A 53,957-nucleotide genomic window follows, 5' to 3' on the forward strand; every position below is an offset into this window, starting at 1 on the left:
GAAAAACCGCTGTTCTCGGCCAGGATCGGCGAACCCGTCGCGGTGCGAATGGTCAACGACACGCTATTTCCGCACTCCATGCATGTGCATGGTCACCACTTCGTGATCTACGACGATGCGGGAGCGCCGTTGCCGGGGCTGCGCGATACGGTCACGGTCGATCCTCGGGCCGAGACGACGATCGGTCTGATCGCCGACAATCCCGGCAAATGGATGATACATTGCCATATGCTCGAACATCAGGCCGCAGGAATGGAAACGTGGTTCGAGGTGTTGATCTAGCGTAACGCGGCCGGCTCCGGTGAGGTTGACGTATTTCGGGTTCGACCTGTGTCGGGGCAGTCGAAGCGGGCTGAAACTGGAGGTCACCATGGACAAGAACGTTGGTAGTGCCGACAAGGTCGTTCGCATCGTCGTCGGCATCGCGCTGATCGCTTTCGCGCTGTTCGGCCCGGCCGACATCGCATGGAAATGGGTCGGCTGGATTGGTGTCGTGCCGATTCTCACCGCGGTGATGGGGTGGTGCCCGGCCTATTCCATCCTGGGGCTGCGCACGTGCCCGATGGAGAAGAAGTCGGCCTGACCTGGACCCGACGTATGGTCGGGTGAGTGGGCCTCTCAGCCGTGGGCCCACTCCCAGTAGAGGTCTCTGGCCTTCTGATAGACCGGGCCCGGTTGCAGGTCGCGGGCCTCGATGCGATTGACCGGCAACACCTTTGCGTAGTTGCCGGCGGAGAACAGTTCGTCCGCGTCCAGCAGTTCCGGATAGGTGATGATGCGCTCGTGCACGTGATAGCCGGCGGAGCGCAGCAGCGCGATTATGCGCTGGCGTGTGATCCCGTTCAGGAAGGTCCCGTTTGGATAGGGCGTGTGGACGCTGCCGTCCTTGACCATGAACAGGTTCGCGGTGGCGAGCTCGGCCACATTGCCCATCGCGTCGAGCACCACGGCGTTTTCGAAGCCCTTTTCGCGCACCTCGTTGAGTGCCCGTGAAGAATTGGGATAGAGGCACGCCGCCTTGGCGTTGACCGGAGCCTGTTCCAGGGTCGGCCGGCGGATCTTCGAAAGGCTGACAGAGAAGCCCGCCGGTTCCGGCATCGGCACTTCGTAGATCGACAGGCAGAACCGGGTCGACTCGGGCAGCGCGGGCACGCCCATGTAGCCGCCTTCCTCCGCCCAGTACATCGGCCGGATGTAGAGTTCGGCATCCGCCCCGAACTTGGCGATTCCGTCCTGCGCCAGCTCGACGATCTCGCCGACGTCCATGGTCGGGTCCAAGCCGAGCGCGGCCGCCGAGTTGTTGACCCGCGCACAGTGGCGGTCGAGATCCGGCGACACGCCTTCGAAGGTTCGGGCGCCGTCGAAAACGCAGGATCCGAGCCACAAGGCATGGCTGCGCGGTCCGACGATTTGCGGGTTGCCATCGACCCACTCGCCATCGAGATACGTCCACGTCTGGGACCAGTTCGCCATGCGCGCGCTCCTACGTCGTCTGCGCCCTATCGAAAGCCCTTCACGCGCCATCGTCAATGCAGCATCAGATGCCGGTGCAGGGTTTCATTCCGCTAGCACCGATTGGTCCGGCGTGAGTCCGCGCTCGCGGTCGCACAAAGATTAGTTCCCCGATCGCATCGGCTTCACGGAATAACCACCGTCCCCCTCGTGTTTCTGTCGATGCCGTGCGGGCGAGGATCACACGGCTGTGAGTTGCGTCCCGACGGTGGTTTTCCGAAGGTCGGGCGGCACACCGCCCGAAACAGACCCTGGAGCAGAATGCATGAAACGTGTGATATTTGCCGCTACCGCAATCGCCGTGTTGTCCGCCGGTGCGGCGGCCTGGGCGGCCATGGACCCGATCGCCACCCGCCAGGCGGTGATGAAGAACAACGGCGCGGCGATGGGAACGCTGGTCAAGATGGCCAAGGGCGAAGCGCCGTTCGAGGCAAGCGGCGCCAATCTCGCCGCCCGCGTGCTCTTCAACAGCACGGTGGGTTTCACTGCGCTGTTCCCGGCCGGAACGGAAACCGGCGGCGACACCGCGGCCAGCCCGAAAATCTGGGAAGACATGGCCGGCTTCGCGGCCAAGGACGCCGCGTTGCAGGAAGCCGCCGCGGCCATCATCGCCACGCCGATTACCGACCTGGACGGGGTCAAGGCGGCCATTGGTACGCTCGGCAAGACCTGCCAGGGCTGTCACGAGACCTACCGGATAAAGAAGGATGGCTGACAACCGGGCTATACTCCCGGCATGACCAGACGAATCATCCTTTCATTTCTGGCGCTCGCCCTCATCGGGGCGGGCGCCTTTTGGCTCCTGACGACACCGCGCACGCTGGCGGCGGGCGATCTGCCCGACCACCGGCCTGACGTCGAGCACGGCCGCTATATGTTCTTTGCCGGTGGCTGCGCGTCCTGCCACGCCACGCCCGGCCAGGAAGACCCGCTCGTTCTCGGCGGAGGCCTTGAGCTGCCGTCGCCTTTCGGCACCTTTCACGTTCCCAACATCTCACCGGATGCGGATACCGGCATTGGTGGCTGGTCGACGGTCGATTTCGCCAATGCCATGGTCAATGGCGTGTCGCCAGACGGCAGCCACTACTATCCGGCGTTTCCCTACACGTCCTACCAGCGCATGAAACTGGAGGACGTCATCGATCTGAAGGCCTTTCTCGACACGTTGGCACCGGCCTCGACCGCGATCCCCGGCCATGACTTGCCGTTTCCCTTCAACATCCGCCGGGCCCTCGGCGTCTGGAAACTGCTGAATTTCGATGGCGAGCCGTTCGCGCCGGATCCCGCCGCGTCGGAGGAGATCAACCGCGGCGCCTATCTGGTCACGGGACCGGGGCACTGCGGCGAATGCCACACGCCGCGCGACGCCCTCGGCGGACTCGAGCGCGACAAGTGGCTGAGCGGCGCGCCATCGCCGGATGGGAAGGGCAAGGTTCCCGACATCACGGCCACGGGGCTCAAGGACTGGTCCGCGAACGACATCGCCTATGCGCTGGAGACCGGCTTCACGCCGGAATTCGATACGCTGGGTTCGAGCATGGCCGCGGTCGTCCGCAATATGGCCGAGCTGACGCCTGAAGACCGGGCCGCCATCGCCGCCTACCTGAAGAGCGTGCCGGGACAGTAGGTGCAGGCGGCGCGTTCCGCGTCGCCGCTAGTCGGATCGCCGGGCGAACAAGGGCAGGGCAGGGCCGGCCGCGTCGGCCTCGATCGCCAGCATCTTGCGTTTCACGGCGATCCCGCCATGCGCCGAGAAGCCGCCCACCTTGCCGCCGGCCGCCAGGACCCGGTGGCAGGGCACGATGATCGGGAACGGATTGGCGCCTTCGGCCTGGCCGACCGATTGCGCCGCGCCGGGTTCGCCGATCCGCTCGGCGATCTCGCCATAGGTCAGCGTTGAGCCCGGCGGGATCGCCCGGGTCACGTCGTAGACGCGCCGGTTGAACGCCGGAATGCCCTCGAGATCGAGTGTGATCGTGGTGAGGTCGCTCGGCTTGCCCGCCATCAGCGCCGCGATACGGTCGATTGCGTCCTGAACGGAAGGCGGCGGCGCGATTTCGATGGCCTCCGGAAACCGCCGCTGTATCCGCGTCCGCGTGGCCTCCGTGGAGGCCTCGGGCAATTGCACGCCCGCGATGCCGCTCTCGGACCATGCGATGGCGCATGGCCCGATAGCGGTTTCGAAAAGGGCAAATCCGACAGCCGACATTCCCGAAGGATATCAGCCGTCGGCTTGAACGCCGACCCGATTCCGGGCCGGTTCGATCACGCCCCGCCCAGCGCCCCGATCACGCGCGCCCAGGCCCGGGTGCCGTGATGAAAGCTCGACAGGTTGTACTTCTCGTTCGGCGAATGGACCTTGTCGTCGTCGAGACCGAAGCCGATCAGGATCGAGTCGACCCCGAGCGTGGTCTTGAAGTCGCCGACGATCGGGATGGAACCGCCGCAGCCCATCATCACCGCCGGCCGGTCGAACTCCGCTTCCAGAGCCGCGGCCGCCCTGGCGACCTGGGGTCCGGACACATCGACCTGCAGGGCCGGGCTCGCGCCGTGGCTGATGAACTCGACCTTGCAATCCGCCGGCAGGCGTTCCTTGACGAAGGCGCGGAAACTGTCGCGGATCTTGAATGGGTCCTGATTGCCGACAAGACGGAACGACACCTTCGCCGAGGCTTTCGAGGCGATCACCGTCTTGGTGCCTTCGCCGGTATAGCCGCCGATGATGCCGTTGACGTCGCAGGTCGGGCGCGACCAGATCTGTTCTAGGACGCTCCGGCCCGTCTCGCCGGCGGGAACCGACAGGCCGACATCGCCCAGGAACGCCTTTTCGTCGAATCCGAGCCCGTCCCACTGCGCCTTCACGTCGGCGGGGAGTTCCTCGACCCCGTCGTAGAAGCCCGGCACCTGGATGCGCCCGTCCGCGTCGTGCAGGTCGGCGATGATGCGCGCCAGAACCCGGATCGGATTGCGCGCCGCCCCGCCATACATGCCCGAATGCAGGTCGCGGTTCGCTGCGGTGACGACGATTTCCTCCAGCAGCAGGCCACGCAACATGGTGTTGATCGCCGGCGTCTTGGCGTCCCACATGCCGGTATCGCAGACCAAGGCGAAGTCGGTCTTCAACTCGTCCTTGTGGGAGTCCAGGAACGGGCCGAGGCTGCGGCTGCCGGATTCCTCTTCGCCTTCGATCAGCACGGTGATCGCGATCGGCAGGCTGCCCGTCGCGTCGACCCAGCCGCGGCAGGCCTCGACGAAGGTCATGAACTGGCCCTTGTCGTCGCAGGCCCCGCGCGCGACGATCTGCTCGCCCTGCGGCGTGTCGACCAGACGCGGCTCGAAGGGCGGCGTTTCCCAAAGGTCGAGCGGATCGGCCGGCTGCACGTCGTAGTGTCCGTAGAACAGGACGTGTGGCACGCCGCTGCCGGGCTTGGCGCCGCCATGGCCGACCACCATCGGCTGGCCGCCGGTCTCTCGTGCCGATGCCTCGAAGCCGATCTCGCGCAGCTGTTCGACGACCCAGTCGGCGGCCTTGCGGCAGTCCTCATTATGGGCCGGATCGGTCGAAACGGACGGGATGCGGATCAGCTCGAACAGCCGGTCGAGGCTGGCGGGATGGTTCGCATCGATTGCCGAGAGCGCCTTGTCGGTTGCGGTCATGGAAGCTCCTATGGTGCGTGTGCCGGCGTGCAGCTTAGCATCAACGGCTAGTGCAAGCCGCGTGGCTCGGCAAGTATCCGGCCACGGAGATTAGCGCCGCCGCGACCCGAAGATGCCGCGCAGGATCCGGTTGCCGCTCGTGCCCAGCTCCCGGCCGAGCGCGGACGCGAGCGAACGGCCGAACGACTTCACGATCTGCATGCCGGCATCCTCGACATCCTTTCTGGGAACGCCCCAGATCGTCTCGTCGCTCTTGCGCCCCCTGCCGCGTGCGGGTTCCGGTTCCGCCTGGGCCGCCCGGCGTGCGCGCTCGGCGAGGATCTCGTAGGCCGATTCCCGGTCTAGCCCGGTGTCGTAGATGCCCGACACCGGGCTCGACAGGATCACGGCCGCGCGCTCGCGCTCGTCGAGGGGGCCGAGTCGGGAGGCCGGCGGGCGGATCAGCGTACGCTGCACCACCGACGGCACGCCCTTGTCCTCCAGCGTGGAGACCAGGGCTTCGCCGACACCGAGCTCGGTGATCACCCGGGCGGTATCGAAATCGGGATTGGGCCGGAACGTATCGGCCGCCGTCTTCACGGCCTTCTGCTCGCGCGGCGTATAGGCCCGCAGCGCGTGCTGCACGCGGTTGCCGAGCTGGGCAAGCACCTTGTCGGGCACGTCGAGCGGATTTTGCGTGACGAAATAAACCCCCACGCCCTTGGAGCGGATCAGCCGGACGACCTGCTCGACCTTGTCGATCAGCGCGTCGGGCGCATCGTCGAACAGGAGATGGGCCTCGTCGAAGAAGAACACGAGCTTCGGCTTGTCGGGATCGCCGACCTCGGGAAGCTCCTCGAACAGCTCCGACAATAGCCACAGCAGGAAGGTGGCGTAGAGGCGCGGGGACGAGATCAGCTTGTCGGCGGCGAGCACGTTGACGATGCCGTGGCCGTCCCGGTCGATACGCATCAGGTCGGCGATCTCGAGCGCCGGCTCTCCGAAGAAGTGCTCGGCACCCTGGTTCTCGAGCACGAGCAGCCGGCGCTGGATGGCACCGATCGTCTGTTTGGTGACGTTGCCGTAGGAGGTGGTGATCTCGCTGCCGACGCTTGCGAGATACTCGAGCAGGGAGCGCAGGTCTTTCAGGTCGAGGATCGCCAGTCCCTCTTCGTCGGCGAGGCGGAAGGCTATGTTGAGCGCCCCCTCCTGCGCTTCGGACAGTTCCAGGAGACGCGAGAGCAGCAGCGGTCCCATCTCCGTGACCGTGGTGCGAACCGGATGGCCCTGGTCGCCGAACAGGTCCCAGAAAACGGTCGGGGTGGCCTGGAACCGGTAGTCGGTGAGACCGATGGTCTCGGCGCGTTTCAGCAGGAAGTCCTTCGGCTCGCCGGCCGCCGCGATGCCCGACAGGTCGCCCTTCACGTCGGCGCAGAAAACGGGAACGCCGGCGTTGGAAAAGCCTTCTGCGAGGATCTGCAGCGTCACCGTCTTGCCGGTGCCGGTCGCGCCCGTCACGAGCCCATGCCGGTTGGCGTAGCGCAGGTGGATGTATTCCGGTTTGACGCTTGTGCCGACGTAGATCTTGCCGTCGCTATCAGACATCTCGGGTAGTCTCCTCGAACCGTCGGGCGCCGGCGATCGCGGCAGTCGCGTTCCGGTTATAAAAACCGGCTGGCGGGCGCGCAATGCGCGGCTTGTTTCACTCTCTGGCGGCGGGCAGAATGGCCCCGACTCGCGAACGGATATGTACAGGAGGCCGATATGGATGAGCTCATCGACCAGCTCGTGGACCAGGTTGGGGTTACCAGGGAACAGGCGGATACCGCGCTGAAGATCATACTCGGCTTCCTCAAGCAGTCCGGTCCCGCCGACAAGGTTTCCGAATTAATGGAGAAGCTGCCCGGCGCGGAATCGATCGAAACGCCGGAAGGTGGTCTGGGCGGCATGATGGGCGCCATGGCCGCGTTCAGTTCCTTGCAGTCCGCCGGCCTCGGCATGGGCGAAATCCAGGGTGTGACTCGACAATTAGTTGCCTTTGCGAAACAACATGCAGGTGACGAACTGGTCGACGATGTTGTCGGCTCGATTCCCGGTCTGAGCCAGTTCGCCTGAGGGGGGAAGTCGGGCTCTATTCTTGGACAACGAGAGACAGGAGGCGCTGCATGTCCTACCCCGTGCTCAAGATCGAGGGAATTGGCCCGAAATACGCCAAGAAATTGAATGCGATCGGCGTCATGACGACCGCAAAGTTGCTCGATAGAGCCAAGAATCCGAAGGGCCGCAAGCAACTGGCCGCCGAGTCCGGGATCGACGAGACGCTCATTCTCAAATGGGCCAACATGTCCGACCTGATGCGCATCAAAGGCGTTGGCGAGGAATATTCCGAGCTTCTCGAGGTCGCTGGCGTCGACACTGTCAAGGAGCTGCGCAACCGCAAGCCCGATAATCTGCTCGCTAAGATGGTCGAGGTGAACGCGGCGAAGAAGCTCGTGCGCGCCCTGCCGAGCCCCAACAAGGTCAAGAGCTGGGTCGATCAGGCCAAGTCCCTGTCGCCCATGATGAAATACTGAGGCTGCATACGGCCCATAAAAAATAGGCAGTAGCGGCCACCCGCCTGCTGTGGCACACAACCACCGTCGTTTTTGGCGGTCGACGAGAAATACAGCAGGCGAGACGACCGAATGAGTGAACTCGATCTGGCGGCCGGGTTTCCGGCAGCCGACGAAGCGCAATGGCTGGGCCTGGTCGAAAAGGTCCTGGCCGGGCGGGATTTCAAGCGTGCGCTGGTCTCCAGGACTCGCGACGGGCTGGAAATCATGCCGCTGTACGGACAGCACGAGCCGGGGCGCCATGTGCGCCCCGACGCTGGCCGCTGGGCGGTGTTCCAGCGGGTCGATCATCCGGATCTCGACGAGGCCAATCGGCTTGCCCGCGCCGACATCGAAGGCGGCGCCGATGGTCTGGAACTCGTCCTGCCTGGCGCGCCCGGCGCCAATGGCTTCGGCGTTGCCCCCCAATCGCTGGACGACATGGAGCGTCTTCTCGACGGCATCGACCTGACGCGCGTGAAGCTGCGGCTCGATGCCGGCTACGAAAGCCGTCCGGCGCTGGTTCTGGCCATGGCGCTGGTCGAGAAGCTCGGCCTCGGGCCCGATGCGATCGACGTCGTCGGCCAATCCGATCCCGCCAACGGCCTGCTCGCCGATGGCCGGCTGGCGGGCCCCTACGACCGGATATCAGCCTGGGGTGTTGATCTCGGCTACTACCTGAAGACAAACGGGCTTCGCGTCGCGCCCTACGTCACCGATGGTCGCGCCGTCCATGCCGGCGGTGGGTCCGAGGTGCAGGAACTCGCCTATAGCGTCGCCGATGCCCTGGAGCATCTGCGCATGTTCGAGGCCGGAGGCATATCGCTCGAGGATGCGCGGACCTACGTGACGTTCTCGCTTGCCGCCGACGCCGACCAGTTCGTGACGATCGCAAAGTTCCGGGCCCTGCGGCTTTTGTGGAACCGGGTGCAGGAGGCGTGCGGCATGGCGCCGGCGCCGGCGCGCGTCCACGCCGAGACCGCGTGGCGGATGATGACCCGCCGCGATCCGTGGGTGAACCTGCTGCGCACGACCGTCGCGACGACGGCGGCAGCGCTCGGCGGTGCGGATTCCATCACCGTCATGCCCTTTACCGCCGCGCGCGGACTGCCCGATGCGTTTGCCCGGCGGATCGCACGCAATACGCAACTCGTCCTGATGGAAGAGGCCAACCTGTTCCGTGTCGGCGATCCGGCCGCGGGTTCCGGCTATGTGGAAACCCTGACCGCGGCCATGGCCGAAGCAGCCTGGAAGGAATTCCAGACGATCGAGGCCGAGGGCGGCATCGTGAAATCGCTGATCGATGGTGCCTTCCAGGCCCGTATGACCGACGTTCGCGATCGCCGCGACCGCGATGTCGCCACGCGCAAGGAGCCGCTGACGGGCATATCGGAATACCCGTTCCTGGCAGAACTCCCTGTCTCCACGCTGGACGCCCCCACCTGGGAAGTCGAACATTCCGGCGTCGCCCTCGAGCCGCCGTCGGCCGATCACGGCGAACGCTACAGGGCGCTCGTCGCCGCCGCGCGCAACGGCGCGACGCTGGCGGACATGGTGGCCACCGGTGGTGGTCCCTGGGTACGGACCCAGGCCATCCCGAAGATGCGCTTGGCGGAGCCGTTCGAGCGTCTGCGCGATACCTCCGATGCAGTGCTGCAGGCCACTGGCCGGCGGCCGCAGGTTTTTCTCGCAACGCTCGGCCGCGTGGCCGATTTCACCGCGCGTGCGAGCTTCGCGCGCAACGCTTTCGAGGCCGGCGGCATCGAGGCCGTCGGCGGTATCGCCTTTGACGGTCTCGACGACATGATCGCGACCTACCGCGAAAGCGGCGCCGAGGTTGCCTGCATCTGCGGCACCGACGATGCCTATGGCGAGCAAGGCAAGGCGGTTGCCGAGGCGCTCAAAGCCGCCTCCGCGAAAGGCGTCTATCTGGCCGGCCGCCCGGGCGACCGCGAGGCCGACCTGCGTGCCGCCGGCATCGATGCCTTTATCTACGCAGGCTGTGATATTCTGGCGGAACTGACCGCGGCCCACGAGCGGCTCGGTTTGACCGGCGACGTCCGGAAATGATGGAGTGCCCGGCGAGATGACGCGCATCCCCGACTTCACCAAGGTGGCGTTCGCGCTGTCCGAAACCCCGGTGACGGCATCCGAAACCGCCGCCTGGGAAACGCCCGAAGGCATCCCGGTTAGGCCGACCTATGGCGATGCCGACCGCGAAAGCCTTGATTTCCTCGATTCCTGGCCGGGTATCGCGCCCTATCTGCGCGGTCCCTATCCGACCATGTACGCCACGCGGCCGTGGACGATCCGGCAGTATGCGGGCTTCTCGACGGCCGAGGATTCCAACGCGTTCTACCGGCGCAACCTCGCCGCCGGCCAGAAAGGCCTGTCGATCGCCTTCGATCTGGCCACGCACCGCGGCTACGATTCCGACAATCCGCGCGTGAAGGGCGATGTCGGCATGGCCGGTGTCGCGATCGACTCGATCTACGACATGCGCACCCTGTTCGATCACATCCCGCTCGACACGATGAGCGTGTCGATGACGATGAACGGGGCGGTGCTGCCGATCATGGCGCTCTATATCGCCGCCGCCGAGGAGCAGGGCGTGCCGACCGAGAAGCTGTCGGGCACGATCCAGAACGACATCCTCAAGGAGTTCATGGTCCGCAACACCTACATCTACCCGCCCAAGGCTTCGATGCGGATCGTCTCGGACATTTTCGCCTTCACGGCGGAGAAGATGCCGAAGTTCAACTCCATCTCGATCTCCGGCTACCACATGCAGGAAGCCGGGGCGACGGCGGACCTGGAGCTCGGCTACACGCTCGCCGACGGCGTCGAGTATCTGCGCGCCGGCGTCGCCGCCGGCCTGTCGGTCGACGCCTTCGCGCCACGCCTGTCGTTCTTCTTCGCGATCGGCATGAACTATTTCATGGAGATCGCCAAGCTGCGCGCCGCGCGCCTGCTGTGGGCAAAGCTGGTGCAGCCGTTCGAGCCCAAGAGCGACAAGTCGCTGGCGCTCAGGACGCACTGCCAGACGTCGGGCTGGAGCCTGACCGCGCAGGACGTCTTCAACAACGTGACGCGCACCTGCATCGAGGCGATGGCGGCCACCCAGGGCCACACCCAGTCGCTGCATACCAATGCGCTGGACGAGGCACTGGCGCTGCCGACGGACTTCTCCGCCCGCATCGCCCGCAACACCCAGATCCTGCTCCAGCAGGAGGCCGGCACCTGCCGCGTCATCGACCCGTGGGGCGGCTCCTACTATGTCGAGCGCCTGACCCACGATCTCGCGGCCAAGGCATGGGCGCACATCCAAGAGGTCGAGGCGATGGGCGGCATGGCCAAGGCCATCGAGGCCGGGCTGCCGAAGCTCAGGATCGAGGAAGCCGCCGCCCGGACCCAGGCGCGCATCGATTCCGGCCGCCAGGCGGTGGTCGGCGTCAATCGCTGGCGTCCTGAGGAAGAGGCCGAGATCGATATCCTGAAGGTGGACAATTCCGCGGTGCGCACGCAGCAGATCGACAAGCTCGAAAGGCTGCGCGGCGAACGCGATCCGGCGACCGTGGCCGCGGCGGTCGAAGCGCTGGCCCGCTGCGCCCAGACCGGTGAAGGCAACCTGCTGGCGCTTGCTGTCGACGCCGCGCGCGCCAAGGCCACCGTCGGCGAGATTTCCGGCGCGCTGGAAAAGGTCTGGGGCCGCCACCAGGCGGAGATCCAGGCGATTTCCGGCGTCTACCGGCAGGAGGTCGGACAGATGGACGATAGCGTCAAGCGCGTGCAGCGCATGGTCGATGCCTTCGAGAAGGAGGAGGGCCGCAGGCCGCGTATCCTGGTCGCCAAGATGGGGCAGGACGGCCACGATCGTGGTCAGAAGGTGATCGCTTCCGCCTTCGCCGACCTTGGCTTCGACGTCGACATCGGCCCGCTGTTCGCAACCCCCGCCGAGGCCGCCCGTCAGGCGGTCGAGAACGACGTCCACATCATCGGCGTGTCGTCGCTCGCCGCCGGCCATCTGACGCTGGTGCCCGAGCTGAAGGCAGCGCTCGAGGAGGCCGGCCGCGGCGACATCATGATCGTCGTCGGCGGCGTCATCCCGCCGCAGGATTTCGCCGCGCTGAAGGAAGCCGGCGCCTCGGCGATCTTCCCTCCCGGCACCGTCATCTCGGAGGCGGCGGCCTCGCTGATCGATGAGCTCAATCGCCGCCTCGGCCATGGGCCCGCCCAGGCAGCGGAATAGGGCGGGCCGGACCGTGAGGGCCGGCTAGAAGGGCAGCCCCTGGCCCGGATTGGGCGCTCCCGGCATGCCGGCGGGCATGTCCATGACGTTGAGCCCGCTCGGGACCTCGAACACGGCCGGATCCTGTTCGGTGCGCTGCAGGTTCTCCAGGCCCGAGCCGAAGCCTTCCCCGGTCACTTCGATCGGGATGTTATCGGCCGTCAGGCAGGCGAGCGCCTGCTTCATCTCCCAGACGGTGCAATCCTCGCCGTTCACGGTCTTCTTTTCGTCGGTCGGCGTGCCGTCGAAATCGTTGGCGTCGATGTTCGGCACCCGCATCGCCATGCCCGGCATCTGGTCCGACCACAGGATCATGTCGCCGCTGGCCATGTCGCGGACGCTGCTCATCGCCATGCCCTGCTGTTTCATGTTGATGCGCATTTTTCGGTTTGCGGCCGAGTAGTGCATCGTGGCGCGCACGTCCATGCCCTTGCCGTCGCTCAACACCCAGTCGCCCTGGAAGTCGACCGTCGGATAGGGTGGCTCGGCATGCGCCGCGGACGCGAAAAGCGCCGCGGACAATCCAATGGCGAGTGCTGATTGGCGTAACATCGTCGTGATCCCCTTCAAGTCTTCAAAGACGTTGTGAATTCGAACTCGAAATGCCCGATTCTCTAGCGTACGGCGAACATTCACTGGGAGATACGGTCGCGGCGAGATGGCTAGCGCCTCAGTGTCGCTGGCGTCCCCGTCGTCCGTCGCGACGACGAGGGTCTTGCGGAGCCAAATGCACTTGTGTACGCGTCGTGACAGTTGTGATGGCGACCTGGTCCGTTCACCCGTGATGATCCGACGATATCTCGCATTTTTCGCCCTGCTCCCCGTTCTTGCCGCCTGCGTTGGCGAGGACCAGCCCTCGGCGACGTCCATCATCCCGGTAGCCTATACGATCACGGCGCAGGCCGCCGGCCCGATCACGCCGGATACGCCGTATTCGACGGCAACCTTCCGCAAGCTCTTCCCCGAACAGCGGATAGACGTCATCTCGACCGCTGACGAGGATGGCGTCGTCGACGCGCTGACCGTGTTCTCCGACGGGCTGCAGGTCATGATGGTGATCCCCGCCAGGGGCGGAAAGGCGGTCAAGGCCGTGCACGGCTCCGGTCTCGCCGTCGCCGGCCCGAACGGCGAGCGGCTTGGCATGAGCTTCCGCCAGGCCGGCACGAGCCGCAACGACTGCAACGTCGGCTCCGGCCCGTGGCTGGGCATGGCTGTGTGCGCGGCGCGCGGCGCTTCGAACATCTACCTCGTCTTCGACAACGGAGGCTGGAACGGCTCGCCCAACGAGCTGGCCCCGGCATCGGCCCTTGCCGACGGCAAGCTGCAGCGCATTGTCTGGGTGCCGCAGCGGGCCGGTTGAAAACCGTGACTAGGGCGTGACGCGGGCGCCGTGCTGCGCTATGCCGCGACCATGACGAACGCCGACTGTTCTTCCGCGACGATGCCCAACGGTCGCTCGATCGAGGAAACCGTTGCCGACCTGCGTGCCGGCGACCGGGCGACGCTCGCCCGCGCGATAACGTTGATCGAGTCCCGAAAGCCAGACCATCGCCGCGCCGCCGCCGCGCTGCTGCAGGCGATCCTGCCTTACACAGGAGAGGCCTGGCGCGTCGGTATCAGCGGGGTTCCGGGTGTCGGCAAGTCGACCACCATCGACCAGCTCGGCATCAACCTGACGGATGCCGGAAACAAGGTGGCGGTGCTCGCCGTCGATCCGTCCTCCCAGCGCACCGGTGGCTCGATTCTGGGCGACAAGACGCGCATGGCCCGTCTGGCGGTAGATCCGAATGCCTTCATTCGTCCCTCGCCGAGCGCCGGGACCCTTGGGGGCGTCGCCGCGCGGACGCGCGAGACCATGCTCGTCTGCGAGGCGGCCGGCTTCGACGTCGTGATCGTCGAGACTGTCGGGACGGGGCAGTCGGAAACGGCGGTCGCCGACATGGTCGACGTCTTCGTCGTGCTGGCGCTGCCAGGCGCCGGCGACGAACTGCAGGGCATCAAGAAGGGGATCCTGGAGATCGCCGACATCATCGCGGTCAACAAGGCCGATGGCGAAAACGCCGATCGCGCACGACAGGCCGCCGCGTCGCTGCGCGCCGCCCTGCACATCCTGACGCCGATAAGCCCGAACTGGACCCCGCCCGTGCTGGCGGTATCCGGGCTGAGCAATCTCGGCCTCGACAAGCTGTGGGTCGAGATCGGCGCTCACCGCGCCACCATGCAGGCCTCCGGCGAATTCGACGAGCGCCGTGCCGCTCAGGGCGTCAAATGGATGTGGGGAATGCTGGAGGAACGGCTGCTCGCGCGTCTGCGCTCGGATCCCGACGTCTCCGCGCGCCTTGACGCGCTGGAACGGGACGTTCGCGAGGGCCGCCTGGCACCGACCGCGGCGGTCGAGGAGGTCGCCCCGGCGCTTGGCGCGTGAGTGAGGACGGCGATGGCAAAGCCCCGCCTGCTTGTCACCGGTTTCTCGTCGTTTCCCGGCGCGCGGCGCAATCCGACCGAGGTGCTGGTGAATGCCCTCGACGTGAAGCGCCTGGTCCGGCGGTTCGACATTGATGTGGCCGCCGCGATCCTGCCGACCGAATACGCCGCCGTGTCCGACCTTCTGCCTAGACTGTGGAACGACGTTCGGCCCGATGCGGCGATCCACTTCGGCCTTCATGGCCGGGCGCGGACGGTGCGGATCGAGACGCGGGCGGCGAACCATGCGACACCGGTCCGCCCTGATGCGGGGGGAAAGCGGCTAGCCGCCTTAGCCATCGAGCCCGGCGGCCCGCCATACCGCCGCACGACGTTGCCGGCCGAGAAGATCGTCGTGGCGCTCCGGCGTGCCGGCATCCCCGCGACGCTGTCGGCGGATGCGGGCGGATATCTCTGCAACTACGCGACCTGGGTGTCGTTGACGGCGGCACGGGGAAAGACGGGCGGTGCAGGAGGCCCCGCCGGCTTCGTGCACCTGCCCTGGCCGGCGGAGGAACGCGCCCCGAACGCCCCGTCGGGGCGTCCAGGATGGGGTGCACTGGCGCTGGCTATGGAAACGGTGATCGCGACCGGCGCGCAGGCGGTCCGTATGAGATCGCAGGTCCGCGCCGGTTAAGGACGTCGAAGGACTTCCGGAAGGGACTTCCGGACCGCCTGCCCTCGACGCCATGCCTCCACGTCATGCTCAGGGGGCGGCACCCCCAAGTGACAAAAAAAGCCCGGGGTCAGACCCCGGGCTTTCGGTCAAACGCGGATCGCGGTCCGCGGCTGTCTTCCTCAGAAGAACGCCTGGATGCCCGTCTGCGCGCGGCCGAGGATCAGCGCGTGGACATCATGCGTGCCCTCGTAGGTATTGACGGTCTCGAGGTTCGTCAGGTGCCGCATGACGTGGAACTCGTCGGCAATGCCATTGCCGCCATGCATGTCGCGGGCCATGCGCGAGATGTCGAGCGCCTTGCCGCAGTTGTTGCGCTTGACGATCGAGATCATCTCCGGCGCCACCTTGCCCTCGTCGAACAGGCGGCCGACGCGAAGCGAGCCCTGCAGGCCCAGCACGATCTCGGTCTGCATGTCGGCGAGCTTCTTCTGGATGAGCTGGGTGCCGGCGAGGGGCTTGCCGAACTGCTTGCGGTCGAGCGTGTATTGCCGCGCCGCGTGCCAGCAGAACTCGGCCGCGCCCAGCGCACCCCAGGAGATGCCGTAGCGGGCGCGGTTGAGGCAGCCGAACGGGCCCTTGAGGCCGGAGACGTTGGGCAGCAGGTTCTCTTCCGGGACCTCGACATTGTCCATGACGATCTCGCCGGTGATCGAGGCGCGAAGTGACAGTTTGCCTTCGATCTTCGGGCAGGACAGGCCCTTCATGCCCTTTTCGAGGATGAACCCGCGGATCTGGTTGTCGTGCGCGGCGGACTTCGCCCAGACCACCATCACGTCGGCGATCGGCGAGTTCGAGATCCACATCTTCGCGCCGGTGAGGCGATAGCCGCTGTCGGTCTTCTCGGCGCGTGTCACCATGCCGCCCGGATCGGAACCGTGGTCCGGCTCGGTCAGGCCGAAGCAGCCGACCCATTCGCCGGAGGCGAGCTTGGGCAGGTACTTCTTGCGCTGGGTCTCGTCGCCATAAGCGTAGATCGGATACATGACCAGCGAGGCCTGCACGCTCATCATCGAACGGTAGCCGGAGTCGACGCGCTCCACTTCGCGCGCGACCAGCCCATAGGAGACGTAGCCGGCGCCGACGCCGCCATACTCTTCCGGGATCGTGACACCGAGCAGGCCGAGTTCGCCCATCTCGTTGAAGATCGCCCGGTCGGTATTTTCGTGACGATACGCTTCCAGCACGCGCGGCATCAGCTTGTCCTGCGCGTAGGCTTGCGCAGTATCGCGGATCATCCGCTCGTCTTCGTTGAGCTGGTCCTCAAGGAGGAACGGATCCTCCCACACGAACTTGGCGTAGCTGGTCGGAGACGGCTTCGCGCTGGCGACGACGGACATAGGGCTTCCCTTGGTCTTCTCGTGAACGGTAGGCGCAACCTCTATCCCAACGTGTCGCGGATTTCGAGACACGTTGACGCATCCTCGCTATGCGCCCGATACAGATATTATTTTAATCTTAAAACTATTCCTGTCCAGACACAATTCGAGATCCGCAAGCGGCTATTCCGCCTTGCCTGCGATCTTCAGCGCGCCTGCGATCTTCAGCGCGAAGGCGTAGACCAGCGCGATTTCCTTGAGCCGGTCGAACCGCCCCGCCGCGCCGGCGTGTCCGGCTTCCATGTTGGTGCGCAACAGGATCGTCGCGTTCGATGAGTTGTGGGTGCGCAGTTTCGCGATCCACTTGGCCGGCTCCCAGTAGGTGACGCGCGGGTCTGTGAGACCGCAGAGCGCGAGGATGTTGGGATAGGCCTGTTCGCGCACGTTGTCGTAGGGACTGTAGGCGGCGATCTGGTCGTATTCCTCGGCGCTTTCGATCGGGTTGCCCCATTCTGGCCATTCCGGCGGCGTCAGCGGCAGCGTGTCGTCGAGCATGGTGGCGAGCACGTCGACGAACGGCACTTCCGCGACGATCCCCAGGAACAGGTCCGGCGCCATGTTGGCGACCGCGCCCATCAGCATGCCGCCGGCCGAGCCGCCATGGGCGACGATCCGGCCACGCGCGGTGATGCCGGCATCGGCCAGATACTCGCCAACCGCGACGAAATCCTTGAACGTGTTGGCCTTTTTCGCGCCTTTCCCGTCCCGGTACCAGTGATAGCCCTTGTCCTTGCCGCCGCGGATATGGGCGATGGCATAGACGAAACCACGGTCGGCCAGCGACAGCCAGTTCGTATTGAAGGCCGCCGGAATGGAGATGCCGTAGGAGCCATAGCCGTAGAGCAGGCAGGGCGCGCTGCCGTCGAGTGGCGTATCGGTCCGGTAGAGCAGGGTGACGGGCACGGTCTCGCCGTCCCAGGAGGTCGCGTGCAGGCGGCGCACCACGTAGCGGTCCGGATCGTGGCCGCTCGGCACCTCCTGCCGCTTGCGCAACGTGCGCTCGCGGCTCCCCATTTCGTAGTCGAAGACTTCCGAGGGCGTGCGCATCGACGAATAGGAGAAGCGGATGGTCGCGGTGTCGTACTCGTAGCCGGGCATCAGGCCGAGCGAATAGGCCTCCTCCTGAAACGCGATGGCGTGCTCCTCGCCGTCGGCGTAGCGGTGGACGATGATGCGCGGCAGCCCGTCCTCGCGCTCCAGGCGCACCAGATGGTCGCGGTAGCTGACCATGTCGAGGATCAGCCGGCCCTCGCGATGCGGCACGAAATCGCGCCAGTTTTCGGGGCCGGGGGAGGCCAGCGGACATGTCGCGATCTTGAAGTCCTCCGCTCCGTCGGCATTGGTCAGGATCACCAGTTCGTCGTCGCGGCCGCGACCGGCGTGATGGTCGACCCGGTATTCGATTCCCTTGCGCCGCGGCGCGACCATCACCGGTTCGCTTTCCGGCTGCGACGCGTCGATCAGACGAAGCTCGGAAGTCTCGTGGTCGTGGGTGCTGAGGACGATGAAGCGGCCCGACTGGGTGTCCGAAACGCCGACGAAGAAGCCCGGATCGTCCTCCTCGTAGATCACCACGTCATCGTCCGGCGAGGTGCCGACCCGGTGGCGCATCACCCGCTTGGGGCGATGGTTGTCGTCGAGCCAGGTGTAGAACAGGTAGTCGCTGCCGGCTGACCAGACCGCCGATCCGGTCGTGCGCGGGATCGCGTCGGCGAAATCCTCGCCCGAGGCGATGTCGCGGATGCGGATGGTGTAGAACTCCGACCCCATCTCGTCGACGGCGTAGTGGATCAGCTTGTGGTTCGGGCTGTGGTCGGCGCTGGCCATGCGGAAATAGGCCTTGCCGCTCGCCATGAAGTCGGCGTCCAGCAGCACTTCCTCCGCGCCGTGGTCCCCTTTCCTGGCGGCATCCCGCGGCTGGCGGACGATGAGCGGATGCTGGGCGCCGAGTTCGTAGCGCATGGCGTAGGCATAGGGGCCGTCCGGCGCGGGCACGCTGGAATCGTCCTCCTTGATGCGCCCGCGCATCTCGGTGAACAGGTGTTCCTGCAGCGGCTCGGTATGCTCCAGCGCCGCTTCCGTCCAGGCGTTCTCGGCCTCCAGATAGGCGCGGATCGCCGGGTCCAGCACCGACGGATCGTGCATCACCTGCTGCCAGTTCTTGTCCTTCAGCCAGGCGTAGTCGTCGATCCGCTCGCGGCCGTGATGGACGGTCTTTTCGGGGCGGCGTTCGGCGGTCGGTGCGGGCATTGGAACTACTCGTCCTGCAGGAAACACAAAGGGTCCGGTCAGGCTACTACCGGCCCGCGGCAGGATCGACAAGGCAAGAGGCTACTCGGTTCCGCCTTCCGGCACCTTCTTGAGGGCAGTGCCGTTCAGGCAGTAGCGCAGTCCCGTCGGCTGCGGGCCGTCGGCGAAGACGTGGCCGAGATGGGCGTCGCAGCTGGCGCAGCGCACCTCGGTGCGGCGCATGAACAGCGAGCGGTCTTCGTGTTCGATGACGGCATCGGCGGAGAGGGGGGCGTAGAAACTCGGCCAGCCGGTGCCGGACTCGTACTTCGTGCCGGCGTCGAACAGGGGCGCGCCACAGCAGACGCACAGATAGGTCCCCGGGTCCTTGTCGTCCCAGTAGGGGCCTGTGAAGGCGCGCTCCGTGCCGTGCTTGCGCGTGACCCTGTATTGCTCGGGCGTCAGCCGTTCGCGCCACTCCTGATCGGATTTGGCGACCTTGGGCCGTTCGGATTGATCGGACATCTGGCACAGTCTCCACAACGAAGAGTCAATTGCCGATCACATAGGGCGGGAGGTGCGCCTATGCCAAGACTTGTTGAGTTATCGCATGATCTGGACCGGTTTTGATTGACGCCGGTGCGCCCCTTCGTATGTTCAACGACATGCGATTCGAGGATACAGACGCACCTATATCCGACGACGGGGGCGCGATGTTGCTTCCGGTTTGGCGGGGCGTGGAAGAGGCCGAAACATGCGGCTTGTGATCTTGGCGGCGGTGCTTTTCGCGTTTTGGCTGCTTTTGTCCGGCCACTACGAGGCGCTGCTCATCGGCTACGGCATCCTGTCCGTCGGGCTGGGCGTCGTCTTCGCGCGCCGGCTCGACATCCTCGACGAGGAGAGCTTCCCCTACGGACTGTTCTGGCGCGGCGTCCTCTACTGGCCGTGGCTGATCCTGGAGATCATGAAGTCGGCGATCGACGTCACCAAGATCATCCTGAATCCGAAGCTGCCCATCTCGCCGACGCTCGTTCGGGTGACGGCCCACCAGAAAGGCACCGTGGGCATCACCACATACGCGAACTCCATCACGCTGACGCCGGGCACCATCTCCGCCGTCGTATCGGAGCGCAAGCATGAGATCCTGGTCCACGCGCTGACCGAGGACGGCGGCGAAGTGCTGGAGGAAGGCGAAATGGATCGCCGCGTCGCAAGCTTCGAGGCCGGCACATGATGTTTGCTGTCGCAGCGATTGCGGTGCTCGTCGCGCTTGCGCTCGCGGTCGTCCGGGCGCTGGCCGGTCCGACCGTTTTCGACCGCCTGGTCGCCGCCAACTCGATCGGCAACTGCGCCATCCTGCTGCTCGCCGTGTTCGGCTTCCTCACCGGGCGGCCGGAATTCCTCGATATCGGCATTCTTTACGCACTGCTCAATATCGTCGGTACGATCGCGGTGCTGAAATACTTCCGCTTTGGCGATCTCGGCCATCGGGGCGGCGAGGAGCCGACCCAATGACGATCGATCTCCTAGCCGACGTCGTCAGCGGGATCTTCCTGGCCATTGGCAGCTTCTTCCTTGTAGTCGGCGCGCTGGGGCTGATCCGCATGCCGGACGTGTTCACCCGCATGCACGCGACGTCGGTCAGCGACACGATGGGGGCCGGATTCCTGATCCTCGGCATGATCGTTCAGGCCGGTTTCACGCTGGTGACGGTGAAGCTGGTGATCATCCTGGCCGTATTCTTCTTCACCGGTCCGCTGGCCACGCACGCGCTCGCTCGTGGCGCGCTCGCCGTCGGCTTGCGCCCGGTTCTGCTCGACCGTGCCGGGCGCCGGCGCAACAAGGAACTCGAACTGATCGAGGAGTTCGGCGTCGTCGAGACGCGCCGCGAGCCGCTTTCCAGGCCCGCCGAGCCGACCAGGAAGACGTCCGTAAGGAAGAAGAGCGCGTCGAAGTCGAAATCCGCGAAGAAGTCGCCGGGCAAAGGCAAGGGAGGCTCGTCATCGAAGCGCTGATCAACATGGTGCTCCTGACGATGATGGCGCTGGTCGTTATCGGCGTCGTGCGCCTGCGCAATCTGTTCGCGGTCGTCATCCTGTCGAGCATCTACTCGTTCCTCATGGCAAGCGTTCTGATCGTGCTCGATGCCGTCGACGTGGCGATGACCGAGGCCGCCGTTGGCGCCGGTGTCTCCACGGTACTGATGCTGGCCGCGCTCTATCTGACCAAGTCCGAGGAAGCCGCACCCAGGCATACGCCGCTGTTGCCGATGTTCGTGACCATCGTCATCGGCGCCGCGCTCGTGTATGGCGCCGCCGACATGCCGCCTTTCGGCGCGGCGGACACGCCGCCGAATACCCATGTCGGCCAGGCGTATCTCGAGCGCTCGCTGCCGGACACGGGAGTTCCCAATGTCGTGTCTTCGGTGTTGGCCAGCTATCGTGGTTTTGACACCCTCGGCGAAACGGTCGTCGTTTTCACGGCGGGCATCGGCGTCCTCTTGCTGCTGCGTCGCAATACGCGGTCGAAGGCGAAGGACTAGACCATGCGCCTAGATGTCGTCCTTCGCGTTGTCACCAAGCTGCTGTTGCCGTTCATCCTGGTATTCGGCCTCTACGTGCAGTTCCACGGCGAGGTCGGACCCGGGGGCGGCTTCCAGGCCGGCGTCATCGTCGCGGCCTGCATCATTCTCTATGCGATCATGTTCGGCGTTGACCGGGCGATGCGCGTGCTCTCCGTCAAGGCCGTGGAGAAGATGATCTCGCTCGGCGTGCTGATCTTTCTCGGCACGGGGGTCGCCGGCATGTTCATGGGCGGCGAGTTCCTGAATTACTCCGTGCTCGAACATGATCCGGTAGGCGGCCAGCATCTCGGCATCACGCTGATCGAGCTCGGCGTTCTGATCACGGTCTCCGGCACCATGGTGGCTATCTTCTACGCATTCGCGGGGCGGGGCCGATGAACGAGTTCGTTTCCGAGATCGTCGATCACTACAATCAGTGGATCACCATCTTCCTGATGGTCGCCGGCCTCTACGTGGTCGTCGCGCGCGGCAACATGGTCAAGAAGCTGGTCGGTCTGTCGATCTTTCAGACTTCCGTCTATCTGCTCTACATCTCTCCGGGCAAAATCCTCGGTGGTACGCCGCCGATTCTCGCCGACGGGTTCACGGTCTATTCGAACCCGCTGCCGCACGTGCTGATCCTTACCGCCATCGTCGTCGGCGTTGCCACGCTGGCCCTCGGTCTCGGTCTCGTGGTGCGCATAAACGAGGCCTACGGGACCATTGAGGAAGACGAAATCTTCGACGAGGGCGGTGAAGAATGACAGGTGAGGGGTTTCACCTCGCAGAGCAGCTTCCCGCTCTGCAGATCGTCCTGCCGCTTGCCGGCGCGGCCCTGTGCGCGCTGATCGACCGGCGCGGCTTCGGCTGGGCCATCGCGACTCTCGTCAGCTTCGCCATGCCGGTGATCTCCGTCATGCTGCTGATGCAGGTGCTCACGACCGGCCCGGTGTCCTACGCATTCGGCGGCTGGGAGCCGCCCTACGGCATCGAGTACCGCGTCGACGTCGTCAACGGCTTCCTGCTGGTGCTCATCTCGATCATGGGCGCCGTGGTGATGCCCTACGCGCGACGGTCGGTCGCCGCGGAAATCGCCGAGAACAAGCAGGCGTGGTTCTACTGCGTCTATCTACTCTGCCTCGCCGGCCTTCTTGGCATGGCAATCACGGGCGACGCGTTCAACGCCTTCGTGTTCATGGAGGTTTCGTCGCTGGCGATGTACGTGCTGATCGCCCTCGGAAACGACCGCCGGGCACTGGTCGCGGCCTATCAGTACCTGATCCTGGGCACTATCGGCGCCACCCTGTATGTCATCGGCGTCGGCCTGCTGTTCGCCATGACCGGCACGCTCAATTTCGTCGACATGGCCGAGCGCATCGTCGCGGTGGAACAGACCCGACCGGTTCTTGCCGCGCTCGCTTTCATCACGGTGGGCATGTGCCTGAAACTGGCACTGTTCCCGTTGCATGTCTGGCTGCCGAACGCCTATACCGGCGCCCCGTCGGTGGCCACGGTATTCATCGCATCGACCGCCACAAAGGTCGCCGTCTATCTGCTGCTTCGGTACTACTTCTCGATCTTCGGTGTCGCCTTCGTCTTCGAGGATCTGCCGGTCACTCCGATCCTGCTGATCATGTCGATCGCCGCGATGTACGCGGCCTCCATCGTCGCCATCTTCCAGGACAACGTCAAACGCATGCTCGCCTATTCGTCGGTCGCGCAGATCGGCTACATCACGCTTGGCATCGCCGAGGCTACTCCGCTCGGCCTGACCGGCGGCATCGTGCACTTGTTCAACCACGCACTGATGAAGGGCGCGCTGTTCATGGTGATGGGGTGCATCGCCTACCGGATCGGCCACTGCCGCCTAGGCGGCATGGCGGGTATCGGCCGGCGTATGCCGTTCACCATGGCCGCTTTCGTCATCGCCGGCCTGTCGCTGATCGGCGTGCCGGGCACGGTCGGCTTCATCTCGAAATGGTACCTGGCGATGGCCGCCATCGAGAACGGCTGGTGGTGGCTGGCCTTCCTGATCATGGGCAGCTCGTTCCTGGCCATGATCTACATCGGGCGCGTGGTCGAGATGGCGTGGTTCCGCCAGCCCACGGGGGCCGCGGCCGAAGCGACCGATCCGCCGCTTTCGATGCTCGTGCCGACCTGGATACTTGCCGGCGCCTGCATCGCTTTCGGTATCGATTCTGAAATGACGGCCGGCATCGCCGCGCAGGCCGCAGACGTCTTGTTCGCGGGGCTGAGATGAGCGGTTCGACCCTGATCCTCCTGGCCCTCGCGATTCCGGCCGCCGCGGCGCTTCTGATTCCGCTGTTCCACCGGCTGCCGAATGTGCGCGAGGCCGTGACCCTGCTCGCCGCCGGCCTGCTCTTCGCCGTGGTCTATTCCATCGTGCCGCTGGTCTTGGCCGGCGAAGTGCCGATGACCGGCGGGCTCGAGGTGATGCCGGGGGTGGTCATCGCCTTTTCGGTCGAGCCGCTCGGCATGATCTTCGCCTGCGTCGCCTCGACGCTGTGGATCGTCAACTCGATCTATTCGATCGGCTACATGCGCGGCAACAACGAGCCGCGCCAGACCTCGTTCTATGTCTGCTTCGCCGTGGCGATCGCGTCCACCATGGGCATCGCCTTTTCCGATAACCTGTTCACGATCTTCCTGTTCTACGAGATCCTGACGCTCTCGACCTATCCGCTGGTCACCCACAAGGGCAACGACGCGGCGCGGATCGGCGGGCGGATCTACCTCTCGATCCTTATCGGCACCTCCATGCTGCTGTTGCTGCCGGCCATCATCTGGACCGGCGCGCTGGCGGGAACGCTGACCTTCAACCGGGGCGGAATCCTGCCGGAAACGGTGCCGGTCGCCATGGTCGGCGTGCTCCTGTTCCTGTTCGTCTACGGCATCGGCAAGGCAGCCGTGATGCCCATCCACTTCTGGCTGCCCGCGGCTATGGTCGCGCCGACCCCGGTCTCCGCGCTGCTGCATGCCGTGGCCGTCGTCAAGGCGGGCGTCTTCACGGTCACCAAGGTCGTGGTCTACGTTTTCGGCGTCGACTATCTCGTCGATGCGGGGACGGCCGGATGGATGATGTGGGTCGCGAGCTTCACGGTCATCGTCGCATCGCTCGTGGCCCTGAGGCAGGACAATCTGAAGAAGCGGCTGGCCTATTCGACGGTCAGCCAGCTCTCCTACGTCGTTCTCGCCGCGGCGATCCTGACGCCGCTGTCGCTGGTTGGCGCCGCCGTGCACATCGCCGCCCACGCCGTCTCCAAGATCACGCTGTTCTTCGCCGCCGGCTCCGTCTACACCGCTGGGCACGTTACCGAAGTCAGCCAGATGAACGGGATCGGCCGGCGCATGCCCTGGACGATGGGGGCCTTCGCGATCGGCGCCCTATCGATGATCGGCGTGCCGCCGACGGCCGGCTTCCTGAGCAAATGGTTCATCCTGTCCGGCGCCTACAGCGCCGAAGCCTGGCTCGCCGTCGGCGTGATCATCGCGTCCACGGCCCTGAACGCGGCCTATTTCCTCCCCATCGTCTATGCCGCCTTCGCGCGCAAGGAAGACGAGGGGTATGTGAAACAGCACGGCGACCATGGTGAGGCTCCGTTGCCGATCGTTATCGCCCTGACGGCGACGGCGGCAGGCACTATTCTTCTGTTCCTGTTTCCCGCGCCACTTGTCGCGCTGGCCGAGTCGATGGTGGGGATTGGCCAATGAAGGAAAAGCAGCCCTGGCTCGTCCGGCCCGAGACGATCCGCCTGTTGTGGATCGTGTTCATCGCCATCCTGGCCATCACCGTGCTGGCCGATTTCTTCGTCGTGTACCATAGCTATTTCGGCGTCGACGGCACCTTCGGCTTCGGCGCCTGGTATGGATTCGTATCCTGCGTTGTGCTGGTGGTGTTCTCCAAGGCGCTCGGCGCCGTTCTGAAGCGGCGGGACGACTACTATGATTGAGACTGTCTTCCCGCCTGGATTGATCCTGTTCTTCGGCGCCTTTTTGCTACCGTTTCTGACGGGTGCGTTGCGCTCGGTCTTCGCGCTCGTCCTGCCGCTGGTGGCGCTGTATCTCGTCTGGGGGGTACCGGACGGGCCGGCGCTGACGATTTCCTGGTTCGGCTACGAGCTCGCCCCCGTCCAGGGCGACGCGCTGTCGCGTGTCTTCGGCACCGTCTTCACGCTGATGGCGTTTGCCGGCGGCCTGTTCTCGCTCAACCAGCCGAACCGGTATGAACTTCCCGCCGCCTACGCCTATTCCGGCGCCGCGGTCGGTGTCGTCTTTGCCGGCGACCTTTTGACGGTTTTCGTGTTCTGGGAGTTGATGGCGCTCGCCTCCACCGTCGTCATCTGGTGCGGCGGACCGAACGCCTGGGGCTCGAGTATCCGCTATGCCATCATCCATCTGCTCGGCGGCGTCGTGCTGATGGCGGGCATCGCCGCCTATGTGGTCGATACCGGGTCGATCGCCTTTACCGCGATGGAGGTCGGGTCCCTCGGCACCTGGCTGATCCTCGCCGGCTTCCTGCTCAATGTCGGCGCGCCGCCGTTCTCCGCCTGGCTGCCCGACGCCTATCCGGAAGCCTCCTGGAGTGGGATGGTGGTCCTGTCGGCCTTCACCACCAAGACTGCCGTCTATGTGCTGCTGCGGGGCTTCCCGGGTACCGAGATCCTGATCTGGATCGGCCTCTATATGATCTTCTACGGGATTGTCTACGCGATCCTAGAGAACGACATGCGCCGTATCCTCGCCTATTCGATCGTCAACCAGGTTGGTTTCATGGTGACGGGTATCGGCATCGGCTCCGAGATGGCGCTCAACGGCGCCGCCGCCCACGCCTTCGCCCACATCATCTACAAGGCGCTGCTGCTGATGTCGGCCGGTTCCGTGCTCTACGCCACGGGCAAGCGCAAGTGCACCGATCTCGGCGGCCTGTTCCGCACCATGCCGGTGACGACCATCTGCGGCATCATCGGTGCGCTTTCGATCTCCTCTTTCCCGCTCACATCGGGGTTCATCTCCAAGTCTATGATCAGCCAGGGCGCCGCCGACGCGAATCTGGCCATTGTCTGGTTCGCCCTCGCCGCGGCATCGGCCGGTGTCTTCCTGCACGCCGGCATCAAGTTTCCGTGGTTCGTCTTCTTCCAGAAGGATTCCGGCCTGCGCCCACCGGACCCGCCCGGCAACATGACCGCCGCCATGTGGCTCCTGTCGGCGCTGTGCATCGGCCTCGGCATCTTCCCCGCGCCGCTCTACGCGATGCTGCCCTATCCGGTCGACTACGTGCCCTACACCTGGTCCCACGTGATCTTCCAATTGCAGCTTTTGCTGTTTTCCGGCCTCGCCTTTTTCCTGCTGCTAAACATGTTAAAGAGAACCGAGACGATCACGCTGGATTTCGACTGGTTCTGGCGTGGGCTCGGCAAGGCGCTCGGCCGCGAGTTCGACTGGCGGATGCTGGCCGCTTGGGAGGCCGTCGCGAACCGGACGGCCAGCCAGGCGCGCCGTTTCGTTGCCGGGGTCTACAAGCATCACGGCCCACGCGGCGTTCTCGCTCGGACCTGGCCTACCGGGTCGATGGTACTGTGGGCGACGCTGTTACTCGCCGCATGGTTGCTGGTGTACTATGTGCGGTAGCAAAACCGCTGTTTCCGCTGGGTAATGCTGGCAAGATGAAAGCCTACAACCGCCTTGCACCGCGATGGCGAGCGATTGTATCAGAATAACGTAAGTTTTATTCAGGGCGAGTAAAATAAAGTCCGGTATCCAGTTGATATCGGATATGCCTTATATTATGTCTCGCCTCGCTTGGAAAAACTGACGGCGAATCGAACAGGTTCCGGCACCCGGCCGGTCGAAATCGCGGAATGCGATTTTTTGGGCATCCCAAATCCCCGCCGGTTTCCCAAAACACCGTGAGAAGAGTTCGAAATCTTATGGAACAGACCACCCCGAAAACCGAACTGATAGAGTTGGCTGCGGACATCGTCTCTGCCTATGTCAGCAACAATACTGTGCCGACCAGCGATCTTGCTGCTTTGATCGGCGATGTCCATCAGGCGCTGGTGTCGGCCGCGACGGGGGCAATGGAGCCGGTCAAGGAAGAGCTGAAGCCGGCAGTGCCGGTGCGTCGTTCTGTGACGCCGGACTACATCATCTGTCTCGAGGATGGCAAGAAGTTCAAGTCGCTGAAGCGCCACCTGCGCACGCACTATGATCTTTCGCCCGAGGAATATCGGGAAAAGTGGGGTCTGGCGCCTGACTATCCGATGGTCGCTCCGAATTACGCCGCAGCACGGTCGGCCCTTGCCAAGAAGATGGGTCTCGGCCAGCGTCGCAAGCGTCGCTGACGTCCTGTTATAGCTTTCCGGCCCGCCGTCGCGGCGCGACGGCAGGCCATGATCATCGCCTCGGCAGGGAAACTTTGCCGAGGCGTTGCTTTTCCGCGGCCAGTGCCTGCATCAGCGCGATATGTCGATTGATATCGTAGCTCCAATGGCCCGCACGGCCGCGCCGGCGTTCGGCCCTTAGCGCCCGCTCCAACCGCGCGACGATCGACTGCGCAACAGCGGGGTTGGTGCTGGCGATTTCGTCCGGCGTGGCGCGCGCCAGCCAGGGCAGATGCCGTCTGCGCTCGTAGCGCACTAATCCGGCGCCAACCGCTTGGCGAATACCCCTCGCTTTGCGGGGTATCCGATCCGCCACGTCGTGTCCGGCCTCTTTTCTCGGCTGTTTCCCGCTTGCCATTGCCACCGCCTCATCGATCCGTCTCGGTTCGTCGAGGGTAGAGGACGTTCAGGGTGTGAGAAAAAAATCCTATTGAAGTTGCTGCTAAGCACAGGGGATCAAAAGAGAAAAAGACAGATCCAGCCGGAATCTATTCACGCTTCCCAGCGCTGCGTTAGAAAAGAGGAAATAATTCCTATTGCCGTTCATCCGAGGCGGCTGCGTATGAGGGAGCCAGGCATGGAGATCCGGTCGCCAGTTGGGACGCCGTGCAGAAAAGAAGCGCCGGATCCGGCGGTCTCGCGTCAGCACAAGAAGTCCGTGCTGGTCACGGTGGTCTCCCGTAGTTTCAGGGTTCGCGAGGCGTCGATTGATGCCGCCGGACGAACGACCGCGCCCGAGGCCTTTGCGCGCCATGTCGCGATGTATCTGGCCCATGTGGTGTTCGGCTGGAGTTACGCCGAAATCGGACAGATGTTCCGCCGTCACCGCACCTGCGTGACATACGCCTGCGCCCGGATCGAGGACCGGCGTGACGATGTCCGCTTCGACGCCCGTATGTCCCGGATCGAGCGCCGTATCGCCGTTGCGGCAGGAGAGGGGGCATGAGGCGTTCGTTGGGCCGGCGCCAGGAGGAGTGGGCTGCGCGTATCCTGTTGGCACTGGCCGAACACGGCCGGCGGCTTGAGCCTTCCGGCGATGTCACGGATCGGTACGAACTCCGACCTCGCGATGACAAGACGCCACAGGTCGTCGCCGATCGCGCGCTCGTCGACATGATGCTGGCCAACGACTGGCTCGTGTCGGTCGGGGCGGCACAGATCGCAAGCCAGGCGGGTCTTGCCTGGCTGCGTCGGCAGAAATCCCATGATGACCCCTGGCGGGGTCAGCATCTCGCGACTGACAGGATAGAGGTCGAATTGCCCGGCGGAGGACGGGCGCCGGCGACCGTGGCCACCAACGAGAGCCCGCTCGCATGGCTGCGCCGCCGCCGGGGCGCCGACGGCAGGCCGCTGGTCACCGAAACCCAGTTCGTGGCTGGTGAACGGCTACGCGCCGATTTCGAGCGTGGACGGCTCAATCCGCGCGTGACCGCCGACTGGACGCGGCCGTCGGCCGGCAAGCGCCGTCGTTGTGGTGGCGGCGGCCCCGCCGATGTCACCGACGCCGCGCTTGATGCCCGCGAGCGCGTCGAGGTGGTTCTGCGCGCGCTCGGCCCCGATCTCGGTGCCCTGCTGCTCGACGTATGCTGCTTTCTGACGGGGCTGGAGGACGCGGAGCGGAAACGCGCCTGGCCGCGCCGTTCCGCCAAGGTGGTGCTGGGTATCGCGCTAGACAGGCTGGCGGCGCATTACGGCCTGTCGGAAACGGCTCGCGGCGCCGACCGCGCCAGGAAAATCCTGCACTGGGGGGATGAGGACTACCGGCCCAGAGCCGGGGCCGCGGCAGATTCGTCCGTTAACTGAGGGCGGTTGCCGTGGCTGACTCGGCGTCGCGTTGGATGCGTGCCACCATCGCCTTGAGACCGTTGGAGCGCTGCGAGCTCAGATGATCGCGAAGGCCCAACTTGTCGAAGATTTCGGTCGAACTGATACCGAGGATCTCGTTCGCCCGCCGCCCTGAATAGAGCGCAAGCAGGATTGCGATCAAACCGCGCACGATATGGGCATCGCTATCGCCGCGGAAGCTAAGCACCGGATCGTCGCCATCGGTAACCTCCGTCACCAGCCAGACCTGGCTGGCGCAGCCGTTGACCTTGGTCTCTGCGGTGCGTTCGGCGTCGCCCAGCGGCTCCAGCGTGCGGCCGAGCTCGATCACATAGCGGTAGCGATCCTCCCAGTCGTCGAGGAAGGCGAAATCGTCAAGGATGGTCTGGATCGGCGCGGTGCCTGCTGCATTGGTCATGCCCCCGGATATAAGGCCCCCGGCCGGCGCTGCCAATTCCAATGGCTGATCAAATCCGCCGGTTGAGCCGGACAGGCCCCGTGCCGCGGGCGGTGAAGGGCAGGACACCGCCCGCGGCCGGGTCGTCGCGCCGTTAGGCCCGACGAAACGTGTGTACCCGAAGCCGGCTTTGGCCCGGCCTTGGGGTCAACCCTGGTTTTCCGGACCCTGCCAGGGAATATCCTTGTCTTCCTGCAGCAGCGTATCGATGCCGCCGTACACGGAAATCGTCTCGTCGGCGCCGCTGTCGGAATTCACCTCGACGATATACTCGTAGAGTTTCCTGGCGCCGTACTGAGCTTTCTGGCCGAAGACCTTCAGCGCCGCCGAACCGGTCTGGCATGTATCGGGATTGCGTTCGCAGAAGCCGGCGAGATCCGACATCGTGCTTTGCGCCGCCGAGAGCGCTTCGAGCGTGGAAACCTGGTTCGCGCTGTCCAAGGATTCCGTCTCCGACGTCACGGTTTCGCCCGTCGGGATGAACAGTATTACCAAAGACAGCCAGAATGCTGTGCGAATGAGAAACATGACGTCTGCCCTTTGTCTGTCGACACCGTCTCGCGCCGATCATGACGAGACCTTACGCGGGCGGACTTGAGATCGACTTTGCCGAAAAGAGAAAATTTGAACTATTCGCCCGGCAGCGGCGCTCACGTCGGGGCATGGATGCCCGAAGTCTCCGGATCAAAAGGGTTTTCTGCCGTTATGTGGTTGTTAACCCTGATAAAATCACGGTCGATCTTGGCCTCGATTTAGCGTTCCCTTAAGGGGGCGCTGGCATAGTCCCTTCGTACGGTCAATACCGTGATTTGCCCCGATTGCCATCCCGCCGGACGGTTAAGGGTGGTTGGAGTATTCAGTGCGCGTTTTCGAGTCCAATTCGCCGTTTTCCCGCATCGTAGCCTCAATGGTGCACGAGAGTGCACGGCACGATCCGATCCGAGCCGCCTTTCACGCCAGCTTCATTGCCACCAGGCTGATCGGCGGAATGGCCACGGTCGTGGTGCTGCCCGTCTACCTGGCGCTGTGGGGTGCCCCCGATCTGTTGGCGGCAACCTGCTTCGCGTGGCTGACAGCGCCGCTGGCGGTCGCCTTGTATCTGTCGCGCACCGGGCGACTTGCGGCGGCCCACCTGATGTCCGCCTCGACGCTGTCGGGACTGGTTGTCTTCGCATCGGCGTGGACCGGCGGTCCGACGTCCCTCTTCCTGCCGTGGCTGGTTGCGGTGCCCGTCGAAGCGGCGCTGTCCGGCTCCGCGCGGACTGTCGTAGCAGCCGCCGGAATCGCTGCGGCCGCGTTGCTCGCGCTTGTCGGGCTCGATGCTGCCGCGCTGCTGCCTGCGGCCCTTGCGTTTCCTGTTCCTACCTGGTCTCTCGCGCTGCTGGGCGCCCTGCCGGCGCTTCTCTATGCCGGGCTGCTGGCGGCCCGCGGCGGTGCGATGGCCCGGGCGCTCGCCGAACACCAGCGCGCCGGCGGAGACCGCCTGCGGACGATCGTCGACGCCGCCGGTGATGTCCTGCTCACGTTGCGCCGCAACGGCAATGTCACCTATTCCAGCGACGCCGCGCAGGTGTTGCTGGGCACCAGTGGTGCGGAACTCGACGGCGACGGCTTGTTCGCCAGGGTGCATGTCGCCGACCGGCCCAACTACCTGACCGCGCTCGACGATGCGGCGGCCGGCCGCCCGTCGGACGTCGAGTTCCGCGTTCAGCGCGGGCTGCCCGACGGTGCGCAGGACTATGTGTGGGTCGAGATGAGATGCGGTCCGATACCAGGCGAGCCCGGGGCGACCCCGGATATCGTTGGCGTATTGCGCGAGGTGAACGAGCGCAAATGGGCCGAAATCGCGTTGAGCGAAGCCCGCGAGGAAGCCGAAAGCGCTAACCTCGCCAAGGGCCGCTTCCTTGCCAACATGAGCCACGAACTGCGCACGCCGCTGAACGCCATCATCGGGTTCTCGGAGATCCTGACCAGCGAGCTCTACGGCCGCATGGACAACGAAAAGCACCGCGAGTATGCCGAACTGATCCACGAGAGTGGTGACCACCTTCTCGAGGTCGTCAACGACATCCTCGACATGGCGAGGATCGAGGCTGGCAATTTCGATATTCATCCCGAGCCGGTCGACGTCGCCGAGCTGATCGACGGTTGCCGCAAGATGGTGGCGGGCGACGCCGAAGCCGCGAGTCTGCGGATCGAGACCGACCTGCCGTATTCCATGCCGGAGCTTTGCGCCGATCGTCGCGCCTGCAAGCAGGTGGTGCTCAATCTGCTGTCGAATGCGGTGAAGTTCTCCCGATCCGGGGGGCGCATCGTCGTCGGCGCCTATCGCGACGGCGACGGGGTGGCCATATACGTCGCCGACGAGGGGATCGGCATCCCGCGCCACGAGATTGCCCGTCTCGGTGATCCGTTCGTGCAGCTCAGGGAGACGTTCGATCGCCGCCATGCCGGCACGGGACTGGGGCTGTCGGTGGTCAAGGGTCTGGTTGTGCTGCACGGTGGCAAGGTGGATATCGAGAGCGAGCTTGGTCTCGGCACGCGGGTGACGGTGCGTCTGCCGCGCAGCGCGCTGGCGCAGGCATCTGCGGAAGGCGCGATAGGGCCGGACGCGCAGCCGGAAACGTCGCCGGACGCGACCGGCGCGATCAAGCTGCGCGCTTAGAACCGAACAGGGAATCAGGCCATGTTGGGCAGGCTTATCGGAGTGGTCATTCGCAATCCTCTCGGCGTGCTCGCCGCCGCGGCCGTCGTCGGCTCGTGGGGCGCGATCTCGGTGAATGCGATGTGGCTGCAGACCGGGCCGCATCCGGCCCCGTTCCTCGGCCGCGACGCGCTCGTCGGCATTCCGGCGAAACTGCCGCCGACCAGGCCCGATCGCCAGGTGACCAAGATCGATCCCGCCAGCGCGGAGGACGCCGACCGCGCCCGCCTCGTCGCCAGGCAGATGGCGTTGACGCGCGATCTCCAGATCGAGCTGGCGCGACGCAACTTCTATACGGGCGGCATCGACGGCCAGTACGGCCCGCGCACGGAAGCCGCTATCCGCGACTACGAGCGCATGGCAAGCCTTGCCGACACCGGCCAGCCCTCCGAGGCCCTGCTGGCCCATGTACGCATGTCTACGCTGCAAGCCCCGCCGCAGCCGGTCCCGAGCCCGGTGCGTCCGGTGCCGGGAAACGAGGCGGCCACGGGCCCGGCGACACCCGTCCATGACGGCGACCCGGTGGCCGCGCTGATCGAGCAGGCCGACGAGGCCGAACACAGCGCGACAGCCGCCCCGGAACAATCGGCTGCGGCGCCTCTCCCGGCGGCTTCCCCTGCGTCCGATACTGATGCGCGTGTCGAGGCGGTCCAGGCGATTCTCGCCGATCTCGGCTACGCGCCGGGCTCCATCGACGGGCGCTTGTCGTCCTCGACGAAGCGGGCGATCGAGGACTTCGAGGTCGATCGGGGCATGCCCATGACCGGCCAGATATCGCCGAGGCTCCTGCAGGAACTCACCGCGGTCTCGGGCGTGCCGCTCGGCTGACGCGGCAGACACGCGGGGCAGCGTCATGATCGGTTCGGAGCGGGATATCCCTCCGGGCGCGACTGCACCGCCGGTCCCTGCGCGCCGGGATGGTCTGCGTCCCTGACTGTGAACGGGCAGGGTGCGCTCCCATACCCCGACCGGCTACCGTGGGAGCCGGGAGACAACCACGTTCCGTCGGAGGATATGTTTTGCGGTTGAAATCGGCAATCTGGGTCTCGGCCTACGTGCGGCGGCTGTCGGCCGAAGGCATACCCGTCGCCGTGATGCGCCGCGGCGCGGAGGAGGCCGGCGCGATCTTCATCAAGATCAACCGGCTCGACGGGACCGCCGACGTTTACGGCCCGGCGCCGCAGACCGCCTTCGAGGAAGACCGGCCACTCGAACGGTTGTGGTCACGGGCGACCGGCACCGAGCCCGTGGAGGACGCCAGGGCCGAGGAATATCTCGCCAGGCAACGCCGTTTCGATCCAGACCTGTGGGTGGTCGAGGTGGAGGAGCGGACTGGCCGCCATCTCCTGGAGCAGGTTATCGACTGAATGCGACAGGGGCCGGCGGGCGTCGTCGGGTTCAGGAGCCCGTGCGGCGGCTGAGATCGGCGACGACATCCTCGAGCCTGCGCGGAGCGCCCGCGGCCGATCGGGGTGCCCGCGCCGACGGACGCGCCACGCTCGGCTCGTGCCGGGCGGTCGTCCCGCTCGCGGGGGCGGCGCTCCAGAGGCCAACGACATGCCGGGCGACGGCGGGCGTCAGGCTCTCAGCCAGGCCGGCCAGCGTACGCAGGACGTCGTAGGAACGGCCTGCTTCGGTCACGGTCAGCAGGATGATGCCGGTAGCCTGATCGGGGGCGATGCCGGCGGCGCGCGTCGCAACGGTCAGAGGCTCGCCATGCAGGTCGCCGACGATACGGGCGCCGAGTTCGCGCGGCAGCGACAGCGTGCTTGCGAGCCGATGGGCGATCTCGGCCCGCTCGCCGACGGCGGCCAGCGCAAACAGGGTCTCGCCGAGATCCACGCCGGCATGATGGGGATGCGTCCGCGCTCCGGCTTCGCCGCCGCCGTGCCGGTTGGCGATCCGCTCCAGGATCGCCCGCCGCGCATCGTCCTCGACCAGCCAGAAAAGCCGTGCCAGTGCATCGTCCGAGAGTTCGGCGCTTTCGATCAGCCGTCGTGCCGCCGAGCGGGGCAGGTTCGGTATGGCGGCGATGCGCTCTGCCGTCGCCTCGTCGACGGCTGCCGTTTGCGTCAGCGCCAGCGATGTGGCGATCGCCGGATCCTGCCTGTCGACCAGCGCGGATACGATTTCGGCCGTGAGGTCGGTCCGCGAAGCCATGGCGCGCGCCTTTTCCTCGCTGTCACCGACGGCAACGTCGTAGAGGTCTTGGGTGGTCAGCACCGGGCTGTGGCGCAGCATCGGCGCGGCGATCTCCGCTGAATCGGCGATCATGAGTCGGGCTATATCGGGGCTGACGAGTTCGCAGGGGGCGAGGCGGCGCGATATGGTGGCGCGGATCTGCGGGCTCACACGGGGGAACAGGGCTCCCATCAGCTCGCCGAAATGGGCCGGTACGTGCCGGTCGCCGCGGCGGGCCGTTTCGTGAATCAGGTCGGTCAACGTGTTCAGCGCGGTCGCGCGCACATCGTCGGCTTCGATCATGCGGCTGCCGATCAGCGTCGACAGCGCATCCTGAAATCTTTCTTCGAAACCCTGATCCATCCCGCGTCTCGCCTTTGGCCGCCACCACCATTGCGTTCACGGTAGTGGTTACCTGTTAGCGAACTGTTAACCCTGATGAATCGTTAATGCCGTTGTTCGGCTAGCCGGCGCGGACTCCGCGAGCGCCGGACCGACGCTCCGATTTGGGAGACGTACGATGGCAGCGGTGCTGAAATTCAACAGCGACATGCGTCGAAGCCGGCGGCAGCCGGAGATTGGCGCGCGTTCGGCGGACAAGCCGGAGAAGATGGGTGAAGTCATCATTTTTCCCGGTGTGCGGATCGAACGCATGGAAATCGATCTGTCTCATCGCCTGGTTCAGGTTTCCGGGCCGGGCGAGGGGCCATCCGGTTCAACGGCGGACAAGCCCTGACCGGGTCCGGGAGTGTAGCAACGGCGGAATGACGTCGGTGACTTTCGGGCGTGACGTCCGCGCTGTGCTCTCCGCCGTTATGCTCGCGGCGGCACTGACCGGCTGCGCCGCCGAGGCCGGCGATTTCGGGCGGCCCGTGAAGGGCTACGTCAACGATGTGCTGCTGCCGGACATCGGCGATCGCATGGCGCGCAACCGTGGCGAGCCCGTATCCGACTTCATGCTCACCGACGACGAGAAGGAGCTGAGAGCCCGCTCCTACCGGTTCATCATGCCGATCCATCTCGACGCCTTCAGGGCGCGCAACGAGACCGAGTGGGTGCGCACCCGTATCTGGCCCGATTCGCGTTGGCGTCCGGATCCGACGCTCTACTACCGGCTGATGCGCAAGGACGGCTACCAGTCGAACTACGGGCGCTGGAATTCGATCATCGACGAGATCACCGCCGATATCCCGCTGGTCCTGCCCTACTATGTGGTCTGGCAGGAGGTCTGCCGCACCGACCAGCAGCGCCAGGCCGCGCTGTCGCGCACGGTGATGCTGACGTCGGAGGAGGACGCCGATGCGCGGGCCCGCGTCTGGGAGAACCGCCGGGTCGCCGACTGGGCCGTCACGGGAATGCGCTGGCGCGTCGAGTCCTACGCCTATGCGATTCAGCGCACCGAGATCGAGATCCCGACCGGCAACTACGAAGCCGAGGCCGACGTCGCGCTCAATCGCCTGAAGAGCGAGGTCGAATGGCTTGCAGCAGGCGTCGCCGATCCCAATTGCGGTGGCGGAGCGATCGTCAGCAAGTCGCCGCCGCCCTACGACGGGCCGATGGTCTACAAGAGGTGATGTTTTCCTCGGGCCGTCGCGACTTCTCAGCCTCATCCTGAGGAGGCCGCTTCGGCGGCCGTCTCGAAGGATGTGCGGCGAGCACCGGCGGAAACCGCGCCCTTCGAGACGCCGCCTACAGGCGGCTCCTCAGGGCGAGCTTTCTTGGAGGTAGTTCCTCAAGCCTCCTCGAGCGGCCAGTCGACGATATGGTCTTCCAGGTCGGCCTCCGGCACGTCCTGCTCGCGCACCGTGCGCCCGCGCACGGAAATGCCGGCCATGTGCACCGTTTCCGGGTCGCCGGAGACGAGCGGATGCCACCAGTAGAGATCCTTGCCCTCGTATACGAGCCGATAGGCGCAGGTCGGCGGCAGCCAGGTGATCCGGTCAAGCTCCTCCGGCGTCAGCGACACGCAATCCGGCATCAGTGCCGCGCGGTTCTTGTAGTCGGTGCAGCGGCAGGCCTGACTGTCGAGCAGCGCGCAGGCGACGTTAGTGTACCAGATCTCGCCCGTATCCTCGTCCTCGAGCTTCATCAGGCAGCACCGCGCACAGCCATCGCACAGCGATTCCCACTCGGCCGAGGTCATCTCGGCGAGGGGTTTGGTTTTCCAGAAGGGCGGGGTGGGCATGGGGGCATACGAGGTGATTACGCCAACTCTGAATGAAATATACGAAATCACGAAAACTGTGTCTGCCCGTCGCCGAATCTAAAGCCATCAACCGCTCTGGATTGGTCAAATCGGAACCATAAGATTCAGTTCATTTATTGCAATTATAACGCGAGTGGCGTCGGTATGTCATTTCATGCGAGCGTTCCGCACGGGGCACCGAAATATATGTCTGGATTCATGCGAATTATATTCATCGCGTTGACAATCGTGACTGGTCCTTTTCTCGTTTCGATTGCGCAGTATGAAGCCCGCTTTATGCCTGGGCTCGCGTACGTCTTATTGTTGCCGATCGCGTTTATGATCTCGGCGCTATTTGGCTACGCGTTGGTCGTTGTCGCTCCGCGGAACTTCGAGCAATTGCTGCGGACTTGCGGCGCGACTTTTGTGGCCGGCCTGATTCTCCTGCCCCTTATCCCATTCAGTATAGCGGTTCCTTTTGCGATGGCGGCTGACCTGCAGCCGCTTGTGTTCCTGGTTGCAGGAGTGGGTATCGCAATTGCCGGGCTGGCGGTATTTACAGGTATTCTGAGGTCCGGTGTTTCTAAAAAACTGGAACTTAGTGTCTTTGCGGCCTTTGCTGGCTTATCATTCTGGTTATATCCGGCGTTTCGACTCGATGCTCCTCCATCGCCGGAGAATCTCTTCGGATTCTGGCCCGAGGTCATTGCGCTGGTCCCCGTCGTCCTGCTGGCGATCAGGTACGCACCCGCACGGATCGGCTTTGTTCGGGGCATTCTTCTGTTCGCGGCGTCGGTCGCTCCGGTCTATTTTCTGATCGCGTACAAGTCGTTGGTCGCAGAAGATAATTTCACCGACCTTAGAAGGGCGGCCCTTTGGCCGGTTCGCTTCGTTACGGATGCGTCGGACGACAGAAATCACGTAAACTACGTTGACGTCATAACCGAGTATGAAGAAGGCGAGCCCATCCGTATCGGCGAGCACTGGTATCGGTTCGACACATCCGGATCGGCGAAGGCGATGCGGAACGCCAATATGCCGGAGGGCCGCAATGCGAGACTCTCAATCAGGGCCAAACCAAATAACTTTGGTTTGCCCGGGAACATGACCGAGGAAAATCGCACCGTCGAAGTGATCATCAGCTACGCGCCGATTTACGGACTTCGCTATGTCGGCGGATCGGAAAATCCACGGGTGGTCTACGAGGACGTAATCGTTTCCATGAGGCGAAATCGCGACAACCCTGGATGGCCGCCCAACCCCGTTATCGAGGACGCGCTGCGGAAATACATCGAGAACGCCCGCATTCCCCCACCGGCCGAAAACGCCGCTGCGAACTGAAGCGCGGGCCCATCCCCGCTAACCAATCCCCTTTTTCCCCGCCTCACACTACCGTGAGACAGTGCGAATCCCTTGCCAAAACCTGCTATGCTGCGCATCTAGACCGCGTGGGCGAGCGCGACTTTTCGCGGAAACGAGTGCGGACGGAGTTGTTAGGACGTGCGCGACCCTTTTGAAAGCGGTCAGAAATCCGGATTGGGAACGCGAATCCGCCGGCGCCTGCTGGAAATCGATTCCTTCATAGACGCGTTCTTCTATTCCATCCTCGAAGGCGCGAAACGGGCGATCGAGGCCTATTCGGCACGGCTCGAGCGCTTCAACGTCAAGGGTTGGCGCCGGGTTCTGGTCGAGTTCTTCTCCGACGCCGCGACCATGGGGGCGGGCGGCGCCGTGCTGATGCTGGCGCTCGCCATTCCCGCTTTCGACGAGACATCCGACGACTGGTTGTCCCAGAACGACTATTCGGTCGTCTTTCTCGACCGCTACGGCAACGAGATCGGCAAGCGCGGCATCCTGCACAACGATTCGGTGCCGCTCGACGAGATCCCCGACCACATGATCAAGGCGACGCTGGCCACCGAGGACCGGCGTTTTTACCAGCATTTCGGCATCGATTTCGGCGGCACCTTGCGCGCCATGATCGAGAACATGCGCGCCAAGACCGTGGTGCAGGGCGGGTCCTCCCTCACCCAGCAGCTCGCCAAGAACCTGTTCCTGACGAACGAGCGCACCATCGAGCGCAAGATCAAGGAAGCGTTCCTGGCGATGTGGCTGGAGACCCACCTGACCAAGAACGACATCCTCAAGCTGTATCTCGACCGCGCCTATCTCGGCGGCGGCACCTTCGGCGTCGACGCGGCCGCCGAGTTCTATTTCGGCAAGTCGGTGCGCGACATCAATCTGGCCGAGGCCGCGATGATCGCCGGCCTGTTCAAGGCGCCGGGCCGCTATGCCCCGCACATCGACCTGCCGGCTGCCCGCGGCCGCGCCAACGAGGTGCTGGAGAACATGGTCCAGGCCGGGTTCATGACCGCGGGGCAGATCTATGCCGCCCGCCGCAATCCGGCGACGCCGGTCGACCGGTCCGGCGTGACCGCCCCCGACTATTTCCTCGACTGGGCCTTCGAGGAGGTGAAGCGGATCACCGGCGGCAAGGCGGTCGTGCTGACCGCCAAGACGACCATCGACATGAACCTGCAGAAGGTCGCAGAGGACGCGGTCGAATCGAGCCTGCGCCAGTACGGCAAGCAGTACGGGGCGAGCCAGGCCGCGATGGCGATGTCCGACCTGCAGGACGGGGCCGTGCGTGCCATGGTCGGCGGCCGCGACTACGGCGTGAGCCAGTTCAACCGCGCCACGTCCGCCCTTCGCCAGCCCGGCTCCTCGTTCAAGCCGTACGTTTATCTGACCGCGCTGATGAACGGCTTTACGCCGCAGTCGATCGTGCCCGACGCGCCGATCACCATCGGCGGATGGTCGCCGCAGAACTACGGCCGCCGCTATCGCGGCAACATCCCGCTGACGACGGCGCTGCAGTACTCGATCAATACGGTGGCGGTGCGTCTGGCCCAGTCGGTCGGCCGCGACAAGATCGTCGAGAACGCCTACAACATGGGCGTTAAGACGCCGCTCGTGATCTCCAAGTCGCTGCCGCTCGGGGCGTCCGAGATGACGGTCATGGACCAGCTCGCTGGCTATGGCACGCTTGCCTCCGGCGGCCTGAAGCTGACGCCCTACGCGATCGTCGACATCCGCGACGGCGAGGGCAACCTGATCTACCGGCACAGCCGCGACGAGCCGCCGCGACAGCAGGTCGTGCCCGCCGACAAGGTGTCGCAACTGAACGCGATGCTCTACCAGGCCGCCAATTTCGGGACCGGCCGCCGCGCCCTGTTCCCGACCGCGCCGATCTCCGGCAAGACCGGCACCACCAACGCCTATCGCGACGGCTGGTTCTGCGGTTTCACCGGCAACTACGTGGCCACCATCTGGATGGGCAACGACGATTTCCGCTCCACCAACCGGATGACCGGCGGCAGCTTGCCGGCGATGACCTGGAACAAGCTGATGAGCTATGCCCACAACGGCATCGAGATCAAACCGATCCCCGGTGTCGGAGGCGTGCCGCAGCCGGAGGTCGCCGCCGCCCAGGTCGGGCCGGATGGCGAGGCCATTCCCGCGCCGGTGCCTCTGGTGCTTTCCAAGCAGTCGGAAATCCTGCTCTTCCAGATCGAGAAGCTGATGCGCGAGGCCAAGCCGCTCAAGCCCATCGCGCCGCCCGGCCCCTCCGCCGAGATGAGGGCGAAGGAAAGCGGTACGGCGGCCTGGTGGCGCGCGCCCGAGCCGGCGCAGACGCCGCCCGCGACGCCGGCGAATGCCGAGACGGAAACGCCGCCGGACAAGGTCGTGGAAATCACCATTCGCGGCAACTGAGCCGGAAGCCCCCATCGCCCGACGCCTGCCGGTAACCGCGCGTCCACCATTCCGGGCTTCTGCGGGAGCGCGTCATTTGGCTTTGCCGCCGAACATGGTACCCCTGCGGGTCCAGGCCCGTTCGATGGAGTTTGACTGATGCGGTTCGCTCGCGATTTGCTGCTTTCCGGCTTGGTTTCCCTTGCTGTTTTCCCGTCCGCCGCCTCCGCGCAGGATCTGGCAGACGGCGCCGTCGAGGCGGCCTTGCCGAAACTCGAGGCCTATGCCGAGGGCCTGGTCGAGAATGGCGAGGTGCCGGGCATGGCGGTCGCCGTCGTCCACAAGGACCGGATCGTCTACCTCTGGGGCTTCGGCGTCCGCGAGGAGGGCAAGGACGCCCCGGTCGACCCCGACACCGTGTTCCAGGTCGCTTCGCTGTCCAAGGCCGTCTCCGCGACCGTCGTCGCCGCCCTGGTGAGCGAGGGGCGGGTCTCCTGGGATAGCCGCATCGCAGACATCGACCCGGAGTTCCAGCTAAGCGAGGCCTATCCGAGCGCCCAGCTGACGGTCACCGACCTGTTCGCGCATCGCTCGGGCTTGCCCGGGAACGCCGGCAACGAGCTCGAAAGCCTCGGTTATCCGCGCGACGAAGTCCTGCGCCGTCTGCGGCTGGTGACGCCCGCGTCGAGCTTCCGCTCCGCCTATTCCTATTCGAATTTCGGCCTGACCGAGGGCGCGGTCGCTGCCGCCCGTGCCGCCGACCTGGGCTGGGAGGCCGCCGGCGAGCGCAAGCTTTTCGGCCCGCTCGGCATGACGGCGACGAGCTATCGCCACGACGATTTCGTGGCTCACGCGAACCGTGCGACGCTGCACGTGCGCCAGGATGGCAAGTGGCAGGCCCTGTCGGTCCGCGAGCCGGACGCACAGGCCCCGGCCGGCGGTATTTCCTCGACCGTCGGCGATCTCGCCGAATGGATGCGGCTCGTGCTGTCGGGCGGTGTCTTCGACGGCGACCGGCTGATCGACGAGGCGGCGATGGACGCGATGCACGTGCCGTTGATGACGCGCGGCACCCATCCGGTCAACGGCAGCCCGAGCTTTTACGGTCGCGGCTGGAACGTCGAATACGGCCGCCGCGGAACGGTCTGGGGCCACGCCGGCGCCTTCTCGAACGGCGCCCGCTCCGTCGTCAACCTGATGCCCGACCACGATCTCGGCATCGTCGTCCTTGCGAATGCCTTCCCGACCGGCGCGCCCGAAGCCGTCGCCGCCACCTTTTTCGACCTGGTCTTCGACGGCGCGCCGCAACGAGATTGGCTGGAGCCCTGGAGCGCGCTCTACGCGAGCATGTTCGGCCCCGAGATCGAGGCGGCGAAGGAAACCTACGGGACGCCGCCCGCCAACCCGTCGCCGGCGCTGTCCGCGGCGGCCTATGTCGGCACCTACGCCAACGACTATCTCGGGGAAGCGGTGGTCGCGGAGGAGGGCGAGGGCCTCGTCCTGAAACTCGGCCCGGATGGGGCGAAACAGTTCCCGCTCGTGCATTTCGACCGGGATCTGTTCCTCTACACGCCCTATGACGAGATGCCGGACTTTCCGGTGCCCGCCATCTTCCGGATCGGATCCGACGGCAAGGCAGGGGCCCTCACGCTCAAGGATCTCGACGATCTCGGCATGGGAACGCTTGTCCGAGAGGCTCCGTAGGTCCGCCCGACCGGGGCTGCCCCGGCAGCCAGTTCAAAGAGCCAGCCCGGCCTTTCGCAGCCCTTCGTAGAGGTGCTGGCGGTCGGCCGGGTCGGCATAGGGATGAACCGATTCCCAATAGCCATCCGGATCCTGGGGACTGACCTCGGCCGCTTCGCGAGCGAGTGCGGAGGCCTCGTTCGGCCGCCCGAGCCTGGCGAGGCTGGCGATCGCCACGATCAGCACCAGATGCAGCCGGCGCGAAGCCAGAGCCAGGTTGGCGAAATGCAAGGCCTCCTCGTAGTTGCCGAGATGGTAGTGCGCCAACGCGATCCGGCTCGTGAACAGGAAGCCGATCGGGTCCTGGGGACTGAGCCGCAGGGCCCTCAGGAGAGGATCGAGCGCGGCGTCGAAATTGCCCATGTAGATGCGAACCCAGCCAAGTGCCAGGTGGCCCGGCGCGAAGTTCGGATTGAGATCGATGGCCCGTTGAGCCGCGGCTAGGGCGGCCTGATGGTTGCGCGAGAGGATCGCGCCGGCGAACAGTGCGTACTGGCAGTAGGGATCGCGCGCGTCGAGAGCGACGGCGCGCTCGGCCAGCCGTAGGATCTCCAGCCGTTCCGCGTCGACGTCGGTCGTCCAGCTGAAGATGCACTTGCCGAACAGGACCCGGGCGAGCGCCATGTAGCCGCGGGCATATCGCGGGTCGATCTCGATCGCCCGGCGCACCCACCTCTCGGCCTCGGCGAAATCGTCCCGGGTAAACTGGTAATGGTGCCACATGCCGCGCGAGCAGCATACGAAGGCGTCCGGGTCGGTTCTCGTCTGCTGGATGGCGCGCCGGCCTTCCCCCATCAGGATCTCCGGCTCGATGGCACCGACGACGTTTTCCGTGATCTCGTCCTGGATCGCGAAGACGTCCTCGAATGATCGGTCGTAGCGCTCGGCCCAAAGGTGGGCGTTGGTCTCCGCGTCGATAAGCTGGCCGGTGACACGGACCCGGTCTCCGGACTTGCGGACACTGCCTTCCAGGACGTAGCGCACGCCGAGATCGGTCGCGATCTTTTTGATGTCGACCGCGCGATCCTTGTAGATGAAGCTGGTGTTTCGGGCGATCACGAAGAACCAGCGATGCCGCGACAGGGCGGTGATGATGTCTTCGGTGATGCCGTCGGCGAAATATTGCTGCTCGGGATCGCCGCTCATGTTGACGAAGGGCAGCACCACGATCGACGGCTTGTCGGGCAGGGTCAGAGCGCCGCCGAGGATGCCGGATTCGGTAGGATCTTCCGCCTCCCAGTCGACCCGGTAGACCGAGACGGGGCGCGGGATGTTCTTCAGCGTCCGTTCGCCCAGATGCGTCAGCCGGAAGTTGGCCTTGCCGTAGATCTGCTCGCGGATCGAGCCGGATATGCAGATCCCCCCGGGCGTGGCGATTTCCTGAAGCCGCGCGGCGACGTTGACGCCGTCGCCGAGCAGGTTGCCGTGTGCCGTTACGACGTCGCCGAGATTGACGCCGATGCGGAACTCGATACGCCGCCCGGGATCGAGGTCCTTGTTGTGCCGTGAAAGGCTGCGCTGGATCGCGACAGCACACCGTAGCGACTGCACCGGGCTGGGAAATTCCGCGACCGCGCTGTCGCCGGCATTGGCGAAGACCCGGCCGTCGTGCTCGCCGGTGAGCTCGCTTATGATCTGCTGGTAGGTGGCGAGCGTGCGAAGAGTCCCCTCTTCGTCGAGCGCAGTCAGTCGGCTGTACCCGGCGACGTCGGTGGACAGGATCGCTACAAGTTTGCGTTCCACGCGCGTAGCCGCTCCTGCGGCTTTGATGACCTTGCGAGTATGGTCCAATCCCGGAGCCGCTAGAAGCGAATTCTCGGGATCGGCCGCCAGGTCACGGGAACGCTCGCGGGCGCATGGGCGCCCGCCGATCGTCTTTCGGAAGAATCAAAATGTCGGGCGGGGCAAGCCATCGGCTTGCCCGGGCGCTCGCGCGTCCTAGCGGCGGCCGCCGGCGGTGGCGCGCTTCTTCGGGCGGGCGATTAGGCCTTCGCGCTGAGCCATCTTGCGGGCGGCCTTGCGGGCCCGGCGGATCGCTTCGCCCTTCTCGCGGGCGCGCTTCTCGGACGGCTTTTCATAAGCCTTGCGCCGCTTCATTTCGCGGAACAGGCCTTCGCGCTGCAGTTTCTTCTTCAGGGCCCGAAGGGCCTGGTCGACATTGTTGTCACGGACGAGAACTTGCAGTGGACTTCTCCTCTTGAAGATCAGGTTGAACCGGCGACAGGCCCTTGCATGCGCAAGCCCACGGGCGCGCGGAAGGGCAAATCGGTGAGCGAATGCACATTACCTAGAGGATTTCACGGAAAATGCAAATCGGACGTGCATCCGCCCGACGCCGTTGTTGGCGAATTGGCGTGATGCGCTTTCCCGGCTATAAGCAGGCGTGATCCTTTCGAGCGCGTCGCCACCGTTCCTGGCGCCTGAGGCCATGCCGCCGTTTCAGACCGTTGCCGTCATCATCGTCGCCGCCGTGCTCGGCATCGGCTCGGCCTGGCTGGCCGTCGTCGGTGATATCGGCTTCGAATCCATCCGCGTCGGCGCGTGGACCGCGTGGCCGACGGCCGGTGCCTCGAATTCCGACCCTTATATCCGCGCCCGTTTCGCCCGCACCGGCGAATTGCCGATTTCCGCGGCCGAGGGGGCGGCCTTCGTGGCCCGCGACGATTCCGACGGCGAACCGCTGACCGGCAAATGCGACTATCTCGTCTCCGGCCGGACGCCCGCCGCCCAGTGGTGGACCCTGACGCTCTACCGTGACGCCGATCTGTCCCTGATCGAGAACCCGACGGACCGCTACAGTTTCAATTCCACCGACATCCTGCGCAAGCCGGACGGCTCGTTCGACATCGTCGTTAGCGCGAAAGCCCGTCCCGGAAACTGGCTGCCCGGCGACGAGCGCGTCGACCGGATGCGCCTGGTCTTCCGCCTTTACGACACGCCGATCGCAACCGGCGGCAGCGTTGCCGATATCGAGATGCCGAGGATCGAGCGGGGAGGGTGCCGGTGAGCGATCATATCCAGCCGATCCGCGGAGCGACGGTCTGGCGTGGTGAGCGCGATCGGTGGTTTTCGGTCGATATCGGGCGAACCGCCTGGCTCGCCGCCATAACGCTGGTCCTCGCGGCGATCGTTCATCTCTCGACGATTCTGGTGATTCCGCATTTCGCCACCCGGGATGCCTGGTCGCGGATCGTCGCCATTGCCGAGCCTGTCGGCATCACGCTTCTGCCGCGCGCCAAGCCCGGCGACGAGGTGCTGCCGGGATTGGATCCGGCGGTCGTCTACGGGGTCTGCATGTTCGACCTCGACGAGGGGCCGTTCGCCATTACCGCTCCGATGCCCGGCGACTACTGGTCGGTTTCGTTCCATACCCGCGACGGCGTCATTTTCTACGCCGTGAACGATGAGGCGGCGACATCGAAGCGGTTCGATATCGAGATCCGCGACGCGCGCCAGATGCGGCAGTTCCGGCTTGAGTACCCGGAACCCGACGAGTCCATCCTCACCATCGAGTCGCCTTCGGCAACCGGCTTCGCTCTGATCCGCGCGCTCGTTGCCGCGCCGAGCATGCGCCCGCGCGTGGAAGCCGCGGTCGCCGCGACGGTCTGCGAGACCTTCATCCCGCCGCCGCCCGTCGCCGAGCCGGTCGGCCCGCCGCTGCCGCGCCCGTCGCCGCTGCGATAGACGCGCACATAGTGCGGTTTATAGGTATGCGATGGCTGCAATGCTGCATTGCCACATAACCGGCTTTTCTAATTCTCCCAACGCCTTACATCTCCCGTGACACAAGGGTTTCAAAGACTGCTGCATCGCAGCATCAGGAGTGTAAGATGACTACCAATACCAATCGCCAAAACGCGTCTGTCGGCCGCATCAGCGAGCTGCAGATCGAAGCCGAGCGTCTGCGCGCCGAAGCGATCGCGAATATGATTATCGCAGCGGCATCCGGGATCGGGCGCCTGTTCTCGTTGATCGTGCGTCTCGGCAAGCGTGGCGTCGCCAGCCTGCAGCGTCGGCGCGAGGCCGACCGCATCGTTCGCGAACTGTCGCGGATGACCGATCGCGACCTCGCCGATATCGGCCTGGGCCGCGGCGACATCATGGCCGTTGCCAACGGCTCCTTCGTCCGTCCGGCCCGCCCCGTGGCCGCTGCCGGCGTCGTCGATCTTCGTCCGGTCGAAAAGCCCGAGACCAGCGACGTGGAGCTGCCGCGCGCCGCCTGACCGACCTCGGCCCCGTGCGCAGTAACCGATCGGCCCGCCTCGTGCGGGCCGAACGCGTTTTGGGGCGTTGCTGTGGTCTCGCACCGGCCGGGCCATCACCACGGTTTTGCCATGGTATTTGGCCGGTTATGCCATCGAACCACCTTGGCTGCGTCACGGTAAGGCGGGATTAATCGGTTTCTGGTATCGTTTTTGACTGGTCGGCCCCATTGCAAGGGGAGCGGCCGCAAGGCGAGCGGCGGGACCGTTCCCGGTCCGTGCCGCTGTTGGAGTGGTGTGATGGCAGCGTTGATGTTGGTTGCCGCGGCTGTTGTGGTTTTTGCCATTGTCCTGGGCGCCGCCATGCTGGCGGTCTACGGCGATCCGTCCGAGGACGTTTCCCCGCGCTGAGCCGGGCTATCCGGCCAGTTCGTCCGCCGTTTTCAGCACTTCGTCGGCCAGCGCCTGCACTTCGCCCGCGGCGATGCCGGACGGCTGGGTCTCGACGACGGTGCGGCCGTCTCCCATCGATGCTGCGAACGCAACGCGGCTGCCGAGCGCGCTGTCGGCGACCCGGTGGCCGAGCGTATGGATCTGCGCGATCATGGCGCCGGTCAGCGCAGCGCGCCGGACCGCCCGGTTGACCACCAGCAGCGCGTCCACCCGTTCCTTGGCCGCCAGCTCGAGCGTCGGGTCGGTCGCCCACAGGTCGACCGGGGTCGGCTGGATCGGCACGATGACGAGACTGGCCACTTCGATCGCCGGCCGCGCCTCGAGATCCGACTTTGGCGGCGTGTCGATCACCACCACGTCATGGTCGCGCCGCAGCGCCCGCGCCTCGCGCCGCGCCCCCCATCCAGACGCGGTCCGGAACGCGAGCCCGGCCTGGTCCTCGCCGAGCCGCGCCTCGCGCGCCTCGAACCATTCGCCGAGACTGCCCTGCGGATCGGTATCGAGCAGCGCCACGGTCTTGCCGGCCAGCGCATAGGCGACGGCGAGGTGGGCGGCGAGCGTGGTCTTGCCCGATCCGCCCTTCTGCTGGGCTAGCGTGAAGACGTAACCGGCCATGCGGTTCTCCGCGCGTGGCGGGATTCCCCGCGGCTTGGCACTCCGGCTTGGCACCCCGGCGTGGCGCCCCGGCGGGTCTCCCTGACGCGCCAAGCCTCGCACCGCGCGTTGTGCAATGCAACAAAAACCTAATCGCCAACAGCGAGACGCAACCCGCCGGCCGCAATCCGCAACCCGCGTCCATCGGGGTTTTCGGCTAGTCCGCCTCAGCGTCGAGATGGGCGATGGTTTCGATCAGCAGGGTGTCGAGCCGGTCGAGATGGCGCTCGATCTCGCCGGTCTCGCGGCGGAAGGCCAGCCCCACGCCGCCATCGGCCAGCGCGGCCGCCGCCACGCCCCCGCCCGCCAGTCCGGCGCTTGCCAGCACGCCGTCGGCCGCTGCCGTGCCTGGCGCCGCGGCGCCCGGTGCATCGGCGCCGTCGGGCCGGTGGCGGGCCTTGGCCCAGTCGTAGCCCTCGCGCAGCTCCGCCAGGATCGCGCGCCCCGCCTCGGGCGCGATCGCGTCGAGGGCGATCAGCCCGTCGATCCAGCCTTCGGTCGCCTCGGGCGGGAACACCCGACTGTAGCGCAGCGTGAACACGAGAAGCTGGCGGGTGGTGTAGAGCTCGTCCTCGGGCGTGGCAGGCCCCATATTCCGGCCCGGACTTGGGTCCTCACTCCGGCCAGCATCCGGCGCTTCGCCGGTGGCCGACCGGATGCCGCTGCCGCCGCAGGAGCGGCAGGCGACGGACGGTTCGCGTCCGTCGGAGTCGCTGCGGGCAGCGTCCTCCTGGTCCAGGACAACGACGCCCGTCCCCTCGCATACGGGGCAATCCATGCGCCCCTCCCGCGCCGACCAACGCTCGGCGCCTTTTAGTGAGCCAGCGAATATAATTGTAGCGGATTTCGGTGCCCCCGTCCACGCCGCGCCAGACGGGCAGCAGGCCGCGCATTGCTGCGTGGTTCAGCCGAGATACTGGCCTTCGTATCCGACCCGTGCTCCGAAGGTGCGGATGATCTGCATCGGATCGAGAGCCTGTTCATATCCGGGCTCGCCTTCCCGGACCATGTAGATGACCATGGCGTTGCTGGGCTTGCTGTGCTGAATGGTCTGGGGCGGCGTGTAGGTGCCGAACGTCGATCCGGAGCCGTAGATGTTGCCCCCGATCATGCTGCCGTGGACCGTTGAATTTGATTGGTAGGTGCCTGGCAGCACCGTTGTGCTGATATTCTCCCAGTCGGCCTGATCCAGAACGACAAATCTCTGGAACCCGTTGTCCAGCGTCAGCACAGCGCCGCGGACAAGCGTGATTTCGCGCACCAGCGCAGCAGATGCAAAGCTGTTGCCGCGTGTTTCGATACGGTAGGCGTTGTTGGATAGGGGGATCTCTGAGAAGCCCCCGGCCAGGGAATCTGGCTGATACTTCGTGCAAGCGGAAATTGCGAGAGCCGCGACTACTAGGAACAGCAGGCCGAACCTTCTCACCATGATTGCCCCCATCTACCCTAAGTCACAATTCGCGTGAAGCATTATCGATGGTAGCATGACCCAGGGTAACCGCGAGTCGAATCTGACATGAGGGACAGGGCTGCGCCCCGATCTCATGGGATGCGTCCATCGACGCGCCTTTCGCACTTCCGAGATTGGCGATGTTACGCCATTTTCTGGAATAGGAAAAAATTCCTTGACAGCGTGACGCTGGTCCTGTAGGGTTTCGCCATGCTCGACAATTGCGCCTGACACAGGCAGGCCCGGTGGGTCGCCCGGCGGGACACCCCGCAGGGTGGCTGGCGGTGGCGCGGGTTTCGGGGCGCCGGACCGGCGATCCCCGGGCATCGATCCCAGATCGATGATCATAAAGCGACGATCCAAGATCAACGATCTTGGATCGACGGTCCCCAAACCACAGACCCAGACACGACAGATCCAGACACCACAGGCCCGGAGACAGCGGGTCCGGAGACTTCCGGCCGGAGACGTCCGGCCCGGAGATTTCCGGGCGGGAGACAGGGGATCGTCGGCGCCGGGTGGGGGCGGCCCGCCGCCGCGTACCCCCCGGTTCCCCCGGTTCCCCCGGTTCCCCCCGGGGCCCCCCAGGGGCCCCCCAGGGGCCCCCCGAACCTTTCGGCGGCCTGACACGGAGTTGCCCATGCCCACCGGCCACACCGTCACCCGCGACGACCGCGCGCTGATGCGGGCGCTCTACGAGGGCGAGCCCGAGATGACCGTCGTCGAGATCGCCCGGACGATCGGCGTCAACCGGGCGACCGTGTTCGACTATGCCCGCCAGAACGGCTGGGTGCGGGCGAAGCGCGGCCCGGGGCCGAAGGCGGCGGGCCCGGCGATCGAGCCGAGCAACCGCCGCGCCGTCCTCAACACGCTGTGGCTGGCCGCCACCCGCCAGGTGCTGGCGCTGGCGGTCTCCGGCGGCGCGGCGTCTAAAGGCGCGCCCGGGGAGAGCGGCGAGGGCGGCGATAGTGGCTCCGGTGCGTCCGGTGCGTCCGGTGCCCACGGCACTTCAGGGGCCCCCGGCACCCCCGGTGCCACCGTCGATGCGCAGGCGCTGATGGCCGCCGTGCGCACGGTCGAGAAGCTGATCGACATGGACAATGCCGACGCGCGCGGCGCCGCGGCGGCAGCCGCCGCAACGGCGGCGCCCGCCGACGAAGGCCCGGTGGATATCGATGACTTCCGTAACGAGATTGCGCGCCGCCTGGAAGGATTGCTGGGAAAGCAGCCGGTTTGACGCTGCCTGCCGGTTGATCAGGGCGGAGGAGTGGCGCCGGCTCGGTGCCGACTGGCCGGTCTGGGCGCGCGACGCACAGTTGCCGCCCGGCCTGCTGGCGGGGCAGGCGGCATGGTCGACCTGGGTTCTGCTCGGCGGCCGCGGCGCGGGCAAGACGCGCGCCGGGGCCGAATGGGTGCGCGCGCTGGCGCTGGGCGTGGCGCCGGTCGCATCCGCGCCGGTGAGCCCGATCGCGCTGGTGGCCGAGACTTTGCAGGACGGCCGCGAGGTGATGGTCGAGGGCGTCTCCGGCCTCCTGACGGTGCATCGCCCGCACGAGCGGCCGGCCTGGAGCCCGTCGCGCCGGCGCCTCGAATGGGCCAACGGCGCGGTGGCGCAGGTGTTCTCGGCCGAAGACCCGGATTCCCTGCGCGGGCCGCAATTCGCCGCCGCCTGGTCGGACGAGCTGGCCAAGTGGCGCTTTGCCCAGGCGACCTGGGACATGCTGCAGTTCGGCCTGCGCCTCGGCGCCGATCCGCGCCAACTCGTCACCACGACGCCGCGGCCGATCCCGCTGCTGAAGCGCCTGATCGCGGACGCGGGCGCCGATAGTACGGGCACCGGGCCAGGCACCGGAACGGTGCTGGCGCGGATGCGCACGCGCGAAAACGCCGGCAACCTGGCCCCGGCCTTCCTGAACACCATGGCCGGGCGCTACGGCGGCACCCGGCTCGGCCGCCAGGAGCTGGACGCCGAGCTGATCACCGAGCGGCCCGACGCCCTGTTCAAGCGCACCGCGATCGAGGCGGGCCGCGTGGTTGCCGCGCCCGACCTGATCCGCGTCGTCGTCGCCGTCGATCCGCCGGCCGGATCGCGCTCGGCGCGCAAGGGCGCGGCCTGCGGCATCGTCGCCGCCGGGCTGGCCGATGGCGGCGGGCTGTTCGTGCTCGCCGACGCCACGCTCGAGCGTGCCCGGCCCACCGCCTGGGCGCGGCGTGCCGTGGGGCTCTATCACCGGCTGTCCGCCGACCGCCTGGTCGCCGAGGCGAACCAGGGCGGCGACATGGTGGCCGCGGTGATCCGCGAGGTCGACGCCGCCGTGCCGGTGCGGCTGGTGCATGCGCGCCGCGGCAAGTGGCTGCGGGCCGAGCCGGTCGCCGCGCTCTACGAGCAGGGCCGCGTCGCCCATGTCGGCGCGCTGCCGGCGCTGGAGGACGAGATGTGCGATTTCGGCCTCGACGGCCTGTCGGACGGCCGTAGCCCGGACCGGCTCGACGCGCTGGTGTGGGCGCTGAGCGAGCTTGCGCTGGCGCCCGGCGCCGAGCCGCGCATCCGGGCGCTGTGACGCAGCGGTACGGCCGGGGCAGGGCGGGTTACGGCGTTGTTGCCGTGCGACAACAGGTCGAAATATTAATGAGGCGGCGTTGTATTCGCTCTTGCGGTGCCCGGCCAACGGGTGCTGACTTTCGGAACAGGCGACAAAGGACAAGCGAGAAGGGGGCGTCAATGCACGCGTTGATCCGCACTACCGCTGTCGCGGCCGGTCTCGTCGTGACGGCGGGCATGGCCCAGGCGGCCGACATCTACACGCCGCCGCCGGAAGTGATTCCCGTGGTGCCGACCATCGACTGGACCGGCTTCTATATCGGCGCCCACGCCGGCTATGGCTGGGCCAGCGGCGACGGCACCACCTCCTATCGGCCCAATCCTGCGGCGTTCGGGGCCAATCCGTTCTCCGCGTCGACCGACCTGGACGGGTTCCTGGGCGGCGTGCAGGGGGGCTTCAACTGGCAGAGCGGGGGCTTCGTCGGCGGCGTCGAGGCCGACATTTCCTGGTCCGGCATGGACGGCAGCGAGCGCGTGGCGCCGCTGTCGCTGTTCGGCGGGCCGGCCGTGCCCGGCTGGTTCCAGAACCAGTCCGGTGACATCGACTGGTTCGGCACCGTGCGCGTCCGCGCCGGCTTCCTGGCGACCCCGGAAATGCTGCTGTACGCGACCGGCGGTCTCGCCGTCGCCGACGTAAGCTACAGGACGTTCACGTCGTTCACCCCCGCGCCGCCGTTCCAGTATGGCGCCTCGGCGTCGGAGACGGCGACGGGCTGGACCGTGGGCGCCGGCGCCGAATGGGCCTTTGCCCCGAACTGGTCGGTCAAGGCGGAATACCTGTACTTCGATCTCGGCGACCTCGACTACGTCGCGCCGCCGCGTGCGCCCAACCCGCCCTTCGCGGTGACGCAGAGCTTCGACACCACCGGCAGCATCGTCCGCGTCGGCGTCAACTACCGCTTCAGCTCCTACTGAGGCGCCGGCGGCGGGGCGAGACCCCGCCGGCCTGTACTGATCTGGGCAACAGCCTTCTCCGAGGGCCGGCCATCGCGCCGGCCCGTTTTTTTTGCCCGCGCGACGGTTCCCGCCGCGCCCGGCGCGTTATCCGCGAGGCTCCCCGTGTTATCGTTCGACACTTTTCTCGCCCGCCTGTTCGGCGGCCGGTCCCGGCCGTCCGCGACGCCCTCCATACCGCCCCCCACACCGCCCCCCACACCGATGGAGGCCAAGGCCTCGGCGACCGGCCGGCTGATCGCCTTCCACGCCCAGGGCCAGCCGGTGTGGACGCCGCGCGACTATGCCGCGCTCGCCCGCGAGGGCGTCCAGAAGAACCCGGTGGTCCATCGCTGCGTGCGGCTGGTCTCCGAGTCCGCCGCCTCGGTGCCCTGGCTCCTGCACGAGGGCGACGGCGAACGCGACCGCCATCCGCTGCTCGACCTGCTCGCCCGTCCCAACGCCCGCCAGTCCGGCCAGGCGCTGATGGAGGCGGTCTACGGCTACCTGCTGGTGGCCGGCAACGCCTATGTCGAGGCGGCCGGCGTCGACGGCGAGATCCGCGAGCTGCACGCGCTGCGGCCCGACCGGATGAAGGTGGTGCCCGGCCCGGACGGCTGGCCGGACGGCTACGAATACACCGTCAACGGCCGCTCGGTGCGTTTCGACCAGACCCAGCACCAGCCGCCGGTCCTGCACCTGTCGCTGTTCCATCCCGCCGACGACCATTACGGCCTCGGCCCGCTGGAGGCCGCCGGCACCGCGCTCGACCTGCACAACGCCTACGGCGCCTGGAACAAGGCGCTGCTCGACAACGCCGCCCGGCCCTCCGGCGCGCTGGTCTTCGAAGGCGAGGGCAGCCTGAGCCTCGACCAGTTCGAGCGTCTGAAGACGGAGCTGGAGGACCACTACCAGGGCGCCGCCAATGCCGGCCGGCCGCTGTTGCTGGAAGGCGGGCTCGCCTGGCAGGCGATGGGCATTTCGCCGCGCGACATGGATTTCATCGAGGCGCGCCGCGAGGCCGCCCGCGACATCGCGCTGGCCTTCGGCGTGCCGCCGATGCTGCTCGGCATTCCCG

Annotated in this window: 57 protein-coding genes (2 of these 57 cut by a window edge); 39 read left to right on the top strand and 18 right to left on the bottom strand. The window is 65.9% G+C overall.

Going from position 1 to position 53,957, the window contains the following annotated elements; genetic code table 11:
- Both ACSF9G_RS06960 and ACSF9G_RS06965 read left to right on the top strand, forming a co-directional pair.
- Positions 1-282 carry the 3' end of a multicopper oxidase family protein gene (locus ACSF9G_RS06960; protein ID WP_436639888.1) on the top strand. 1,137 nt of this gene lie to the left of the window's left edge, so only the last 282 of its 1,419 coding nucleotides appear in the window; its start codon lies beyond the left edge, outside the window; its stop codon occupies positions 280-282.
- 88 nt (positions 283-370) lie between these two features.
- The gene (locus tag ACSF9G_RS06965) at positions 371-583 is read left to right on the top strand and encodes a YgaP family membrane protein (protein ID WP_436639890.1); all 213 of its coding nucleotides are present in this window, start codon (positions 371-373) and stop codon (positions 581-583) included.
- Positions 584-618: 35 nt separating this feature from the next.
- On the opposite strand, the gene ACSF9G_RS06970 is transcribed toward ACSF9G_RS06965, so the two are convergent.
- Positions 619-1,473 carry a branched-chain amino acid aminotransferase gene (locus tag ACSF9G_RS06970; RefSeq protein WP_436639892.1) on the bottom strand — a complete coding sequence of 285 codons (855 nt, stop codon included), beginning with the start codon at positions 1,471-1,473 and terminating at the stop codon, positions 619-621.
- Between the two features lie 373 nt (positions 1,474-1,846).
- Here ACSF9G_RS06970 and ACSF9G_RS06975 point away from each other — a divergent pair, with 373 nt between their 5' ends.
- Positions 1,847-2,227: a c-type cytochrome gene (locus ACSF9G_RS06975; RefSeq protein WP_436639894.1), complete on the top strand. Its 381-nt coding sequence runs from the start codon at positions 1,847-1,849 to the stop codon at positions 2,225-2,227.
- Between the two features lie 21 nt (positions 2,228-2,248).
- Positions 2,249-3,139 (top strand): c-type cytochrome, encoded by an 891-nt coding sequence (locus tag ACSF9G_RS06980; RefSeq protein ID WP_436639896.1) that lies wholly within the window; start codon positions 2,249-2,251, stop codon positions 3,137-3,139.
- Positions 3,140-3,166: 27 nt separating this feature from the next.
- On the opposite strand, the gene ACSF9G_RS06985 is transcribed toward ACSF9G_RS06980, so the two are convergent.
- The 3 genes from ACSF9G_RS06985 to ACSF9G_RS06995 all read right to left on the bottom strand — a co-directional run bounded on the left by ACSF9G_RS06985 (position 3,167) and on the right by ACSF9G_RS06995 (position 6,753).
- Positions 3,167-3,721, bottom strand: a complete 555-nt coding sequence (locus tag ACSF9G_RS06985; RefSeq protein WP_436639898.1) for a methylated-DNA--[protein]-cysteine S-methyltransferase — start codon at positions 3,719-3,721, stop codon at positions 3,167-3,169.
- A gap of 56 nt (positions 3,722-3,777) precedes the next feature.
- The gene (locus ACSF9G_RS06990; RefSeq protein ID WP_436639900.1) at positions 3,778-5,169 is read right to left on the bottom strand and encodes a M20/M25/M40 family metallo-hydrolase; all 1,392 of its coding nucleotides are present in this window, start codon (positions 5,167-5,169) and stop codon (positions 3,778-3,780) included.
- 90 nt (positions 5,170-5,259) lie between these two features.
- Entirely contained in the window at positions 5,260-6,753 is a 1,494-nt protein-coding gene (locus ACSF9G_RS06995; RefSeq protein WP_436639902.1) for a helicase HerA-like domain-containing protein, read from the bottom strand.
- A 159-nt stretch (positions 6,754-6,912) separates the two neighbouring features.
- On the opposite strand from ACSF9G_RS06995, the gene ACSF9G_RS07000 reads away from it, so the two are divergent.
- The 4 genes from ACSF9G_RS07000 (at position 6,913) to scpA (ending at position 11,988) form a co-directional block, all read left to right on the top strand.
- A complete protein-coding gene (locus ACSF9G_RS07000; protein ID WP_436639904.1) occupies positions 6,913-7,263 on the top strand; it encodes a DUF2780 domain-containing protein in 351 nt (116 codons plus the stop codon).
- A gap of 50 nt (positions 7,264-7,313) precedes the next feature.
- Positions 7,314-7,721 carry a DUF4332 domain-containing protein gene (locus ACSF9G_RS07005; protein ID WP_436639906.1) on the top strand — a complete coding sequence of 136 codons (408 nt, stop codon included), beginning with the start codon at positions 7,314-7,316 and terminating at the stop codon, positions 7,719-7,721.
- A gap of 111 nt (positions 7,722-7,832) precedes the next feature.
- Complete coding sequence (locus tag ACSF9G_RS07010) at positions 7,833-9,809, top strand: methylmalonyl-CoA mutase family protein (protein WP_436639908.1); 1,977 nt, start codon at positions 7,833-7,835, stop codon at positions 9,807-9,809.
- A gap of 16 nt (positions 9,810-9,825) precedes the next feature.
- Positions 9,826-11,988: a methylmalonyl-CoA mutase gene (scpA, locus tag ACSF9G_RS07015; protein WP_436639910.1), complete on the top strand. Its 2,163-nt coding sequence runs from the start codon at positions 9,826-9,828 to the stop codon at positions 11,986-11,988.
- A gap of 24 nt (positions 11,989-12,012) precedes the next feature.
- On the opposite strand, the gene ACSF9G_RS07020 is transcribed toward scpA, so the two are convergent.
- A complete protein-coding gene (locus ACSF9G_RS07020; RefSeq protein ID WP_436639912.1) occupies positions 12,013-12,579 on the bottom strand; it encodes a hypothetical protein in 567 nt (188 codons plus the stop codon).
- Positions 12,580-12,811: 232 nt separating this feature from the next.
- Between ACSF9G_RS07020 and ACSF9G_RS07025 the strand changes: the two genes are divergently transcribed.
- The 3 genes from ACSF9G_RS07025 (at position 12,812) to ACSF9G_RS07035 (ending at position 15,127) form a co-directional block, all read left to right on the top strand.
- Positions 12,812-13,387, top strand: coding sequence for a DUF1131 family protein (locus ACSF9G_RS07025; protein ID WP_436639914.1), 576 nt, complete (start codon positions 12,812-12,814; stop codon positions 13,385-13,387).
- Positions 13,388-13,468: 81 nt separating this feature from the next.
- Complete coding sequence (gene meaB, locus ACSF9G_RS07030; RefSeq protein WP_436642065.1) at positions 13,469-14,452, top strand: methylmalonyl Co-A mutase-associated GTPase MeaB; 984 nt, start codon at positions 13,469-13,471, stop codon at positions 14,450-14,452.
- Between the two features lie 12 nt (positions 14,453-14,464).
- Positions 14,465-15,127 (top strand): pyroglutamyl-peptidase I, encoded by a 663-nt coding sequence (locus ACSF9G_RS07035; protein WP_436639916.1) that lies wholly within the window; start codon positions 14,465-14,467, stop codon positions 15,125-15,127.
- A gap of 161 nt (positions 15,128-15,288) precedes the next feature.
- Here ACSF9G_RS07035 and ACSF9G_RS07040 read toward each other — a convergent pair whose 3' ends face one another.
- The 3 genes from ACSF9G_RS07040 to msrB form a co-directional block, all read right to left on the bottom strand.
- Positions 15,289-16,506 (bottom strand): acyl-CoA dehydrogenase, encoded by a 1,218-nt coding sequence (locus ACSF9G_RS07040; protein ID WP_436639918.1) that lies wholly within the window; start codon positions 16,504-16,506, stop codon positions 15,289-15,291.
- A 162-nt stretch (positions 16,507-16,668) separates the two neighbouring features.
- Positions 16,669-18,795 carry a S9 family peptidase gene (locus tag ACSF9G_RS07045; RefSeq protein WP_436639920.1) on the bottom strand — a complete coding sequence of 709 codons (2,127 nt, stop codon included), beginning with the start codon at positions 18,793-18,795 and terminating at the stop codon, positions 16,669-16,671.
- A gap of 81 nt (positions 18,796-18,876) precedes the next feature.
- Positions 18,877-19,299, bottom strand: a complete 423-nt coding sequence (msrB, locus tag ACSF9G_RS07050; protein ID WP_436639922.1) for a peptide-methionine (R)-S-oxide reductase MsrB — start codon at positions 19,297-19,299, stop codon at positions 18,877-18,879.
- 229 nt (positions 19,300-19,528) lie between these two features.
- Between msrB and ACSF9G_RS07055 the strand changes: the two genes are divergently transcribed.
- The 11 genes from ACSF9G_RS07055 to ACSF9G_RS07105 all read left to right on the top strand — a co-directional run bounded on the left by ACSF9G_RS07055 (position 19,529) and on the right by ACSF9G_RS07105 (position 27,699).
- Positions 19,529-20,008, top strand: a complete 480-nt coding sequence (locus tag ACSF9G_RS07055; protein ID WP_436639924.1) for a Na+/H+ antiporter subunit E — start codon at positions 19,529-19,531, stop codon at positions 20,006-20,008.
- Positions 20,005-20,289 (top strand): MrpF/PhaF family protein, encoded by a 285-nt coding sequence (locus ACSF9G_RS07060; RefSeq protein ID WP_436639926.1) that lies wholly within the window; start codon positions 20,005-20,007, stop codon positions 20,287-20,289. Before ACSF9G_RS07055 ends, ACSF9G_RS07060 begins: the two co-directional genes overlap by 4 nt.
- Positions 20,286-20,789: a monovalent cation/H(+) antiporter subunit G gene (mnhG, locus tag ACSF9G_RS07065; RefSeq protein WP_436639928.1), complete on the top strand. Its 504-nt coding sequence runs from the start codon at positions 20,286-20,288 to the stop codon at positions 20,787-20,789. The genes ACSF9G_RS07060 and mnhG overlap by 4 nt, the downstream gene beginning before the upstream one ends.
- Before the next feature lie 5 nt (positions 20,790-20,794).
- A complete protein-coding gene (locus ACSF9G_RS07070) occupies positions 20,795-21,316 on the top strand; it encodes a DUF4040 domain-containing protein (protein ID WP_436639930.1) in 522 nt (173 codons plus the stop codon).
- A 3-nt stretch (positions 21,317-21,319) separates the two neighbouring features.
- Complete coding sequence (locus ACSF9G_RS07075; protein ID WP_436639932.1) at positions 21,320-21,736, top strand: Na(+)/H(+) antiporter subunit B; 417 nt, start codon at positions 21,320-21,322, stop codon at positions 21,734-21,736.
- Positions 21,733-22,101, top strand: a complete 369-nt coding sequence (locus ACSF9G_RS07080; RefSeq protein ID WP_436639934.1) for a cation:proton antiporter subunit C — start codon at positions 21,733-21,735, stop codon at positions 22,099-22,101. The genes ACSF9G_RS07075 and ACSF9G_RS07080 overlap by 4 nt, the downstream gene beginning before the upstream one ends.
- On the top strand, positions 22,098-23,597 hold the full coding sequence (locus ACSF9G_RS07085) for a monovalent cation/H+ antiporter subunit D family protein (protein ID WP_436639936.1): 1,500 nt from the start codon (positions 22,098-22,100) through the stop codon (positions 23,595-23,597). The genes ACSF9G_RS07080 and ACSF9G_RS07085 overlap by 4 nt, the downstream gene beginning before the upstream one ends.
- Positions 23,594-25,069, top strand: a complete 1,476-nt coding sequence (locus tag ACSF9G_RS07090; RefSeq protein ID WP_436639938.1) for a proton-conducting transporter transmembrane domain-containing protein — start codon at positions 23,594-23,596, stop codon at positions 25,067-25,069. The genes ACSF9G_RS07085 and ACSF9G_RS07090 overlap by 4 nt, the downstream gene beginning before the upstream one ends.
- Positions 25,066-25,308, top strand: a complete 243-nt coding sequence (locus ACSF9G_RS07095; protein WP_436639940.1) for a hypothetical protein — start codon at positions 25,066-25,068, stop codon at positions 25,306-25,308. Before ACSF9G_RS07090 ends, ACSF9G_RS07095 begins: the two co-directional genes overlap by 4 nt.
- Positions 25,301-26,986 carry a Na(+)/H(+) antiporter subunit D gene (locus ACSF9G_RS07100; protein WP_436639942.1) on the top strand — a complete coding sequence of 562 codons (1,686 nt, stop codon included), beginning with the start codon at positions 25,301-25,303 and terminating at the stop codon, positions 26,984-26,986. Before ACSF9G_RS07095 ends, ACSF9G_RS07100 begins: the two co-directional genes overlap by 8 nt.
- Before the next feature lie 299 nt (positions 26,987-27,285).
- Positions 27,286-27,699, top strand: coding sequence for a Ros/MucR family transcriptional regulator (locus ACSF9G_RS07105; RefSeq protein WP_436639944.1), 414 nt, complete (start codon positions 27,286-27,288; stop codon positions 27,697-27,699).
- 52 nt (positions 27,700-27,751) lie between these two features.
- Here the strand turns inward: ACSF9G_RS07105 and ACSF9G_RS07110 are convergent, their stop codons facing one another.
- Positions 27,752-28,054, bottom strand: a complete 303-nt coding sequence (locus tag ACSF9G_RS07110) for a DUF6477 family protein (RefSeq protein WP_436642067.1) — start codon at positions 28,052-28,054, stop codon at positions 27,752-27,754.
- A gap of 261 nt (positions 28,055-28,315) precedes the next feature.
- Here ACSF9G_RS07110 and ACSF9G_RS07115 point away from each other — a divergent pair, with 261 nt between their 5' ends.
- Together ACSF9G_RS07115 and ACSF9G_RS07120 are read left to right on the top strand one after the other, a co-directional pair.
- Entirely contained in the window at positions 28,316-28,684 is a 369-nt protein-coding gene (locus ACSF9G_RS07115) for a helix-turn-helix domain-containing protein (RefSeq protein WP_436639946.1), read from the top strand.
- On the top strand, positions 28,681-29,541 hold the full coding sequence (locus tag ACSF9G_RS07120; protein WP_436639948.1) for a DUF6456 domain-containing protein: 861 nt from the start codon (positions 28,681-28,683) through the stop codon (positions 29,539-29,541). The genes ACSF9G_RS07115 and ACSF9G_RS07120 overlap by 4 nt, the downstream gene beginning before the upstream one ends.
- On the opposite strand, the gene ACSF9G_RS07125 is transcribed toward ACSF9G_RS07120, so the two are convergent.
- Both ACSF9G_RS07125 and ACSF9G_RS07130 read right to left on the bottom strand, forming a co-directional pair.
- The gene (locus ACSF9G_RS07125) at positions 29,534-29,980 is read right to left on the bottom strand and encodes a SufE family protein (RefSeq protein WP_436639950.1); all 447 of its coding nucleotides are present in this window, start codon (positions 29,978-29,980) and stop codon (positions 29,534-29,536) included. The genes ACSF9G_RS07120 and ACSF9G_RS07125 overlap by 8 nt on opposite strands.
- A 186-nt stretch (positions 29,981-30,166) precedes the next feature.
- Positions 30,167-30,460, bottom strand: a complete 294-nt coding sequence (locus ACSF9G_RS07130) for a DUF5330 domain-containing protein (RefSeq protein WP_436639952.1) — start codon at positions 30,458-30,460, stop codon at positions 30,167-30,169.
- A gap of 418 nt (positions 30,461-30,878) precedes the next feature.
- Between ACSF9G_RS07130 and ACSF9G_RS07135 the strand changes: the two genes are divergently transcribed.
- The 3 genes from ACSF9G_RS07135 to ACSF9G_RS07145 all read left to right on the top strand — a co-directional run bounded on the left by ACSF9G_RS07135 (position 30,879) and on the right by ACSF9G_RS07145 (position 34,090).
- Complete coding sequence (locus ACSF9G_RS07135) at positions 30,879-32,684, top strand: sensor histidine kinase (RefSeq protein ID WP_436639954.1); 1,806 nt, start codon at positions 30,879-30,881, stop codon at positions 32,682-32,684.
- Between the two features lie 21 nt (positions 32,685-32,705).
- Positions 32,706-33,551: a peptidoglycan-binding domain-containing protein gene (locus ACSF9G_RS07140; protein ID WP_436639956.1), complete on the top strand. Its 846-nt coding sequence runs from the start codon at positions 32,706-32,708 to the stop codon at positions 33,549-33,551.
- A 197-nt stretch (positions 33,552-33,748) separates the two neighbouring features.
- Positions 33,749-34,090, top strand: a complete 342-nt coding sequence (locus ACSF9G_RS07145) for a DUF1491 family protein (RefSeq protein ID WP_436639958.1) — start codon at positions 33,749-33,751, stop codon at positions 34,088-34,090.
- A gap of 31 nt (positions 34,091-34,121) precedes the next feature.
- Here ACSF9G_RS07145 and ACSF9G_RS07150 read toward each other — a convergent pair whose 3' ends face one another.
- Positions 34,122-35,267 (bottom strand): DUF2336 domain-containing protein, encoded by a 1,146-nt coding sequence (locus tag ACSF9G_RS07150; RefSeq protein ID WP_436639960.1) that lies wholly within the window; start codon positions 35,265-35,267, stop codon positions 34,122-34,124.
- A 157-nt stretch (positions 35,268-35,424) separates the two neighbouring features.
- Between ACSF9G_RS07150 and ACSF9G_RS07155 the strand changes: the two genes are divergently transcribed.
- Both ACSF9G_RS07155 and ACSF9G_RS07160 read left to right on the top strand, forming a co-directional pair.
- Positions 35,425-35,640: a hypothetical protein gene (locus ACSF9G_RS07155; RefSeq protein WP_436639962.1), complete on the top strand. Its 216-nt coding sequence runs from the start codon at positions 35,425-35,427 to the stop codon at positions 35,638-35,640.
- Between the two features lie 28 nt (positions 35,641-35,668).
- Positions 35,669-36,478: a hypothetical protein gene (locus ACSF9G_RS07160; protein ID WP_436639964.1), complete on the top strand. Its 810-nt coding sequence runs from the start codon at positions 35,669-35,671 to the stop codon at positions 36,476-36,478.
- 158 nt (positions 36,479-36,636) lie between these two features.
- Here the strand turns inward: ACSF9G_RS07160 and ACSF9G_RS07165 are convergent, their stop codons facing one another.
- On the bottom strand, positions 36,637-37,089 hold the full coding sequence (locus tag ACSF9G_RS07165) for a YcgN family cysteine cluster protein (RefSeq protein ID WP_436639966.1): 453 nt from the start codon (positions 37,087-37,089) through the stop codon (positions 36,637-36,639).
- Between the two features lie 207 nt (positions 37,090-37,296).
- Here ACSF9G_RS07165 and ACSF9G_RS07170 point away from each other — a divergent pair, with 207 nt between their 5' ends.
- The 3 genes from ACSF9G_RS07170 to ACSF9G_RS07180 all read left to right on the top strand — a co-directional run bounded on the left by ACSF9G_RS07170 (position 37,297) and on the right by ACSF9G_RS07180 (position 42,546).
- Complete coding sequence (locus ACSF9G_RS07170; protein WP_436639968.1) at positions 37,297-38,430, top strand: hypothetical protein; 1,134 nt, start codon at positions 37,297-37,299, stop codon at positions 38,428-38,430.
- A 195-nt stretch (positions 38,431-38,625) separates the two neighbouring features.
- A complete protein-coding gene (locus ACSF9G_RS07175) occupies positions 38,626-40,863 on the top strand; it encodes a transglycosylase domain-containing protein (RefSeq protein WP_436639970.1) in 2,238 nt (745 codons plus the stop codon).
- A gap of 138 nt (positions 40,864-41,001) precedes the next feature.
- Entirely contained in the window at positions 41,002-42,546 is a 1,545-nt protein-coding gene (locus ACSF9G_RS07180) for a serine hydrolase (RefSeq protein ID WP_436639972.1), read from the top strand.
- Positions 42,547-42,579: 33 nt separating this feature from the next.
- Here the strand turns inward: ACSF9G_RS07180 and ACSF9G_RS07185 are convergent, their stop codons facing one another.
- On the bottom strand, positions 42,580-44,328 hold the full coding sequence (locus ACSF9G_RS07185) for an adenylate/guanylate cyclase domain-containing protein (protein ID WP_436639974.1): 1,749 nt from the start codon (positions 44,326-44,328) through the stop codon (positions 42,580-42,582).
- A 195-nt stretch (positions 44,329-44,523) separates the two neighbouring features.
- Complete coding sequence (rpsU, locus tag ACSF9G_RS07190) at positions 44,524-44,769, bottom strand: 30S ribosomal protein S21 (RefSeq protein ID WP_436642069.1); 246 nt, start codon at positions 44,767-44,769, stop codon at positions 44,524-44,526.
- A 244-nt stretch (positions 44,770-45,013) separates the two neighbouring features.
- Here rpsU and ACSF9G_RS07195 point away from each other — a divergent pair, with 244 nt between their 5' ends.
- From ACSF9G_RS07195 to ACSF9G_RS07205, 3 genes are all read left to right on the top strand, one after another.
- Entirely contained in the window at positions 45,014-45,592 is a 579-nt protein-coding gene (locus ACSF9G_RS07195; RefSeq protein WP_436639976.1) for a DUF1214 domain-containing protein, read from the top strand.
- Entirely contained in the window at positions 45,589-46,269 is a 681-nt protein-coding gene (locus ACSF9G_RS07200) for a DUF1254 domain-containing protein (RefSeq protein ID WP_436639978.1), read from the top strand. The genes ACSF9G_RS07195 and ACSF9G_RS07200 overlap by 4 nt, the downstream gene beginning before the upstream one ends.
- A gap of 146 nt (positions 46,270-46,415) precedes the next feature.
- Positions 46,416-46,808 (top strand): DUF1127 domain-containing protein, encoded by a 393-nt coding sequence (locus ACSF9G_RS07205; protein ID WP_436639980.1) that lies wholly within the window; start codon positions 46,416-46,418, stop codon positions 46,806-46,808.
- Between the two features lie 396 nt (positions 46,809-47,204).
- On the opposite strand, the gene parA is transcribed toward ACSF9G_RS07205, so the two are convergent.
- The 3 genes from parA to ACSF9G_RS07220 form a co-directional block, all read right to left on the bottom strand.
- A complete protein-coding gene (parA, locus tag ACSF9G_RS07210) occupies positions 47,205-47,855 on the bottom strand; it encodes a ParA family partition ATPase (RefSeq protein WP_436639982.1) in 651 nt (216 codons plus the stop codon).
- A gap of 196 nt (positions 47,856-48,051) precedes the next feature.
- A complete protein-coding gene (locus tag ACSF9G_RS07215; RefSeq protein WP_436639984.1) occupies positions 48,052-48,672 on the bottom strand; it encodes a hypothetical protein in 621 nt (206 codons plus the stop codon).
- Positions 48,673-48,798: 126 nt separating this feature from the next.
- Complete coding sequence (locus ACSF9G_RS07220; RefSeq protein ID WP_436639986.1) at positions 48,799-49,323, bottom strand: CC0125/CC1285 family lipoprotein; 525 nt, start codon at positions 49,321-49,323, stop codon at positions 48,799-48,801.
- A 661-nt stretch (positions 49,324-49,984) separates the two neighbouring features.
- Here ACSF9G_RS07220 and ACSF9G_RS07225 point away from each other — a divergent pair.
- The 4 genes from ACSF9G_RS07225 to ACSF9G_RS07240 form a co-directional block, all read left to right on the top strand.
- The gene (locus ACSF9G_RS07225; RefSeq protein ID WP_436639988.1) at positions 49,985-50,581 is read left to right on the top strand and encodes a hypothetical protein; all 597 of its coding nucleotides are present in this window, start codon (positions 49,985-49,987) and stop codon (positions 50,579-50,581) included.
- Positions 50,520-51,905 (top strand): DNA-packaging protein, encoded by a 1,386-nt coding sequence (locus ACSF9G_RS07230; protein ID WP_436639990.1) that lies wholly within the window; start codon positions 50,520-50,522, stop codon positions 51,903-51,905. The genes ACSF9G_RS07225 and ACSF9G_RS07230 overlap by 62 nt, the downstream gene beginning before the upstream one ends.
- A gap of 161 nt (positions 51,906-52,066) precedes the next feature.
- Positions 52,067-52,861, top strand: a complete 795-nt coding sequence (locus ACSF9G_RS07235) for an outer membrane protein (RefSeq protein ID WP_261614793.1) — start codon at positions 52,067-52,069, stop codon at positions 52,859-52,861.
- Positions 52,862-53,104: 243 nt separating this feature from the next.
- Positions 53,105-53,957: the 5' portion of a phage portal protein gene (locus ACSF9G_RS07240; RefSeq protein WP_436642071.1), read on the top strand. The gene runs 263 nt beyond the window's last position; 853 of the gene's 1,116 nt are visible here — the first part of the coding sequence; the start codon lies at positions 53,105-53,107; the stop codon falls past the right edge of the window.

The sequence above is a fragment of the Microbaculum mangrovi genome, assembly GCF_051390635.1.
GTDB lineage: Bacteria > Pseudomonadota > Alphaproteobacteria > Rhizobiales > Tepidamorphaceae > Microbaculum.

Coding starts and splice junctions, on each gene's coding strand:
- ACSF9G_RS07195 (WP_436639976.1), top strand. CDS start 45,014: ATGCCGCCGTTTCAGACCGTTGCCGTCATCATCGTCGCCGCCGTGCTC.
- ACSF9G_RS06995 (WP_436639902.1), bottom strand. CDS start 6,753: ATGTCTGATAGCGACGGCAAGATCTACGTCGGCACAAGCGTCAAACCG.
- ACSF9G_RS07125 (WP_436639950.1), bottom strand. CDS start 29,980: ATGACCAATGCAGCAGGCACCGCGCCGATCCAGACCATCCTTGACGAT.
- ACSF9G_RS07150 (WP_436639960.1), bottom strand. CDS start 35,267: ATGGATCAGGGTTTCGAAGAAAGATTTCAGGATGCGCTGTCGACGCTG.
- ACSF9G_RS07170 (WP_436639968.1), top strand. CDS start 37,297: ATGTCTGGATTCATGCGAATTATATTCATCGCGTTGACAATCGTGACT.
- ACSF9G_RS06970 (WP_436639892.1), bottom strand. CDS start 1,473: ATGGCGAACTGGTCCCAGACGTGGACGTATCTCGATGGCGAGTGGGTC.
- ACSF9G_RS07040 (WP_436639918.1), bottom strand. CDS start 16,506: ATGTCCGTCGTCGCCAGCGCGAAGCCGTCTCCGACCAGCTACGCCAAG.
- ACSF9G_RS07090 (WP_436639938.1), top strand. CDS start 23,594: ATGAGCGGTTCGACCCTGATCCTCCTGGCCCTCGCGATTCCGGCCGCC.
- ACSF9G_RS07045 (WP_436639920.1), bottom strand. CDS start 18,795: ATGCCCGCACCGACCGCCGAACGCCGCCCCGAAAAGACCGTCCATCAC.
- ACSF9G_RS06965 (WP_436639890.1), top strand. CDS start 371: ATGGACAAGAACGTTGGTAGTGCCGACAAGGTCGTTCGCATCGTCGTC.
- ACSF9G_RS07180 (WP_436639972.1), top strand. CDS start 41,002: ATGCGGTTCGCTCGCGATTTGCTGCTTTCCGGCTTGGTTTCCCTTGCT.
- ACSF9G_RS07020 (WP_436639912.1), bottom strand. CDS start 12,579: ATGTTACGCCAATCAGCACTCGCCATTGGATTGTCCGCGGCGCTTTTC.
- ACSF9G_RS07155 (WP_436639962.1), top strand. CDS start 35,425: ATGGCAGCGGTGCTGAAATTCAACAGCGACATGCGTCGAAGCCGGCGG.
- ACSF9G_RS07035 (WP_436639916.1), top strand. CDS start 14,465: ATGGCAAAGCCCCGCCTGCTTGTCACCGGTTTCTCGTCGTTTCCCGGC.
- ACSF9G_RS07075 (WP_436639932.1), top strand. CDS start 21,320: ATGCGCCTAGATGTCGTCCTTCGCGTTGTCACCAAGCTGCTGTTGCCG.
- ACSF9G_RS07215 (WP_436639984.1), bottom strand. CDS start 48,672: ATGGATTGCCCCGTATGCGAGGGGACGGGCGTCGTTGTCCTGGACCAG.
- ACSF9G_RS07000 (WP_436639904.1), top strand. CDS start 6,913: ATGGATGAGCTCATCGACCAGCTCGTGGACCAGGTTGGGGTTACCAGG.
- ACSF9G_RS07220 (WP_436639986.1), bottom strand. CDS start 49,323: ATGGTGAGAAGGTTCGGCCTGCTGTTCCTAGTAGTCGCGGCTCTCGCA.
- ACSF9G_RS07160 (WP_436639964.1), top strand. CDS start 35,669: ATGACGTCGGTGACTTTCGGGCGTGACGTCCGCGCTGTGCTCTCCGCC.
- ACSF9G_RS07070 (WP_436639930.1), top strand. CDS start 20,795: ATGGTGCTCCTGACGATGATGGCGCTGGTCGTTATCGGCGTCGTGCGC.
- ACSF9G_RS07010 (WP_436639908.1), top strand. CDS start 7,833: ATGAGTGAACTCGATCTGGCGGCCGGGTTTCCGGCAGCCGACGAAGCG.
- ACSF9G_RS07230 (WP_436639990.1), top strand. CDS start 50,520: ATGACTTCCGTAACGAGATTGCGCGCCGCCTGGAAGGATTGCTGGGAA.
- mnhG (WP_436639928.1), top strand. CDS start 20,286: ATGACGATCGATCTCCTAGCCGACGTCGTCAGCGGGATCTTCCTGGCC.
- ACSF9G_RS07085 (WP_436639936.1), top strand. CDS start 22,098: ATGACAGGTGAGGGGTTTCACCTCGCAGAGCAGCTTCCCGCTCTGCAG.
- ACSF9G_RS07205 (WP_436639980.1), top strand. CDS start 46,416: ATGACTACCAATACCAATCGCCAAAACGCGTCTGTCGGCCGCATCAGC.
- ACSF9G_RS07060 (WP_436639926.1), top strand. CDS start 20,005: ATGATGTTTGCTGTCGCAGCGATTGCGGTGCTCGTCGCGCTTGCGCTC.
- scpA (WP_436639910.1), top strand. CDS start 9,826: ATGACGCGCATCCCCGACTTCACCAAGGTGGCGTTCGCGCTGTCCGAA.
- ACSF9G_RS07235 (WP_261614793.1), top strand. CDS start 52,067: ATGCACGCGTTGATCCGCACTACCGCTGTCGCGGCCGGTCTCGTCGTG.
- ACSF9G_RS07120 (WP_436639948.1), top strand. CDS start 28,681: ATGAGGCGTTCGTTGGGCCGGCGCCAGGAGGAGTGGGCTGCGCGTATC.
- ACSF9G_RS06985 (WP_436639898.1), bottom strand. CDS start 3,721: ATGTCGGCTGTCGGATTTGCCCTTTTCGAAACCGCTATCGGGCCATGC.
- ACSF9G_RS07025 (WP_436639914.1), top strand. CDS start 12,812: ATGATCCGACGATATCTCGCATTTTTCGCCCTGCTCCCCGTTCTTGCC.
- ACSF9G_RS07005 (WP_436639906.1), top strand. CDS start 7,314: ATGTCCTACCCCGTGCTCAAGATCGAGGGAATTGGCCCGAAATACGCC.
- ACSF9G_RS06975 (WP_436639894.1), top strand. CDS start 1,847: ATGGACCCGATCGCCACCCGCCAGGCGGTGATGAAGAACAACGGCGCG.
- ACSF9G_RS07140 (WP_436639956.1), top strand. CDS start 32,706: ATGTTGGGCAGGCTTATCGGAGTGGTCATTCGCAATCCTCTCGGCGTG.
- ACSF9G_RS06990 (WP_436639900.1), bottom strand. CDS start 5,169: ATGACCGCAACCGACAAGGCGCTCTCGGCAATCGATGCGAACCATCCC.
- ACSF9G_RS07115 (WP_436639946.1), top strand. CDS start 28,316: ATGGAGATCCGGTCGCCAGTTGGGACGCCGTGCAGAAAAGAAGCGCCG.
- ACSF9G_RS07105 (WP_436639944.1), top strand. CDS start 27,286: ATGGAACAGACCACCCCGAAAACCGAACTGATAGAGTTGGCTGCGGAC.
- ACSF9G_RS07165 (WP_436639966.1), bottom strand. CDS start 37,089: ATGCCCACCCCGCCCTTCTGGAAAACCAAACCCCTCGCCGAGATGACC.
- ACSF9G_RS07225 (WP_436639988.1), top strand. CDS start 49,985: ATGCCCACCGGCCACACCGTCACCCGCGACGACCGCGCGCTGATGCGG.
- parA (WP_436639982.1), bottom strand. CDS start 47,855: ATGGCCGGTTACGTCTTCACGCTAGCCCAGCAGAAGGGCGGATCGGGC.
- ACSF9G_RS07095 (WP_436639940.1), top strand. CDS start 25,066: ATGAAGGAAAAGCAGCCCTGGCTCGTCCGGCCCGAGACGATCCGCCTG.
- meaB (WP_436642065.1), top strand. CDS start 13,469: ATGCCCAACGGTCGCTCGATCGAGGAAACCGTTGCCGACCTGCGTGCC.
- ACSF9G_RS07055 (WP_436639924.1), top strand. CDS start 19,529: ATGCGGCTTGTGATCTTGGCGGCGGTGCTTTTCGCGTTTTGGCTGCTT.
- msrB (WP_436639922.1), bottom strand. CDS start 19,299: ATGTCCGATCAATCCGAACGGCCCAAGGTCGCCAAATCCGATCAGGAG.
- ACSF9G_RS06980 (WP_436639896.1), top strand. CDS start 2,249: ATGACCAGACGAATCATCCTTTCATTTCTGGCGCTCGCCCTCATCGGG.
- ACSF9G_RS07080 (WP_436639934.1), top strand. CDS start 21,733: ATGAACGAGTTCGTTTCCGAGATCGTCGATCACTACAATCAGTGGATC.
- ACSF9G_RS07100 (WP_436639942.1), top strand. CDS start 25,301: ATGATTGAGACTGTCTTCCCGCCTGGATTGATCCTGTTCTTCGGCGCC.